The organism is Sinorhizobium sp. RAC02 (assembly GCF_001713395.1).
Lineage (GTDB): Bacteria > Pseudomonadota > Alphaproteobacteria > Rhizobiales > Rhizobiaceae > Shinella.
Map to the genome: position 1 here is coordinate 114051 of NZ_CP016451.1, position 56002 is coordinate 170052.

Sequence of the window (56002 nt, forward strand, 5' to 3'; positions counted from 1 at the left end):
TGCTGGTCCGCTTGTGAAGCGCGTGACGCGCGAAGTTCACGCTCCGCTCGTCACGCCTATCATTACGCGATTATAGCCTTTGGTTCCAGAAATGCCTCGAGGCCAAACACGCCGTATTCACGACCAATCCCTGACTGCTTGAAGCCACCAAAGGGCGCGAGCGGTTCATGCGGTGCGCCGTTTATCACCACGCGACCGCTCTCCAGTCGATCCGCAACCGCCTGCATGTGTGCGGCGTCGGAGCCATGCAGATAGGCCTGAAGGCCATACGGGGTGTCGTTTGCGATGGAGATGGCCTCATCCTCGTCGCGGTAGGCGATGACCGACAGGACCGGTCCGAAGATCTCCTCGCGCGCGATCCGCATCTGGTTGTCCACGCCTAAAAAGATTGTCGGCTTTGTAAACCAGCCACGATCCAGACCGGCGGGCCGCCCCCGGCCCCCCGTCAGGAGACGGGCGCCTTCCTGCGTTCCCAGTTCGATGTAGGACTGGACACGATCGTACTGCTTGCGGCTGACCATTGGTCCGATCATCGCGTCCGGATCGTCGGGGGCGCCGACCTTGAATGTCTCGATCTCCTGCTTCAGTCGGACCAGGACGTCATCGAGCAACTGATTCGGAACCAGAATACGGGTACCGGCAATGCAGGCCTGGCCACTGTTGATGAAACCCATCCGCAAGACGGCGGGGATAACCAGATCTAGATCGGCATCGTCGAGAATGATGTTTGGACCCTTGCCGCCAAGTTCCAGGGTTACGCGCTTGAAGGTATCCGCCGCGTTGCGCAGGATTTCGCGGCCGACCGCGGTGGAGCCCGTGAAGGTCACTTTCGCGATATCCGGATGCCGGCTGAGTTCCGCGCCGACGACATTGCCATAGCCATTGATGATGTTGAACACGCCATTCGGCAGGCCCGCCTCATGCAGGCACTCCGTCAGGATCTGCGTCTGGATCGCGCTCATCTCGCTTGGCTTGATGACGATGGTCGAACCGGCGGCGATGGTGGTTGCGAGCTTCGAGGTGATGAAGCCGATATTGCTGTTCCAGGGCGTGATGGCCGCGGCGACGCCAGACGGCTGCATGATGACGCGGGCGCGGCCCATTTGGCGCTCGAATTCGTAGTCCTCCAGAACAGACGCCATGGTGAGAAAGCTCGAAGCAGCATGAGGAATAGCAAAGCGCGTGAAGGTCTGCGGAGCGCCATATTCGAGCGACATCGCTTCGGTGAGATCGGTAACGCGCGCGGCGACCGCGGCGTTTAATCGCTTCAGCATATCGATGCGCTCGGCCTTCGACGTGCGTGAGAACGCGGGGAAGGCGCGCTTCGCAGCGGCGACAGCGTCCCGCGCATCGTCGACGCCGGCAAGCCGGACCGTACCGATCCTCTCTTCAGTGGACGGATTATGAAGATCGCCCGTTTCGGTGCCCTTCGGTGTGACGAACTGACCGTCGATATAGATCTTGTCGATGTTGCGCATGTCTAACTCCTTTCGACTGTCAGGCTTATCTGGCATTTCAGGACTGTCCTGATAAGCTGGCCAAAATCGTTCAGCCTGATAAGGGATTACGGACAATGATGCGTGGCTCGCTCGCCGAACTCGAAGCAGTTCTCGCGGTGTCTTCCAGAGGCGGGTTTCGGGCCGCAGCGCGAGAGCTTGGGATCTCGTCCTCCTCGCTCAGCCAGCAGATCGCTACGCTGGAAGCGCGCATGGGCGTCAGATTGTTCAATCGCTCCACACGGAGCGTCGTCCTTTCCGCCGCCGGCGAGCAATTCGTGGCGAGCGTCGGCCCGGCGCTGGAGGCCATTCGCAACGCCGTTGAGCATGTCGACGAGCATCGTGTGGAAGCCACCGGTACCCTGCGCATCAACACGTCGGTCGGCGCAACCCGCATGATCCTGACGCCGCTGATCCTGGAATACATGCGAAGGAACCCGCAGATGGCGGTGGAGATTGTCACGGAGGGGGCACTCGTCGACGTCAATGCCAAGGGTTTCGACGCCGGGATCAGAATCCGAGAGGCTGTTCCCCCCGACATGGTTGTCGTCCCGATCGGCGACAGCGTCCGTCCGGCCATCGTCGGTTCGGTCGAGTATTTCCGGCAGCATGGAAAGCCGCAGGTCCCGGCAGATCTTCAGAACCACGAGTGCATTCGGGCCAGAATGGCGAGCGGCACGCTCTATCGCTGGGAGTTCGAAAAGCGAGGGGAGAGCTTCACGCTCGACGTTCCCGGCAAGCTCACGCTCGACGACAGCGACCTGATGCTCCGGGCGGCCAGGGACGGAGCCGGACTCGCCTATCTGAATGAATGGCAGGTATCAGACGACGTCGCCGCCGGAAGGCTGGAGCAGGTCCTCGCCGACTGGACGCCGCCCTATCCGGGTCTCTGCCTTTATTATCCCGGAAGACGAAATATCCCCGCCAAATTGCGGCGGTTCGTCGATCTCATCAAGGACGTTCGGCACGGCAGCCACGTTGAGAGCCCGCCTCAAGATTAGGGAATGTCTCGCCAGGGTGTAGGTAACGCAGAGGCCTGAGCAAGGCCCAGCCGTCTATGCGTTGCTTTCAGGAATGAACTCACCGCGCGGAGCGGTTCCAAGCACTGTTGCGTCCAGCGTAACGATGCACTGTCAAACATGAGTATTCAACGCGCTGATCGCCTGTTGCATCCTTTGCGCATGGATCGGGAACGGACCCGGCCTTCAATCAGGAGCGATCACATGAAACTTTATCACCATCCGCTGTCGGGCCACGCGCACCGTGCCCGGCTGTTTCTCTCGCTGATCGGGCTCCCCCACGAGCTGGTCGAAGTCGATCTGAAAGCTGGAGCCCACAAGCAGCCAGATTTCCTCAAAATGAACCCCTTCGGGCAAGTCCCGGTGCTGGCGGATGGCGATGTCTTCATCTCTGACTCCAATGCGATCCTGGTTTACCTCGCCAAGAAGGCCGGTCAGACAGAATGGCTGCCGGAAGACGCAAAAGGCGCGGCCGAAGTCCAGCGCTGGCTTTCCGTTGCAGCCGGCGAGATCGCCTACGGACCGGCGGCTGCCCGCCTGGTGACGGTCTTCGGGGCCAAGTTCAACCCTGAAGAGGTGATCGGCCGCGCGCATACCATTCTCGGCCGGATCGAGAGCCAGCTGGAAGGGCGGGAATGGCTTGTGGGCAATCACCCGACGATCGCCGATGTCGCGATCTACAGTTACATCGCGCGCGCCCCCGAAGGCAATGTCGATCTGAGCGCCTATCCGTCCGTCAATGCTCTGCTGCGCCGGGTCGAGCAACTTCCAGGCTTCGTCGACTTCGTCAAGACGCCGGTCGGTCTTGCCGCCTAATCAACGATAGGGCGTGCGATACGTCGCGCGCCCTCCGCCTCTTTCCCTGGAGAACGCAGATGTCCGTGAACCTCTCAAAACTGCCGACGTGGCATGAAGGCGAGACCTTTATCCAGGAAAAGCTTGGCGTGAAGGAGCGCATGGCCTCAGTCGGTCAGCGTGTCATTCGCGACTACATGCCGGACCAGCACCGGGATTTCTACGCGCAATTGCCTTTCATCGTTCTTGGCAGTGTCGACCAGACCGGTGACGCCTGGGCGACTTTCGTTGAAGGCCAGCCAGGGTTCATGTCGTCGCCTTCGCCTGTTGTCCTGGACATTCTCGCACACCGTGATCCGAGCGACCCGGCAAGCGAAGGAATGGCCGACGGCTTGCCGATCGGCCTCCTCGGCATCGAGATGCACACACGTCGCCGCAACCGTATGAATGGTTTTGTTTCGACCATTGACGGCGGTGTCCGCGTCGATGTGGACCAGAGTTTCGGAAACTGTCCGCGCTACATTCAGCTGCGCGACTTCGCTTTCGAGCGTCAGCTGGGAACACCGTTCCAGGGTGAAGCGGAGGAACTGCCTGTGCTCGATGATCAGGCACGCGCGATCATCCGGGAAGCCGACGCCTTCTTCGTTGCGTCCTACGTCGATCGCGAAGACCGGCGCCAGGTGGATGTCTCCCACCGTGGCGGCAATGCCGGATTCGTTCGCGTCGGCGACGACGGCGTCCTGACGATCCCCGACTTTGATGGGAATCTCTTCTTCGCGACGCTCGGCAACATCCTGCTGAACGGAAAGGCAGGAATTCTGTTCGTGGATTTCGCAACAGGCGACATGCTGCAGATGACGGGGGAAGCCGAAGTCCTCTTCGACTCGCCCGAGATCGCCGCCTTCCAGGGCGCGGAGCGGTTCTGGACATTCAAGCCGACACGTATCATTCGTCGCCGCAATGCTCTGGCTCTAAGATGGGCGTTTCAGAAGGACGGCTGGTCGCCGAGCTCCCTGATGACAGGCAGCTGGAGCCAAGCGGTCGACCGTCTCCGTGCGACAGAGCTTGCCACAAGCTGGCGGCCAATGACCGTCACCGCGATTGTCGATGAAAGCGCGACGATCAAGTCTTTCCATCTGCAGCCCGGCGATGGCGCCGGGCTGCTCCCCCATAGGGCGGGTCAGCATCTCCCTATACGCATAAAGCTGCCCGATGAAGAAAAGCCGGTCATCCGCACCTACACACTCTCGGTCGCACCCTCCGACGCTATCTACCGCATCAGCGTCAAGCGAGACGGTCGGGTATCGCAGTTCTTGCATGATAATGCTGCCGTCGGCGATGTCATCGAGGCGCGCGCGCCTGCCGGCGGCTTCGGCATTGACGCCCACGCCACACGTCCGGCGGTTCTTCTTGCAGGTGGCATCGGCATCACGCCGCTGCTGGCGATGCTCCGTCATGTTGTTTATGAAGGGCTACGCAAGCAGCGGGTCCGTTCCGTCACGCTGTTATACGCATCCCGCACCAAAGCTGAGCGGCCGTTCGACAAAGAGATTGCCGACCTTATTGGTGCTACCAAGGGCGCCGTGCGCTTGATCAGGGTCCTTAGCGACACCACGGATGCTGAAGAGGGCAGGGATTACGACGCCGCAGGTCGGATCGATATGGCGATGCTGACGCGGTTCCTCCCCTTCAACGACTATGATTTCTATCTCTGTGGCCCCGCACAATTCACGCAAGACCTCTACGACGGGCTGCGGGCCCTCAACATTGCTGATGATCGCATCCAGGCTGAAGCCTTCGGTCCGTCGTCGCTGATCCGCACGGGGCAACCCACACCAGCAGTCGTGCCTTCTGCCTTGCAGCCGTCCGAAAAACCCGTGCCCGTCGTGTTCACGAATTCCCTGAAAGAAGCACGGTGGACATCTGGCTCCGGCACTCTCCTGGAACTCGCAGAAGCACGCGGCCTCGAGCCCGAATTCAGTTGCCGCGAAGGCAATTGCGGGACGTGCCGGACGAAGCTCGTCAAAGGTGCCGTCGCTTATGTCAAGCAGCCCACCGCGAAGATCGACGCCGACGAAGTGCTGCTCTGCTGCGCCGTTCCAGCCGAACAGGAAGGCGGCCTGCAGCTTGCTGTGTAAGCGGCGATTGCTGCGTCCAGCGCAACAGTCCCTTGTTTCCTTTCGATCTTCAGCAAATTACGCCACCCGATCATATTCAATCTCAAGAGAGCAACGTCTCTCTCAACCGAAAAAGGAGATTACAATGTCACGCATTCCTACCCCGGCCACCATCGAAGAAGCTCCGGAAGCGTCCCGTCCGATCCTCGAGACCATCCAGAAGCAGATCGGCTCCGTTCCGAACATCTTCCGGCTGGTGTCCAATAGCCCCGCCGCGTTGACGGGCCTGACCTCGCTCCAGGGCGCACTCGGCAAGGGCAAGCTGCCGCCGGCCACCCGCGAACGCATCGCGCTCGCCATGGCTGAAGCCAACGGTTGTGACTACTGCCTCTCGGCGCACACCTTCACGGGCACAAAGTTCGCCAAACTTGACGAAAGCGAAATTGCTGCCAACCGAAACGGCACGTCTAACGATCCCAAGGCGGCGGCTGCCGTCGAATTTACCCGGGCACTGACAATGGCTCGCGGGTCCGTTGCGCCAGCGGAAATCGCCAAGGTTCGCGATGCAGGCTACAGCGACGCGGAAATCGTCGAGATCATTGCCCATGTCGCCCTCAACACCTTCACGAACTATGTGAATGAGGCCCTCGACACAGAGATCGATTTTCCCCGCATCGATCGCGCGGCTGCGTGATGCCTGGCCTGGAGGCGGTGCTGGACGTACCGCCTCCCCCCTACGATTGACCATCAACCTCAGAGGAATTTTTCCATGTCTCGTCCGCCGCTTCCCCCATTCACCAGAGAGAGTGCCATCGAAAAGGTCCGCCTTGCCGAAGATGGCTGGAATAGTCGCGATGCTGCAAAGGTCGCGCTTGCCTACACGCTCGATACGCGCTGGCGCAACCGCGCCGAGTTCGCGAAGAGCCGCGCCGAGGCAGAGGCCTTCCTGACCCGCAAGTGGAACAAGGAGCTCGACTATCGCCTCATCAAGGAACTCTGGGCTTTCACCGGCAATCGTATCGCCGTCCGGTATGCCTATGAATATCGCGATGACAGCGGCCAGTGGTTCCGCGCCTATGGCAACGAGAACTGGGAATTCGCCGAGGATGGCCTGATGCGGGAACGTCATGCCAGCATCAACGAACACCCGATTGCTGAAGCCGATCGCAAGTTCCGTTGGCCGCTGGGCCGCCGGCCCGACGACCACCCCGGCCTCAGCGACTTCGGCTTTTAAGGCCTAACCCGAGGAGATGAACAATGGTCGGCTCGTCAATGGATCCACGGGCAAGACTTTCAATAGAACTGGCCCTCACAGGAACGAATGCGAACAAGCGTCTACTTGCCAAACAAGAAGAAGCCGGTCGTGCCCTCGGGATGACCGGCGCCGAGATGGATGTGGCAAGGCGCGGTTCAAGCTTCGACTTCAATACATCGATCGCCGTATCACTTGCTTTGAATGCCTGTCGCGAAACGCGCCAGCGCGCAATACGCGCTGGCATTTCCGAGGAAACCTGCGAGGAAATAGAACGCCTCGCGCTTTCTCTTCGTGCGCAGGCCGCCTGAACATGCGTTGCCTCTTGAGGCTTCGGTTCCAAGCACTTAAGGTGCTGGAAACAAACGTGATTGGGGACGCGGATGGACCGGTGGCAGGCAATGAGGATCTTTGTGAAGGTCGCCGAAACAGAGAGCTTCGCAGACACCGCTCGCCAGATGTTCATGAGCGCCCCGGCCGTCACGAGAGCGGTTGCTTCGCTCGAAGACCTGATTGGCGCGCGACTTCTTGTGCGAACCACCCGCTCGGTGAAGATGACCGAAGCGGGCGTTCGTTATTTCGAAGACTGCCGCCGGATTTTGGCCGATATCGCTGAAGCAGAGGCCGCCGCCGGCGGCTCCTATGCTACGCCGACGGGAACTCTCTCCATAACCGCGTCAGCGCTGTTCGGGCAGATGTACGTCCTCCCGATCGTGACGAGCTATCTCGACACACATTCGACGATGAAAGCCAAGACGCTTTTCATTGATCGACCGGTAAACATCGTGGAGGAAGGGATCGATGTCGCTGTGCGTATCGGCCATCTCCCGGATTCAAATCTCTCTGCCGTCAAGGTCGGAAGTGTCCGGCGCGTCATGTGCGGTTCGCCAAAGTATTTCGAGCGCTACGGCGTTCCGAAATCGCCAGACGATCTCAAAGACCACCGCATCGCTGCATCGACAGCGGCATGGGCTTCACCTGAATGGAAGTTTGCCAGCGATCTGCGGGTATCCGTGGATGCGGCTCTGCAATGCAATACCAACGAAGCAGCGATACAGTCCGCGCGTGAGGGATGGGGTCTGACCAGGGTTCTCAATTACCAGATCGGCCCAGCCCTCGTCGCTGGAGAACTCCAGATCGTTCTCAGCGAGTTCGAGGAACCAGCTTTGCCAATTCATATACTCCATCCTGAAGGACGGCATGCTCCAGCAAAGGTCCGTGCCTTCGTCGATATGGCTGCATCCAGACTACGCGAGAACCGGCTTTTGAATTGATAGTTGGCTTTCCAGAGTCAAATAGTCGGCGATCAGGTTGCTTTTGGCATGTCCATTCCATCGCATTTATATCACCTGATGAAATAATCCCTTGTCGAGTACGAGCATTCTCCCTCCAGGCCGAAAGAGCGATGGTGGCTGCAGGCAACAAGCCGCCCGCAATCACTCCTGAGGAGAACCACAATGTCTCGTACTCTCGCCGCACTGCTTCTCGCATCCGCCAGCATCTCTGCTTCCGCTCCAGCCGCGACAGCCTTCGCCGAAACAACGGTGATCACTCAGCAGGCGCCTGCAACGGTCCATTATCGCTCCATGAAAATCGATGGGGTCAACGTTTTCTATCGTGAAGCCGGCCCGGCCGACGGCCCCGTCCTCGTGCTGCTTCACGGCTTTCCGACATCGTCCCACATGTTTCGCAACCTGATCCCGTTGCTCGCAGACCGCTACCGCGTCATCGCCCCTGACTATCCGGGCTTCGGCCAGAGCGATGCGCCCGAGCACACCAAATTCGAATATTCCTTCAGCCACTATACCGATATCGTTGATACGCTGCTGTCCAAGCTCGGCGCCGCCAAATATTCCATGTATGTCATGGATTATGGCGCACCTGTCGGCTACCGGCTGGCGCTCAAGTACCCGGACCGCGTCACCGGCCTCATCGTCCAGAACGGCAATGCCTATGACGAAGGCATTCGCGATTTCTGGAATCCGATCCGCGCCTACTGGAAGTCGGGCGCGACAAAGGACCGGGAAGCGCTCTCGGTACTCGTGGCACCCGGAACGACCAAGTTCCAGTATACCGATGGTGTCAAGGACTTGACGCGCATCAGCCCCGACAACTGGGTCCATGATCAGGCTTTGCTCGATCGGCCTGGCAACAAGGATATCCAGCTCGACCTGTTCTACGACTACCGCACCAACCTGCCTCTTTATCCGCAGTTCCAGGCCTTCTTCCGCGACCGCAAGCCGCCGACGCTGATCGTCTGGGGCAAGAACGACCAGATCTTCCCTGAAGAAGGCGCGCATCCCTATCTGCGCGATCTTCCTGAGGCTGAGTTCCATCTTGTGGACACGGGACATTTCGCGCTCGAAGACAAGCTGGATGAGATGGCGCCGCTCATTCGAAGCTTCCTTGATCGCAAGGTCGCGAAGTAAAACGCCGCTGGCTTCCTGCAACTGCCGTACTGGTTGCGGGAAGCCTCACCCGTTAGTAGCCTTCGATGTTGCAGGCGTTGAGTTGTTTTTTGAACGCCTGCTGCGTCTGGTCGGGAAACCGTTGCAGACTGGATGCCATCACTAGATGCTTATGTCGGGTAGCATTATTTAAAATCAGAGGCTTAGCTGGATTGGTCGAAGCCCAGCTGTTCGATTCCTATCAAGGCGCTCATGGGCGAACCTCTGGTAAAGTTCTGCGATGCTTGCAGTCAGCACAAGCAGCTCACGTGACTTTGGCCCCAACTCCCTTTTCGGTGCTTCGTCTCCCAGGCCACGCCCTGAGTGCGAGATCGATCAGCCGCTTCAGCCGTGCATTGCAGGCGCCATCACAGGCCTGCGCCGACATGCCCTGGATAATCGCGCCATAGAATCGCGCGAGCGTATCGGTGTCGGTTTGCTCCGGCAATTCACCTTCCTCGACGGCTCGGTCGAAGCGGGCTTTGAGGATCTGCATCGACGCCTCGCGCAAGGCCGCAGTCATCCGCGCGACGGATGCATTTTCTTCCGCATGCTGCAGGACAGCCGTCGAGACCATGCAACCCCGCGGTTTATCCGGCTGGGTGTCGCCATCGGCGATATCATAGAGGTAGAGGCTCAGGGCGTCGTAGGCGGGAAGATGGGATGCTAAGATTTCCGACCGGCGGCTGTTTTCACGGGCAATGCTGAAGTCGAGCGCCTGACGGTACAATTCCTCCTTTGAGCCGAACATCGAATAGAGACTCGGCGGGTTGATCCCCATGGCCTTGGTGAGATCGGCGGTCGAGGTTCCTTCGTAGCCCCGTTCCCAGAACAGGCGAGCAGCGATATCGAGGCCCACGTCGCGATCGAGCGCGCGTGGTCTGCCTCGTTTGCGGACTGGTTGCTCCATTTAAATAGTGATCCCTATTAAAATGTTGACGAATGGATTTCAATGATTAATATAGGGTTCACTATTTAATTTAGCAACGGAGTGATCCATGACCAAGAGACTCACAGACAAGGTAGCCCTCATCACCGGAAGTTCCCGCGGTATCGGCAGGGCGGTCGCGTTGGCGTTTGCGAAGGAGGGTGCCGCACTGGTTGGCGTGCATTACACTGCCAACGCCGATGCTGCCAACAACACTGTACGCGACATCGAGGCGCTTGGTGTCAAGGCGGTCGCCGTGAAGGCCGATCTGAAACAGGGCAAGGACGCGGCCGACAGCCTCTGGGCGCAGTTCGGCGAAGCTGCGCTAAATGAAACGGGCTCGTCCGTTCTCGATATTCTGGTAAACAATGCCGGCATCGCGCCAGCATTGCCATTAAAGCAGACGAGCGAAGCCGCATTCGACGAGGTGATGACGATCAACTACAAGGCGCCGTTCTTCCTGATCCAGGCAGTGGCCGACCATATTCGTGGCAACGGCCGCATCATCAATGTCTCTACCGGGTTTACGCGGATCGCGGCGCCGACCCATCCCGCCTATGCGGCTTCCAAGGGGGCGCTGGAAACATTGACACTTGCGTTGGCACCTGAATTCGCAGCCCGGGGGATTACAGTCAATGCCGTGCTGCCGGGTGTAACCGAGACGGATATGAATGCCGAGTGGCTGGCATCGCCGGATGCGCGCGCCGGGGCCGAAGCTCTGTCGGTCTTCTCACGTGTCGGAAAGCCGGAAGACGTCGCCGACGTCATCGCCTTCCTCGCATCGAACGATGCGCGTTGGACGACGGGCCAGATGATTGATGCGACGGGCGGCGCCCGGATCTGAAGATTCCGAACGAGCTTCCAAGCAGTCATGAGGAGGCGGTTCAATTATGGCCTTAGCGAGCGCACCGCCGTCCGGATGCGCTCGCGGCTGTGACAATATCGCCGAAACCGACCGGGTCACCTCAATCCTTCCTGCGCAAGAGCCTGGATGACGGAAGGCATTGCCTTCATCCGATCCAGGCAGTTCTGCAGGGTTACGGGTAGATCAACGCCGCTCTTTGGCGAAGCCATCAGGATCCAGAACAAGTAGCAGTCGGCAATCGCTGGATCGACATTGACGGCAACCGCATCCACTACATCGACGAAGGCAACGGCCCAACTTTGCTCCTGCTCCACGGCAACGGAAGCTGGTCCTTTCTCTACCGCATATCATCACCCGGCTGGCTCCGCATTGCCAACCACGTGGAGGGAGGATGAATGTATGGCCCAATAAGAATCCTATCCTTGCGCCCAGCGCGGTCATTTCCAGCGCTTCAACCCGCCTGACATGTGATGTTGGACGCCACCGGACGGCTGTGTTGATGCCGGCGAAGCCCTAGAACAAGCTGCCATCCGGGAGGTTTCCGGGAAAGCCGGGCTGACGATCGCGATTGTTCGGGACCTAGGGCAGCTCGACGTTCCTGACGGTAAAGGTGGCTTTTCTTGACATACCCGACCTTTTGGCAAAGAAATTAAGTGGTCAGGTTATCGCTGGCGACGATGCAGCGGCCATCGTTTGCGAGCCGATTGACAGTTTGCCAAAATGACGTCTTCGGCGAGATGCACCAGTACGTCCTCGATTGCCCGGGCGTTAAACCGCTCATACAGCTGTCGAAGCATATTCTTATCGTGATCCGTCATCGTCTCCTCATCCTGTTCCTGTGGTTCCGAAATACTGAACTTGGCCCCGTCTAGCCGAGCTCAGCCAGCACACCGTCGATCTCCTGCATCACCGGAGGCGGCAGCGCGCCCAGTTGGAGGGCGCCAAGATTGTCGCGAACCTGCGCCTCGGTCTTGAAGCCGGGGATGGGAAAGGTGTTCTCCGATCTGGCCAGCAGCCAGCCGAGCGCGCCCTGTGCCGTGGTGCGTCCGCCCGTCTGCAACAGGTCGCGAATGGCGCCGATCTTCTGCAGCACCTCGGGCCGTGGCTTGCCGTCCACGAAATCGCGAACCCAGCTGTGGCCGGCGGCGCGGACATCGCTTTTCGGCAACTGGCTGCCGGACCCGAACTTGCCCGACAACAGGCCCATGGCGAGCGGTGAATTGTTCAAACTTGCCAATCTGCCGGTTTCGCACAGGTTGATGTGTTCCGGAGCATCATTCAGCACATTGAGCGATTGCTGGATCGAGACGAAATTTGGAAACTTGAGCATGCGGCGAGCGGCTGCAACGTTGCCGGTGCTCCATCCCCAGGCCCGGATGCGGCCCTGATCCACCAGCGTTTCAAGCGCCTCGCCGGCCTCATCGGCCTGCTGGTCGGTGAGTTCGCCCACATGGATCTGGTAAAGATCGATGCAGTCGGTCCCGAGCCGCCTGGCAGATTGTGTCCAGGCCCACTCGATGTAGGTTTTGCTCACATCACTGCCGATGAGCGCACGCCGATCACGGTCGTAGGTGTAGCCGAACTTGGTCGCGATGATGGCCTGGCCGCGCCTTCCCTTCAAAGCCTCGCCGATCACCTCTTCGCTGTGGCCAGTGCCATAGGCATCCGATGTGTCGAACAGCGTCGCGCCCAGCTCCAGCCCGACATGAATGGCCCGGATCGATTGCGCATCGTCGATGTCGCCCCATCCGTCGTTCATGCCGTCTATTGTGAAATGGCCACCGATCGCCCAGCAGCCCATGCCAATGGGCGGCGCGGACATGTCGCTACGGCCAAGTTTGCGGGTAGTGATCATTTTCATCTCCTCATTTCAGTCCAGAAGGGAAAAACAACAATCTGGCCCGGGTCCGGGCCAAGACCGAAGATTGGCGGTGAACATTTTCATACGGGCCGGCGTTGCCGCCACAACCGAGATTGCACGGCGTTTTTCATTCATGAAAAGGCGGCCCCGTCTCTTCGTCCCAAGCGAACAGAATTGCGGCCAGCGCCTTGTGCTCAGACACTCTCGAGATCGGCTGTAAGACTCTCATGGCCAGAAGGAATGCCGCCACGGGTTCATGAACCTCACCTCCTGATTGAGCCCGTCGGACCCGCATCGGCGACTAGAATTGGGACGCAGCGCAAACTGCGTCCCTGAGGTTGATGAGGTCAGAAGGTCAGATCGCAGGCTCGTCGGATGGCGATCTGGACCGGAGACGGCGGGATAGCCGGGTCGAACTCCCCTTTCGGCACCAACGGTGGCTGCGCTAGGAAGCGAGGCTGACTGCCCCGGTGAGGTTGTGCCGCATGGACCAGGAACGGATGGCAAAGGAAAACGGTACCGGCCGGACCAGTTGCCAATTCCTCTGGGCAATTGGCAGAGGACGCATAACCATTGACCGACAGTTGCCTCAGCGACTGTCCCGCTTCGCCATGGGGTAGAAGCTCGCGCGCAATAATTTTGTGTGAACCCTTTCGAATCCGAGTGGGGGCATCTTTCTCGCCAACATCGGACAACAGGAAAAGCATGAGTAGGGCTCGACCATGGCTCTTCACATTGACCCGCAATTCCATGAAATCGGCGGAATCGCCGAAGCTCATGTCGACGTGCCAGCCATCGTCACCCGGCGGCTCTGCGGATGGAAAGCGAATGGGGAAAGAGCCAAGTCCGCGGGGGTGCACCCAGCGACCCACTCCGACGAGGTCGTCGTAGGCGGCGCGCAGCCTCGGCGTATTGGCAGCCTCCACGAACGGGGGCGTGTACTTTCCGGCAACGCGGATGACAGGCTGGCGCCATTCCTGCGGCCGCTCAGGCGACAGTCCGATCTCGGCCCAAAGTTCCGCCCTGCATTGCGCCGCCAACTCAGGACTGAAAGCGTGATCTATCCTGATGAAACCCTCGTCGATGAATTGCTGGACCTGAACAGCAGTCAGCCCGGTATGGTGTTGATTTGGCATGATGGTCTCCCATGGCGCCCGCACTGCGGGGCCATTCTGATCTTTTCGAAAAGAAACTGATTGAGCAGCGCTTCGCGGCTCAGATCAGCGGGAAGAAGGAAGACGTGAACATCATTGCTCCTACTTGCTTACGAAGATTGTCCATTTGATGACGGAGTCCCTCGACCGGGACTACCGTTATACGAAGCTCCCGCCAGACTCCTACTCTGGAATCATTCCCGCCGTCAGGTTGACGTAGGCGGCCGTCATGGACCGGGCTTTGTCGGAGGCCAAAAAGGCTGCCGTTTGCGCCACGTCATCCAGTGTCGGCAATCGCCCGAGCATCGTCGTCTGGGCGCCGCCGCCGAGCCATTGGTCGACCGTCAGTCCCAGAGCACCGGCCTTTGGTGCAAAGAGTTCGCCAGTATAGGACCCCGCCTGCGGGGCATCGGAAATCGCATGCGGGCCCAAACAGACGACACGAATGTTGCGCGGCCCCAGTTCTGCTGCCAGAACCCGGGAGAAGGCCTCTACGCCTGCGCAGGTGACACTATAGCCCAGATGGCCAGGAGGTGCCGTGCGTCCGGCAGGCGTCGAGAGCGTGAGGATGACGCCCTGGCCTCGCTTGCCCATATGCGGCACCACCGCCTTGCAGCTGTTGAACAAAGAGCTCAGGAAATTCTCCACCGGACTCATGAAAGTAGCGAGATCAAGGTCATCGATATTGGAGCCCTGATCGTGCATGAAGCTGGTCGCATTGATCGCGACGTCAATGCCGCCGATGCGGGCGCCAAGAATCGACAGGGCCTCCGTCGTCTCCGTCGCGTCGAGGCAATCGACCTTGAATGTCTCGATAGTGCCGCTGGCGGCGCCCGCCTTGTCTGCCGCGGTATCCAGGCGCTTTTGGTTTCGCGCGCCAAGCCACACGCGGCCGCCTTCCGCGACGAATTCCTTGGCCATGGCGGTGCCAATCGCGCCGCTGCCGCCGAAAATGACGATGTTCTTTCCCTTCAGAAGCATGAAGTCCTTCCTTTTCCGTATGACAGGCAATCCCCCTGCCATCGCCGCCTTTCGACGTCGTGCCAGTTGATCGCTATGGGAGTAACTGCTATTCGTCAACTGAATGGTTGACATTGATCTTTTAGACCACGCACACAGGGGCGTCAACCATATGGTTGACGAAAATCATGATAGCTGAAGACGAAACGCTCGACGCCATCTTCCATGCGCTGTCGAACCGCACCCGGCGGCGACTACTTGCCGACCTCAGCGTTCGGCCCGCCCGTGTCAACGAGCTGGCGCGGCCCTATGACATGTCGGTCAATGCCATTTCCAAGCACCTCTTCGTGCTGGAAAAGGCCGGGCTGATCGAGCGGCGGCAGGAGGGGGGCAGCCAGGCCTGCGTGCTCGCGCCAGGCGCGCTTGCCGACGCCGATGCCTGGATTTCCCATTACCGGCAGTTTTGGACGAGCCAGCTGCACGGCCTCGCGCAATTCGTCGAAAGCCGGGATGACAGTTGATGCAGCCGACCGAGCTATTTGTCTCGCAGGTGGTGAAGGCCGAGCGCCGCAAGGTGTTTGCCGCCTGGACGAATCCCGAGCTTGTCCGGCAATGGTGGGGCCCACCGCCCTTTACATGCCCGGTCGCCGAGATCGACCTCAGGGTGGGCGGCAGCTACCGGCTTGCAAACCTGGGGCCGGATGGTCAGATCATATGGATCAGCGGCACGTTCACCCGCGTCGAAGTTCCGGACGCGCTGAGTTACACTTGGATGCTAGACACGCACAGCTCCGGGCCTTCTCTGCTGCATGTCAATTTCTTCGATCACCCCGATGGTACCGAAGTTCGCATTCACCATGAGCGCTTCGCCGATGTAACTGTGCGCGACGAACATGCCTTGGGCTGGCAGGGCTGTCTCGGCAAATTTGCACTGTTTGCGGCTGCCAACATGCGTTGACCGTATCAGTCCCCGGTCACTTCCTCTGCCCGGATGCGGCCGCGATATTCACGTACTTTGGCTCTGTTGCCGCACGTATCCATCGAACACCAGCGGCGAGGCTTCGACCTCGAGCTGTCAAGGAAAAAGCCGCCGCAAGGATCGCCTTCGCATCGGCCGATACGCCTCTCGATGGGTATGAGTTCGAGGCTCGCAATCGCCAGAGCTACGCGTCTAACCGGTAGCATGAAGCGCGATCCAGGATCGCTGTTCCTGCCGGGCACCTTCTCCGAATGCAGTCCGCCATCACCGAGCATCTCAGCCAGTAATGTGCGTAGCGCCTGCATCGTTTCGTCCATCCGGGGGGAACTCATTCGATGCTCAAGCCGATCACGCCAGATTCGACGCAGGTACAAGGCGGCACGATGTGCCGATGCGGCGTCGTCGGGATTGTCGGGCGCCTGGCCTTGCAGCAAGCCAACCTCCTCCTCAGTCAGGAGCCCGGCCGGCAACGACCATTCCACCAGGGCAGAATAGCTGGGGATGAAATCGACCTGACTGCCGCCCCGCCAGTGCAAGGTGTTGGCGAAATCGAGCGCCGGATCCCCGGCCAACATCCGCATCCGTCCAAGGTCGGAAAAATACGCGCGCAGCGCGGGCAAAGGGGCTGCTGATCGGGCCATGTAACCATTTAAGCAGCGACAGCATGATCTGCAAGCAAGACGTTGGCTGGCAACGCCACCCCTCATAACTTGATTCCCTCGCACAGCTCATGTAACTACCTAACAGGTTACATCAGTCAACAGCCTCTGTGATCGGATTGGGACGATGCAGGACATCAAGATATGGGCGGCCCTGTCGCTCTCTTTGCTGATACCAGCGCCACAGGTAGAGGCGCGCCAGATCGACGACCTCTATGTTGCTAGGGCAATCGTGACCGGACAGGGAGAAAAGAACCGTCAGCCCGGTTTTAGGGATTGCCTTGAGCGTGTACTGATCCGTGTGTCGGGCGACCAGCGGCTGCCGAAAAACCCAGGCTACGAACGGCTCCGGGCCAGCGCAGGAGGCTATGTGAGTTCCTTCTCCTATCGCGACCGGCTGGCGGGAAAAGCCATTCACGACGAACAGGGCACCTACGACCGCCCGCACGACCTGATTTGTCGCTACGATCTCGCGGTTATCAACAATGTGCTTGCTAAACTCGGAAGCCGTCCCTGGCTCGAAAAGCGACCGACGCTTGCCGTCTTCCTCGATGTCCAGCCTAACGGCTCGCCTTACCGTGTTTCTCCTGTCGATCCGCGTGATCTCGCGATGCGGGAGTCTTTTGCGCTTGGCGCCGAACCGATGGCCATGGAGGTTCGCTTTCCGGCGCAGGGCGATATAGACGCCTGGGCGCTAGGTCCCGCCGCTCACGAACTTTCAGAAAGGGCCGAAGCGGTCGGCGCCGATCTGCCGCTGGTGGGCCGGCTCATGTGGAGCGACGCCGATCTGGGCTGGGTAGCAACCTGGCGGCTGAGCGCTGGCGGCATGGAACAGCGCTGGACGGTTCGCGGCGTCAACTTCGATGAGGCCTTCCGCGTGGCCGTGCGCGGGGTCGCCCAAATCCGGTCGGGAAACGGCAGTCCTTGAAATCAATCGGCCATGTCGGTGATACGGCAATCGAATCGATAGACGCAGCCGGACTCGCTCATTTTATCCGCAACGATTTCGTCCTCGGCCCGGTCCCGACCGTGCCGGAAATTCTGCTCCACACGGCAGGTCCAAGGAGCGGTATGCGGCGGCTGGCGGAGCGATATGAACACTTCAGAACGCCCTATTGGGCGTATCTCTGGGGCGGCGGATTGGCGCTCGCCCGCTACTTGCTTGATCATCCCTACGTGGTCGAGGGCCGGCGCGTGCTAGATCTCGGGACAGGTTCAGGCATTAACGCTCGACGCACAGCCCATCAATGTAAAAATCGAGGTGGCGGTGGGCGATCGATCGCTCTTCGTGCAATGGCAAACCAATTGCTAGGGGCCGAGCAAAGCGTATCAAGGCGTACACGATGTCACGCACGGCGAAATCTTCGGGAAGTGAACCGTCCCGTACGGCACGGTCGACCATCGACGTCATGAGTGCGTTTGCACGGGCAAGAAGGTCAGGCCAGTCTCGCTTCTCCAGACGCGGATGAATAATGTTTATCACTCCAATGCCGCAATCAAGAGCGGCGTGCATGTATTGACGTAGCGCGTCGATGCTGTCGGAAGCTGTGTCAATCAGAGCTTCCCCGGCGCTGATGCTCTCTTCCAAAACCTGACGAGCCACGGCATGGAGAAGGGACTGCTGGTCCGGAAAGTGCCTGTACAAAGTTCCAATTCCGACGCCGGCGCGCGCCGCGACCTCGTCACGTGAAGGCTCGCCGCCAACTTCGAGTATTAATTTAACAGCCGCCTCAATGAGCCGTGTCCGATTTCTTTGCGCGTCAGCTCGCATTGTTGACAAATCCAACTCGTTGGGGACGCCTAAAAAGCGATCCCAACCACGTAGGCATTGCTGCCGGTCCCGTGCAATGGACTACTCTCATCTACCTCCAGAATCTCCAAAAAGCTTCTTACGAGATGGGGATCTTGACCTAGCCATAAACGGAGTGTATTCCTCCGTTTATGGCTAGGTCAAGTCTGTGGCATGTGAAAGTGGAAATTCGCTCTGAAGGCGGGATCAGCGACGCCAGTGCCATAATTAGCCTTGTTAGCTACACGGCTGCTTAGGAGCGCTCATACCAGCCACTTGCGCTCGCCGACCGTAGCGGACGGGGAAGGGACGCTTAGGACAGGGAGCCGTTGGTTTTCTGGGCTATCGTTAAATAAACGAGATGGATTTTATATGAGTAAGATTGTTGGAGCGAGGCTGTACCTAGCCCGCTGCACGTCGGACGACCGCTCAGACTTTCTGGCGTTGGAGCAGGATGCTGAAGTCATGCGATACCTCAATGGTGGCGCCGTTGATCATTCACGGACCGACCCTGATCATGTTGAGTTTCTCATGCCACGTGGTGACGAATCGTTTGTATGGACAGCACGAAGCCAACCAAACGCAGCCTTCATAGGCTGGTTCTCGCTCTTTCCGCAGAGTGACACAGTCGCAGAGATCGGATTTCGCCTCTGTCGCCGTCAATGGGGCTCAGGTCTTGCGACTGAAGGAGCGGCGTTGCTGCTGGCATGGGGTTTCGAACAGGGTGGATATAAAACCGTTCTTGGCACGACAATGACCGTCAACCAACGCTCCCGCCGCGTCCTGGAGAAGATTGGAATGACACATATCGGAACCGACCATCTTGCCTATCGCCATCCTATTCCCGGCTCCGAGCAAGGAGATGTCCGCTACGAGTTAACCTCGTCCATTTGGCGGTCGCAGGTGTCTCAGGGGTCGGCGTCGGTCAGTTAGAATTTAGCCCATCACCAGCGCTTGTATGGTGATGGGGTGTTTGGCCGCAACTCTGTGTCTAAATGATTTTTTTGTTGGAGACTTAAATGAACAGTGCCACCCCTTCGGATCCCTTTTTTCACGGGACGCGGGCCGATCTGAAAATTGGTGACCTGATATCAGTCGGGTACGCATCAAATCATGGAGATCGTACGCCGCTTTCCTGGGTCTACTTCAGTCAAACCCTAGAAGCTGCAATCTGGGGGGCGGAGCTCGCATCGGGTGACGGGAGACAGAGAATCTACGTGGTCGAGCCGACCGGCGAATTCATAGATGATCCGAATCTCACCGACAAAAAATTTCCAGGCAACCCCACTCGGTCGTTTCGCTCACGACAGCCCCTTCGCATCGTGGGAGAAATCAAGCAGTGGGAGGGTCACAGCCCGGAGCAACTGCAAACGATGAGGGATGGTCTGGCGGCGCTGCGAGCAGCAGGGAAGGACATCATCATCGATTGAAGGTTGGATTTACAGATTTGCTGAGCTTCAAACATGGGGTCACAGACAGCGACCGCTTCGTAGTTTCTTCTGCGAAAACTGCAGGGTTGAATCTGCATGGGGCAGCGAACGTTTGAATTTTCGATCGAAAGGAGTGGCCATCCGGCCAAGCTTACTATGGCAACATTCATCTATCCTTGATCGCTGAGTGAGCGAACGTTTCTCACAAAATTGACGGCTGTGAGATGTATCCCCTGGTGCCGTTGGTTTTTCAATCTGTAGTGCCCGACACCACATGGTTCGTCGCTGGAAAGGGGATGGCCATGAGAATGTGAAAGGTCAGATGACTATGCCGAAATCACCCACACTTTACCTCACTTGCGGCCTGCCTGGCTCGGGCAAAACAACATTGGCCAAGCAACTCGAGCAAAGCGCAGGCGCAATTCGTCTGACTGGCGACGATTGGCTCCAAGCACTATTCCCGGAAATGACGACAGACGAAGCCGAAAATGGACCACTTCGAGCCAAGATCGAGAAACTTCAATGGCGAGTAGCCCTTCGCGCTCTAGAACTAGGCTGCAATGTCATAGTTGATTGGGGAATTTGGTCACGAAAGGAACGTGATGATCTCCGCAACGCTGCACTCAGTGTTGGAGCAAAGGTCATCCTTTGCCTTCTCGATCCTCCCTTAGCGGAGTTGTGGGAACGGGTATCGCGTCGCAATGAAGAGCGACCTTTCGGCGCGTTTCAAATGACGGAGGCCGACCTGATCAGGTGGTCCCATCTCTTCGAACGTCCCGCAGCTGATGAATTAGCTCAGTATAATATGTGGATAGGAAGTGACAGTCACGTCATTATGAGGAAACGGTCAAAAAGAAAAATTTCATACAAGTAATTCAAAAACCACCTCCGGCGGTGTATTTGGTGTTGGTCTAATATAGGATACTGGCATGAAATGCAATTCAAATACAGAACGTGAAAGTTCAATAGTGGAATCCGTCTGACTACCGAGGTATTATTATAATTATTGCTCGAAAATCTAGCTGGCGTCTGCTATCAACGTGGAAAAGAACATGATCAACCATCAGAAACCTATTAGGTCGGGCTTTGGTGCAAGAACAACCGCGTCAGAGGTGCTCGGCGGCAGTGATTTACATGGCAAACGAGCTATCGTAACGGGGGGGCATTCTGGGCTGGGTTTGGAAACCACCAAGGCGCTCGCAGCTGCTGGCGCTGAGGTACTCGTAGCGTCGCGCGATCAGCAAGCCGCAAGTTATGCTATACGGGACATACCTGGTGCCAGCATTGGCGCTCTTGATTTGTCTGATCTCCGTAGTGTCCGAATCTTCGCTGACTGGATTCTAGCCCGCGGCCAGCACATTGATGTGCTCATCAACAACGCCGGCATTATGGCATGCCCCGAAACCAGGGTTGGCCCTGGTTGGGAAGCTCAGTTCGCGGTTAACCACATTGGTCATTTTGCGTTGACGAGTCTTCTCTTGCCGCTCCTCGAGGGGGGCGCAAGAGTTGTGTCTGTATCTTCCGCAGGTCATCACAATTCACCACTGCGGTGGGACGATATGCAGTTCCGGAAGGCCTATGACAAATGGTTGGCTTATGGACAATCCAAGACCGCCAATGCGCTCTTCGCACTCCAGCTTGATCGCTTGGGTCGCGAACGTGGTATTCGTTCTTTTTCACTTCATCCCGGAAAAATATTCACGCCGCTCCAGCGCCATCTTACTCAAGCAGAGATGAAGGGCGAAGGTTGGCTGGATGACAACGGTGTTCCCGCTGACCTCAGCTTCAAAAACCCTACGCAGGGTGCGGCGACGCAAGTCTGGGCTGCCACCTCACTACAGCTCGATGGGCTCGGTGGGCTTTATTGTGAGGACTGCGATGTGGCGTTGCGCGCTGACGAAGCTTGCGAGCCTTTCGTCGGTGTAATGTCCTATGCAGTCGATTTGGATGAAGCCGAACGGCTATGGGCATTGTCTGCCGGCATGACCGGAATAGATGCGTTCTCTGACCGACGATAACGCGTTAGGCAGACAGCTGAGTATTTTGAAAGCTTTCGTGAAAACAGGAGAGTAGCATGATTGCGGATGAGTTTAAGCAATTGGCTCTTAAGCTGCCTGATGCGCAAGAGGGGTCTCATATGAAGCATCCTGACTTCCGTGTTTCCGGGAAGGTCTTCGCGACGCTTGGCTACCCTGACGTGAACTGGGCGGTCGTTATGTTGACGCCAGACGAGCAGGCAAAAGTTGTAGGCCGCGAACCTGATATCTTCAAACCTGCCAGCGGTAAATGGGGTCGCGATGGATGTACGCAAGCACGACTCGAAAAGCTTGATGAACCAATGGCTCGGGAGGTGCTTCAGAAGGCATGGGAAAGGGCCGCTCTTAGAAGACTCTAAGATTGCGCCGAGCTCTATTAACGCACGTTTGCACCAACCGTCATTGATCAGGCCTCTTCGCCAGTATGTTCATATGTTCGATGAGGCCCTGCCCATGCCTATTGAATCTACGCCCGCTGATGACGCGGGCGTTTCTGTGTCTGGCCGCCGCGAGGCGCTGTGCTGGAGTTCGCTCTTATAAGGATTATGTCGTGCAGTTTCCGCATAGCTGCACTGCAGCAAAGTCTGTTTCGTGTGCGGCGGAAACTGGTACCTTGATATTCATCGAAGCGATGCACCTCCTTCCGCAGAGCTTCGAATTCAGACGGCCCACTCCTCCTCCCAAGGGTCGTCTGTCGGAACAGCGGCACTCCTCCTCTTGAGCTGTCTGTTCGGTTCTTTTCGGAAAGCCTGCCGCACCTCCTCCCGCGGCAGGCTTTTTCGTTTTCAGGGGCGTCACATCAGAGTTCGAGAGCGAGTTGCGGTGCCTGCTCACTCTCTTCGGTATTGAGCGACGACAGGGTGATCCCGAGGAGCCGCACCGGATGTTTGAACGGGAACACTGTGGCGAGCAAGGTCTCTGCTATCTCCAGGATCATATCGATGTCCGAAACGGATCCCGCCACAGTCCTGCTGCGTGTCGCCTGACTGAAATCCGAATATTTGATTTTGACAGTCACGGTCTTCCCCGTGATGTCGTGCGCATCGCAATACCTCCAGACTTTCTCGGCCAATGGCCGCAGTTCGGTTTTCGCCAGCTTGAGATCATCGATATCCTCGACGAACGTATCCTCGGCGCCAACAGACTTTCGAATGCGATCGGGTCTCACCCGGCGTTCATCGACCCCGCGGGCAATGCCGTAGAAATAAGGACCGGACTTCCCGAAATTCTGCTGCAGGAAGGCAAGGGATTTCGATTTGAGGTCAAGCCCGGTCTCTATGCCATACCGTTTCATTCGCTCGGCCGTGGCCGGCCCCACGCCATGGAATTTCTTGACGGGGAGGGCCTCGACAAAACCAGGGCCGTTCTTTGGAGTAATGACCGCCTGGCCATTCGGCTTGTTCAGATCGCTTGCCATCTTGGCCAGGAATTTGTTGTAGGAGATACCGGCCGACGCGTTGAGGCCAGTGACTGCCTTGATCTTCGCACGAATCTCCAGTGCAATCTCGGTGGCGATCTCCATGCCTTTCAGGTTCTCGGTGACATCGAGATAGGCCTCGTCCAATGACAGCGGCTCGATCAACGGCGTGTACTCGGCAAAGATCTCCCGGATCTGCTGCGAGACCTGTCTGTAAACCTCGAAGCGCGGCGGCACGAAGATCAGATCCGGGCATTTGCGCTTGGCGGTGACCGACGGCATGGCCGAATGCACACCAAAGACACGCGCTTCGTAGCTTGCGGCGGCCACAACGCCGCGTGCCGCCGATCCACCGACCGCCAATGGTTTACCGCGTAGCGCCGGGTTGTCTCGCTGCTCGACCGACGCATAAAATGCGTCCATATCCACATGGATGATTTTGCGCACGGGTTGCACACTACCCATGACGTCAGTTTCCACAGGATAAGTCGGCATTTGGTGAACAGGCATCTGACTGCTCTGGTCGTGCTCTGTGCTGGTGATCAAAGCAACAGACCTTCCTCGTCCGGCTTCGGTTTGGCCTGTGGCGGAACGATCACCAGCATGTTGCCCGGGAGCGGACGCTGTAGGTGGCGGGCTTCATCCCACGGTGCTGTCAGCCAGGTCTCCACTTCCTCAGGCGTGGTCAGGATGGAGGGCATGGCCTTTTGATGGATGGGAGAGACAATCTCATTCGGCGAGGTCGTCAGAAATCCAAACAGCTCGTATTCCTGCTCGCCATCCCTGACCTTCCGCACGCCCTTCCACGGAGTCCAGAAGCCCGCGAAAAACATCAGCGGTCGCTCTTCGTTGCCGGCGAACCAAGCGTTCGGCACGCGTCCGCCCTCCACCTTGCTGGCTGGGTCAGGCTCGGCAAAAGACGTGAACGGAACCACGCAGCGGCTGGTAGGCCCAAGCCAGCGGCGCCAATGTGGGGAGTTTACATTGCGGATATTGGTGACGCCCGGATCGTAGTTTTTGACATAAGCCGGCGGCGACGGCATTCCCCAGGTCGCCCGGGCAATCTCGCGCTGTCCGTCATCGGCGACGCGGACAATCGGTGCCTGATAGCCTGGATAAACATCGAAGGAGGCTTCATTCCAGCCGGCTCGATCCCGGAACGCCTTTGTAAATTTCAGAACCGCGTCACGCGTGGTCGTCACGTTGTAGAGATTACACATTGCCGTCCTCCTATCCAATGCGTGTCAAGGCGAAGTTTCCGACCCTTTCGGAACGCAATCAAGCTTTGAAAGCTCCAGCGATCACCTGGGCTTTTGCGGCTCAAAAACCAAGGCCGCCTCCAGCAAACAGGGAAATCCCGTCCGGCATCTATCCTGTCCGTCAGGACAATGCATCTTGTCGCATCCCATCGCCATGCGACGGCGCAGATCCACAAAACGCATGCTGGCGCCGAACTGTTTCACCAGCGCCTTGCGATCAAGCTCGCCCCGTTGCACGCACGGTTTGCATTCGACGGTAATCACCGGTCCCTTGAAATCTCTAAGCGTCAGCAAACCGGGCATATTTCTATTTTCTCATCTACGATATTTTTCATCACATTCAGCATCGAATTGAATCTGCTTGATGAATCGATCGATCAAAAGCCGTCTCGTGATGCTGGCTGCAGTCCACCCGATTCTTGCCCGTTGACTCATCGCTGTTTAAAGAACAAAAACAGAACATATCAGCTTTTTTTGGCTATGCAAATGCACCCTTGACGTAGGAAACCGATGCCAATCACTGCCGCCAACCCCGTCATTTCCGAGCTTCAGGACCGCATCCGGCGGCTTGAAGGCGGAGTTGCGCGCAAGGGCGAGGTGCTGTCGTTCGAAATAGCTGAGATCGATGCAAAGCTTCCCGGTGGCGGGCTGGCCTGCGGCGCCTTGCACGAGGTGGCCGGCGGTGGCGCCGATGCCGTGCATGGCGCGGCCGCCGCTCTGTTCGTCGCCGGGATCGTCGCGCGCACGAAGGGCGACATCCTGTGGTGCCTGACACGGCCGGATCTGTTTGCGCCGGCATTGGCACAGGCGGGGCTTCACCATGATCGGGTGATCTATGTCGAGGCCGACCGGGAAGAGGACGTGCTCACGAATTTCGAAGAGGGCCTGCGTTTTGGCGGGCTTGGCGCCGTCGTTGCCGAGCTTGTGCGCCTGCCCATGACCGCCTCACGGCGCCTGCAGCTGGCGGCCGAGGCTTCAGGAACAATCGGGATTGCGCTTCGGCGATGGCGGCGCCCGACAGAGGCGGCTGATTTCGGGCAGCCGACGGCGGCCACGACACGATGGCGCATCAGCGTCCTGCCTTCCGAACCGCTTCCCGTGTCGGGCATCGGGCGGGCGCGGTGGCTGGCGGAATTGATCAGAGCAAGGGCGGGAGAAGCCGCAGAATTTGAAATAGGTGCCTGCGATGCCACGGGTCGTATCAGTCTTTCTCCCCACGCTCGCGACGGACAGGATCAGGCGCGCCGATCCCAGAATTTCGGCTGAAACACCTGTTGTGGTTGTTTCTCGCAGTGGATCAAAACGCACCGTGGCCGCAGTCGACGCTGCGGCCTTCAAGGCCGGCGTCCGCATCGGCATGCCCGCCGCCAAAGCCCAGGCGATGATATCCGGCCTGCATCTGGTCGATGCCGACCCCATCGGTGATGCCTTGGCGGTGGAGCGCCTGGCGCTGTGGATGCTTCGCCAGTATACGCCGGTGGTGGCGATCGACAGTCCCGACGGCATCGTCATGGATACCGAGGGTGCCGACCACCTACGCGGCGGCGAGATGCCGATGCTGACTGGCCTTGTCAACGCTTTAAGAGGCCACGGTCTTCAGGCCCGCGGCGCCATCTCCGACACCTGGGGCAGCGCCCACGCGATTGCCCGTGCCACGCGGCGCGAGGTGATCATCGTGCCAGTTGGTGAGACAGCAAAGGCCGTCGTCAACCTGCCAATTTCCAGCCTTCGCCTGCCTTCCGACATCGTCAGCGGCTTGACCGTGCTCGGGTTCCGAGCCGTCGGCGAACTTTCCGCAACGCCGCGGGCGCCTTTGACACTGCGTTTCGGGCCGGAGGTCGGCCGCAGGCTCGATCAGATGTTTGGACGCCTTGCCGAACCGATCGATCCCATTCGCACCGCCGAATTCGTCGAGGTTTCCCGGTCGTTCTCCGAGCCGATCGGTGCGGCCGAGACCATCGCCAGATATATCGGCAAGCTCGTGGTCGAACTCTGCGCCGCCTTGGAGACGCGCGGGCAGGGCGTTCGTCGCGCCGATCTGATCATCTACCGCGTCGACAACACCTTGCAGTCCCTACGTGCCGGCACGGCCAAGCCGGTGCGCGATATCCAGCATCTGACAAAGCTTCTCTGTTCCAGCATCGAGAAGATCGATCCCGGTTTCGGCATCGAGAAACTGTCCCTCGCTGCTACTATGATCGAACCGTTCGAAGAGAAGCAGTCCATCTCCTCGCTGGTCGAAGAAACCATCGTCGACGTCACACCGCTGCTCGACAGTTTTGGAAATCGCGGCCAGCGCATGTACCGGCTGGCGCCTGTTGAAAGCGACGTTCCCGAGCGCAATGTCGGGCGCGTCTCCCCCATTGCCGCAAAACTGGGTCAGGCTTGGCCCACCCGCTGGCCACGGCCGAGCCGCATGTTGGCGCGCCCGGAACGGATCGAAGTGATTGCGCTCACACCCGACCATCCGCCGGCATCCATGACCTGGCGCGGCAAGCGCCGGCGCATCAAGCGCGGCGATGGGCCGGAACGGGTCTTTGGTGAGTGGTGGGTTCGGTCCTCCGAAATGGAGGCGGTCAGGGACTACTATTCCGTCGAGGATGAGGACGGCAATCGCTTCTGGGTCTATCGCTCCGGCGACGGGGTGGATCCCGCTACCGGAACGGCCAAATGGTTCCTGCATGGGATCTATGGCTGATGCGCTACGCCGAGCTCCAGGTCACCAGTCATTTTTCCTTCCTGCGCGGCGCGTCAGGTTGCGATGAGCTGTTTGCGACGGCCAAGGAGATTGGCATCGAGGCGCTTGGCATCGTCGATCGCAACAGCCTTGCCGGCATCGTGCGTGCCTGGGAGGCGGCCAAGGAAACCGGCGTCCGGCTGGTCGTCGGCTGCAGGCTCGATCTGGCGGACGGAATGTCGATGCTGGTCTATCCGACGGACCGGGCTGCCTATTCGAGGCTTTGCCGGCTTCTCTCACTTGGCAAGGAGCGGGGCGGCAAGGGCAATTGCATCCTCGATCTGTCAGATGTTGCCCTTTATGCGGACGGACTGCTCGCCGTCCTGGTTCCCGACGAGGCCGATGACGCATGTGCCGTCCAGCTTCGCAAGGTGAAGGAGATCTTTGGCGACCGCGCCTATATGGCCCTGACCTTGCGCCGGCGGCCGAACGATCAGTTGCGCCTGCACGAGCTCAACAGCCTGGCGATCCGGCACAAGGTCCGGCCGGTCGTCACCAATGACGTGCTGTTTCACGAGCCGGGCAGGCGGCAGTTGCAGGATGTCGTCACCTGCATTCGCCATCGCACGACCATCGATCAGGCCGGATTCCTTCGCGAACGGCATGCCGATCGCTATTTGAAGCCCCCGGAGGAAATGCATCGTCTGTTCGGCCGGTACCCGGAGGCGCTCGCCCGTACCCGTGAGATTGTCGATCGCTGCCGCTTCGACATGAGCGAACTGACCTACCAATATCCTGAGGAAGCGATCATCCTTGGACTGACGGCACAGCAGACACTGGAGAAGTTCACCTGGGAGGGCGTTCGCGATCGCTACCCCGAGGGTGTGCCTGACGATGTGGTCAAGACCCTCAATCACGAACTCGACCTGATCCGCAAACTCGATTACGCGCCGTATTTCCTGACGGTCTACAGCATTGTCCGCTTTGCGCGATCTCAGCATATCCTCTGCCAGGGCCGTGGAAGTGCCGCCAATTCTGCCGTCTGTTATGTGCTGGGGATCACGGCGATCGATCCGGCCGCAAACGATCTGTTGTTCGAGCGCTTTATCTCGGAAGAGCGCAACGAGCCGCCCGACATCGATGTCGATTTCGAACATGCCAGGCGCGAAGAGGTGATCCAGTGGATCTACAAGACTTATGGCCGACAGAAAGCCGCGCTTTGCGCCACCGTCACCCGCTACCGCGCCAAAGGCGCACTTCGTGATGTCGGAAAGGTGCTCGGCCTGCCTGAAGACATGATCACAGCTCTGTCGGCCGGCGTCTGGGGCTGGAGCAAGGAGGGCGTCGGAGAAAAGCAGGTCAACGAGCTGAACATGAACATGTCCGACCGCCGCCTGCGACTGACATTGGAACTGGCGCAACAGTTGATGGGCGCCCCTCGGCATCTGGGCCAGCATCCCGGCGGCTTCGTCCTGACCAATGACCGGCTCGACGAACTGGTGCCAATCGAGCAGGCCCGGATGGAGGACCGCCAGACCATTGAATGGGACAAGGACGATATCGAGGCGCTCAAGTTCATGAAGGTGGACGTGCTGGCCTTAGGCATGTTGACCTGCATGGCCAAGGGCTTTGCATTGCTGGAAGAGCACAAGGGAGTGAAGCTTGATCTCGCGACCATCGAGCAGGAGGATCCGGCCACTTACGCGATGATCCGCAAGGCCGACACGCTCGGCACGTTCCAGATCGAATCGCGTGCGCAGATGTCGATGCTGCCGCGGCTGAAACCCCAGACCTATTATGACCTGGTGATCCAGGTGGCGATCGTTCGCCCCGGGCCGATCCAGGGCGACATGGTGCATCCTTATCTGAGACGGCGCGAAGGCAAGGAAGCGGTCGTCTATCCCAAGCCGGAACTGGAGGCCGTCCTTGGCAAGACGCTGGGCGTGCCGCTGTTTCAGGAAAGCGCCATGAAGGTGGCGATCGTCTGCGCTGGCTTTACCGCTGGCGAGGCGGATGCGCTGAGGCGTTCAATGGCCACATTCAAGTTCACCGGCGGCGTCTCGAAGTTCAAGGACAAGTTGGTCCAGGGGATGGTGAAAAACGGCTACACCGAGGAATTCGCCGAGAAGACCTTCTCGCAGCTCGAGGGTTTTGGCTCTTATGGCTTTCCCGAGAGCCATGCCGCTTCGTTTGCCCTCATCGCTTACGCCTCCTCCTATGTGAAATGCCATTATCCGGATGTGTTCTGTGCCGCCCTCATCAATGCGCAACCGATGGGGTTCTACGCGCCGGCCCAGATCGTCACCAATGCTCGAGCCCATGGCGTTGCGATCCGGCCGGTCTGCATCAATCGTTCGCGGTGGGATTGCACGCTTGAGGAGATCAGCGGAACAGACGACCATGCCGTGCGGCTCGGTATGCGTCTGGTCAGGGGTCTGCCTGAACAGGATGCGGCAAAAATCGCAGTGGCGCGTGGCGATGAGCCGTTCGTTTCCATCGACGATATGTGGCGGCGCGCCGGCGTGTCGTCGGCTTCCCTGGTCAAGCTTGCCGAAGCCGATGCGTTCCGGCCGTCCCTGAAACTTGAAAGACGCGATGCGCTGTGGGCGATCAAAGCCTTGCGTGACGAGCCACTACCCTTGTTTGCTGCGGCCGCCGATCGCGAGCGGGCGGTGATTGCCGAACAGCAGGAACCGGACGTGACGCTTCGGCAGATGACGGAGGGCGCCAACGTCGTCGAGGACTACGGACATACGGGCGTGACACTGCGAGCCCATCCGGTCTGCTTCCTGCGCGATGATCTCACCCGCCGAAATATCGTCACCTGCTCTGATGCGACTTCTGCGCGAGACGGGCGCTGGCTGATGACAGCGGGTCTTGTTCTCGTCCGCCAGAAGCCGGGTAGTGCCAAGGGCGTGATGTTCATGACCATCGAGGATGAAACGGGCGTCGCCAATGTCGTCGTTTGGCCGAGCCTGTTCGAAAAGCAGCGCCGCGTCGTGCTCGGATCCTCAATGATGGCGATCAATGGTAAGATACAGCGGGAAGGGGGCGTCGTGCATCTGGTGGCGCAACGGATGTTCGATCTGACCGCCGATCTGGCAAGCCTTGGCGAGCGGGATAGTTTCCGGGTGCCGACAGGGCGTGGGGACGAGTTTGCCCATGGGTCACCCGGCAGTCCCGACAGTCGTGAGCGGCCGCCGATGGGCGTCAAGGCCCGGGAAATTTATGTACCTGACCTGCACATCGATACGCTGAAGGTGAAAAGCCGGAATTTTCAGTGAATGGCTTAGCGGAGCTGCTGGATACGGTGAATACCGGTTCAACGCGGTGTCAGTCTCAAAACATACTGATTTGGTCCGGCTTGGTGGAGATGAGTTTCGGCGTTGCCATCGGAAACGGATGCGTGGGAAGAGGGAGTGATGCGAGACGGGTATCGGTTTCTTGGGTAACGTGACAACGGAGTCCGGAAACCGGCCCGACGCCATACCGGGCAAAATACGGCTTTATAAGGTTATAACCGCGCTGGTCACCTGATTGATAATGGCGAAAAATCCAGTATGCGATCAAATCCGCCATCTGAATCAGGCGAGATGCCTTGGAATCCAGAAAGAGAGGCACTTCCGCAAAATTCCGAAGCTGCCCATTGGCGTGTCCCACATGCTTGAAGACGTGAGACAACGTTTGAATTCTTTCCTCGTAGCTGCTCTTATCGAGGATGACGAGTCCGCGCTGTGGGTTCTTTTTCTTGTAAAGCGTCTTCAGATATCCATCAAAGCACGAAGCGACTTCCTCGAAGCTGCGGGCCAAAATCTCATTGGGGCTAAAGAGCTTCTTCTCAAGAACGCACGCATATACTTTCAATTGTAGCTGCTTGTCGGCTAAAAGCGACAAGATGTCGACCACAGCTTGAACCCTGTCGTTCGGCGGCACACCTTTCCAGGCGCCATTTCCCGACCGCATCGGATTTCCGTGAAACTCGATGTCCCGAGGATTGGTTGAACTGAACCGCGCCGCGACCGGGTCGATCTGAGCTTCCAGCCAATGCGTTTGGCGTTCAAAGATGCTGAATCCGGCAAGGACAAAAAATTCCGAACTTGGATCATGTGAGTGACCTGACTCGTCCAGATACAGTAGATGCAACGGATCCCCCTGAAACGAAAAAGCGGACCGCATGCGGTCCGCTCGAATTCGGTAAGCCGAGTGAAACAATCGTTCAACGCACCGACGGATCAGCGCTCTCGACTATGACGAACATATATCTGCTGCGCCCAGGCTTTTCAAGAGGCCAGTTCGACGTCAGTAGAATTGGAGAATGTGACATGTTGACCGTCGGTCCGCTGGACCAAGACTACTCGTCGTCCTCAAGCGCCTTCAACCACGCCCCGTCGTCATTCATCTGGCTGGTGAGCCGTTCGATCACGCAAATGGCCTCCACCAGACGAACGCCATCCAGCTTGCGGTAATGTGCTGTCGGACGCCTGGACGCGATCAGCTTCTGCATGTCGTGGTTCAGTTCTTCGCGGTTGATAAACACGCTTTCGAAGACTTCGGACCAGTTGTTTCCTGAGAGAATGATTGCGTTCAGGTCACCAAGATCAAGATAGTTGATCAGTGGCGTCTGCCCCTCTCCACGTCGCAGCGCTGCTTCCCGGATCTCCCTTGCCTTTCCGCCCAAGTTGCCATTCACGCGTTGCTTGAACCACTTCTGGCCAAACTTCTGTGCGAGTTTGCGCGTGATAAAATCGCGCAATTCCTCCTCAAAAGTTCCGAGCGCCTGATAAGCATCGACACGCGTATCACTCGACCTGATTGACATTGAGACGCGCCCTACCGAAACGATCGCGATGGCCCCGCTCTTCGATCGCAACCCAGCTGTCAACCCGCTTTCGATCACGACGTCGAGTGCCATCGAAAGCTCCGCCTGCGCGAGCCCGGTATCGACGTCAGCGTCCTCGTACATCCGCCGACGCATTTGGGGGTCTCTCCAAAAGCGCTCGGGAAGATCGGGACGCGTCCGCCATTCACCAAACAGGTTCTGATAAGCTGATAGTGCGCTTGGTGCGACGTAGCCATGAATGTCGCCGGCACCTGCAAAGGCTGACAACTTCAATCGTGTCGTTTCGAATTCTCCGAAGAGACCGCTGTGCAGGCCCAAGGATGCGCTTAGGTGGACACTGGCGCCAGAGCTCTGCGAAATCGCCAGTGCGGCGTCGCGAATTTCATTGATCCTCGCTACCTCGAGTTGGCTGGAATAGAGGCCAGCAAAGTTCGGCACGGATACATCAGTGAGGATGGACGCCCACTGATTGGTCCTGACCGACAGCGCAAGCAGGTCGCTCATCGACTGGAGCGCTGGATCAATTCGGAATGACAGCTGCTCTGCAAGGCGCGCGTAAGCTTCTGAAATTCCGCTGCCAGCAGAAGCCAGTGCGAGAAAGTCTGAATACGCACTTTTTGTCTCCCCGCCCAGCAGCCCGCCCGATGAACCCGAAACAAGCTTTTCCCTAATCCCGGACATTTGTTCTTGCAGTCGAAGCCAAGTTGGGTCGCCAAACAAACTGCTATGCGCCGTGTCCAGGGACGACTGCAGTTCGGCGAATTTGGAGCCCAGAACAGCCGTTTCGCGAAGCGCTTCCATTGCCTTAAATGTCTCGGACTGGCGGTATGTGTCCAGTACACCCAGTGTTGGGGATGCGGGGATGCCGGTGAGCGCTCCGAAATCAGGAGTACGATAAGCATCCAGAAGCTTTTGCGTCGGCGATTCAGTGATGTCCCGCATCATTTTATCAAATGCACCACCGCCCAGACCGGCTGCGATGTCTGCAATACTCTTATTCGCCATGCGACACCGTCTTGTTGATTAAAGGATGCCCAACCGAGTTCAAACCCTAGGTAGATATAGTAATTTAGACCGAATTCACCAACGCATATGTCGAAACCGGGAGTGGAAATTCATTCAGCGAATGGCGTCCCCCCCGCGGGTCGGGCTGATGGCTGCGCTGAAGCCTACAGTCTTCACCCTGCGGGCTCTCATGCCTGACGCGGGCAATGATTTATCCCGCAACGATGTTTGGCGACGACATGAGGTATCAGCACCAGTACGGCTGGCAGACTATAACCATCCGCCTCCGGGGGCAGAGGGTGGGTTGGTCATCCGAGGCCTAGAGCCGCTGCAGACTCCAACCATTGGCGTTTCCAACCCCGCTCATCTGTCTGGCATCCCTAATCCAGTCCCGTCCTTGACGGTCAACCCCAAGGGGGTTCGCAGCTACTGCGACCTCTTGGCCGTGCCTGCGAGGTGACCGCGGACAGGCCCGGATCAAACGGGCGCCATCGAGCGGGGATCGGCCCCGCCACCGGATGGAGCCTCACATGTCGGATCTCAGCCTTGCACAAAACCACGCACTCGATCTTGCCCGGACCCTGATGGTCCCGGTCACCCTCTTCGAAATCGATGGCGAGATCGGCGTCATGCCTTCCGCCGAGTATGACGGCGATGAAGACGCCATCATCAACGAATATGACCCCTTTGCTTACGGATCGGCTCATTGAGCCGATCACCCCTTTGGGGGAAGGCGTGCCGCTTGCGCTGATGCGCGCGAAAGGGAGGCTTCGCCGCGATCTTTCCCGGCAGATCTACACATTGCGAACCGCGCCCTTGCGCGCTTCCATCTTCGCGGCCTGGGCGCTGCCAGTCCGAAAAGTCAGGAAAGCTAAAGGAAGTGATATGGAAAAGAAGGACATAGAGGAGCTGCGTGCCCGGGTGGGCTGCGCAGCCGTCCTTGAGCATGACGGTTTCGCAATAGACAGGAAAGAGAGCACGCACCGGGCGGTAAAATTCCGTCGCGACGACGACATCATCATCGTCATCCACGACGACAGAGGCTGGTTCGACGCCCGTTCGGATGCCAAGGGCGATGTTTTCGCGCTCGCAAGCTATCTCCATGGGATCGGTTTTGCAGAAGCCCTGGCGGCTGTCGGCGATCTGGTCGCGTTTCAGCCAAGCGCAGCGACCTGGGAGAAGCCTCTTCGTCAAACGCAAACTGAGGCTTCGGTCGCTGACCGCTGGAACCATAGAAAACGGCCATGGCGCGCTTCGGCGACCTGGAGGTATCTGCATCAATGCCGCGCCCTGCCATGGCAAGTCATCTCCGCAGCGATCGAGGCAGACGTTCTGCGCGAAGGACCCTACGGCTCGATGTGGGCAAAACATGTCGATGAGGCTGGCACCGTCATCGGCTGGGAGGAGCGCGGTCCGGAATGGCGCGGCTTTTCTACCGGCGGCGCCAAGGCGCTCTTCCAGTTTGGAATGGATGGCGCTCGTCGGATCTGCGTCACAGAGGCGGCAATCGACGCGCTCAGTCTGGCGGCGATCGAACAGGCGAGACCCGACACGCTTTATGTCAGCACCGGTGGCGGCTGGTCGCCGTTGACCGCTCAGGCGTTGGAGACTCTGGCTTCCGGGGAAGGCGCGTGGCTGGTGGCCGCGACCGACAACAATGTCCAGGGAGAAGTCTTCGCCGATCGCCTGCGCCAGATGGCGGATAGCGCCGGTTGCAATTTCTCGCGGCTGAGGCCGCAATGTGAAGACTGGAATGAGGAATTGAAGGAGAGGAGAGAGAGAAGAGAGCTGCCGCATACGCGGCCAGCGCATCAAGGGTGAAGCTGCCGCCCGCCTGACGGCGGCCCTTGACCCGCTGCCCGCGAGGCGCCGGCTGAGGAGGGGTGATCAAAGGACTGAAAGAAGAGGTCGATCAGGCTTCCGCTTCGGTCCGCAACCCCAAAAGGAGCAGCCGATGTTCAATCCTCCCACCATCCGTAAAGTGTTCGAAGGTGTGGCCAGCCGCCACGAAATGTACGCCCTGTTCAATCGCCACAGCCAGTCGCCTTTCGACGATGACCGTATTTCCGGCAGACGCTACGTCGGCGAGTGGTTCGAGATATCCGAAGCCGACCATGACCACATGTTCGAGATCCTCCCTCCGCTGTTTTACCGTGGCGACATGTTCGCCATGCGCGAGTTTTTGGCCGCCAGCGTCACCAGCGTGTTCTTTGCGCTGACGATCGATGATCGCTCCCGCTGGTTTCACGGCTATTGCGACCTAGGCGATCGCCAGTCGCCCGACCGCATGCGCGCCGAAATCATCGCCCGCGAATCCCGTCCGGTGCGAGCGATGAACCGACAGGAAAAGCTCGATCATATCTGGAGCGCGACCGGTCCGGATTTTCGTGGTTATGCCGACGGTCGCTTTCCAGTCGATCTGCGCAATCGCCAGATCGTGCTCGTCTATCCCTCTGCTCAAGGCAAGATCTGGAAGCTGCTCGATGATCTGACCGACGAGGAGATCGCCGCCAAGCTGCCCGTGCAATTCCGTCTTTTGCCGGAAACCATCGCTGCCTGACGGCATCCTTCACTTCCAAACCTCCACTATCCGCCTCCTGGCAACACCCGCAGTCAACAGCCGGTGTGCCTCGGCGCGACCAATCACAGGAGTTTTCCAATGGCGCATGACGATCCTTTCACCGTCGACCTGTTCGGCAATACAGCTCTGGCATCCGGCTTCGATCTCGGTGTGCCGGGTTTCGCAGCAGACTTCGGGCCCGTTATCGAAATCGACCTCCGGCCCTCGAAACCGGCGCCAGCCGCTCCGGTCCGCAAAGAACCGAAAACCACGCAGGTACGGACGAAGGTTGATTTCCGGCTGCAGGGCTCTCGCGGTCTCGCAAAATCTTGGCGCGACTGTGCGCGTGACAATATCGCCGCCATCCTGCTGGCGAACGAGATCGAGCGCCAGGGCCTGCCGGCTCGTCCTGACCAGCAGGCCAGACTGATCAAGTTCACCGGCTTCGGCGCGTCGGATCTGGCCAACGGCATATTCCGCCGTCCGGGCGAGGAAGCGTTTCGCAAAGGCTGGGAGGAGCTCGGCGGCAATCTTGAAAGCGCCGTCGCGGCCGGGGACTACGCATCTCTGGCGCGCTGCACCCAATATGCCCATTTCACGCCCGAGTTTATCGTCCGCGCCATCTGGGCAGGCTTGATCCGCTTGGGGTTCAAGGGTGGCCGGATCCTGGAGCCGGGTATCGGCACGGGCATGTTTCCGGCGCTGATGCCGGATGCTGTCTCCAAGGTGAGCCATGTCACAGGTATCGAGCTTGATCCCGTCACCGCCCGTATCGTCCGGCTGCTGCAGCCACGGGCCAGAATCGTCTGCGGCGATTTCGTCCGCACCGACCTGCCCGACCATTTCGATCTGGCGATCGGCAACCCGCCGTTTTCTGACAGGACGGTGAAGAGTGATCCGGCCTTCCGGTCTCTCGGCTTGCGGCTGCATGACTATTTCATCGCCAAGTCCATCCACCGGCTGAAGCCCGGCGGGCTAGCGGCCTTCGTCACCTCGTCCGGCACGATGGACAAGGGCGACGCCCGCGCCCGCGAACACATCGCCGGCATGGCCGATCTGATTGGCGCGATCCGCCTTCCCGAAGGCAGCTTTCGCGCAGACGCTGGCACGGATGTCGTCGTCGATATCCTCTTCTTCCGGAAACGCCGCGTCGAAGAGCAGGCTGGAGACGATAGCTGGCTCGATCTTGCGGATGCGTCGGTGGAAGGTGAGGGCGACAGCGTCCGTATCAACAGGTGGTTCGCCGATCATCCCGACATGGTGCTGGGACGGCATGCGATCACGTCAGGTCCCTTCGGCGAGGCCTATACCTGCCTCCCGATCGGTGATGATCTCGAGACGAGCCTTAACGCCGCGATCAGTCAGCTCCCGGCCGGGGTCTACGACGGCGAGCCTTCCGCAATCGACTTCGCCCTCGAGGACGAAGTCGCGGAAGCCATGGCAGTGCGCGCTGATGATCCAAAAGTTCGCGAAGGCAGCTATTTCATCGGCAAGGCCACGGCGCTGATGCAGGTGGTGGACGGGGTTGCTGTCCCGGTAGAGGTCAGGAAGGGTCGCAGCACCGACGGCATCCTCGCCAAGCATGCCCTGATAATCCGAAAGCTGATCCCGATCCGCGACGCTGTCCGGCTCATTCTCAAGCTTCAGGAACGCGACCAGCCCTGGCAAAAGGCGCAGGTGTCGCTGCGCATCGCCTGGTCGAGTTTCTTCCGCGAATTCGGTCCGATCAATTTCACCTCCGTCTCGACACCGCAGGATCCGGAAACCGGCGAGGTCAGGGAGGTTCATCGCCGGCCAAATATCGCGCCGTTCCTCGACGATCCCGATTGCTGGCTGGTCGCCTCGATCGAGGACTATGATCTGGAGAGCAACACGGCCAAGCCCGGGCCGATCTTTACCGAACGGGTGATCGCGCCGCCGCCCGCGCCCGTGATCACTTCAGCACTCGACGCGCTCGCCGTCGTTTTGAACGAACGCGGTCATGTCGATCCCGATCATATCGCCGAGTTGCTGCACCGCGACGTTGAGGATGTTATCGGCGAACTGGGAGAGGCAATCTTCCGCGATCCGTCCAATGGCTCCTGGCAGATGGCTGATGCCTATCTGTCCGGTGCGGTTCGTTCGAAGCTCACAGTCGCCCGCGCTGCGGCTGAGCTCGATCCAGTCTTCGCGCGGAACGTGACGTCGCTTGAGTGCGTCCAGCCCGCCGATCTCAGGCCCTCGGATATCACCGCACGTCTCGGCGCACCGTGGGTTCCCGCCGACGATGTCGTCGCCTTCGTCAGAGAGACTATGGAGGCTGACATCTCCATTCATCATCTGCCGGAACTGGCGACCTGGACAGTCAATGCCCGTCAACTCGAATGGTCGGCGGCCGGCACCACGGAGTGGGGCACCCACCGCCGCCATGCCGGCCAGCTTCTCTCCGACGCCCTGAACTCGTCCGTGCCGCAGATCTTCGACACCGTCCGCGACGGCGAGACCGAGCGACGAGTGCTAAACACGGTGGAGACGGAAGCCGCCAAGGAAAAGCTCGCCAAGATCAAGACCGCTTTCCAGTCCTGGATCTGGTCGGATCCGGATCGCACCGACCGGCTGGCGCGCGTCTATAACGACACCTTCAACAATATCGCGCCGCGATCTTTCAACGGTGATCACCTGCAACTCCCCGGCGCCTCAGGCGCCTTTTCTCTTTATAGGCATCAGAAACGCGGGATCTGGCGGGTTATTTCGGCAGGTAGCACTTATCTCGCTCATGCCGTTGGTGCCGGCAAGACGCTGACCATGGCCGCCGCCATCATGGAGCAGCGGCGGCTCGGCCTGATCAACAAGGCGATGCTGGTCGTGCCCGGCCATTGCCTGGCGCAGGCCGCCCGCGAGTTTCTCGCCCTTTATCCCAATGCCCGGATCCTGGTCGCCGACGAAACGAACTTCGTCAGGGAGAAGCGCCATCGCTTTCTGTCGCGGGCAGCAACCGCCAACTGGGACGCGATTATCATCACCCATTCGGCATTCCGGTTCATATCCGTGCCATCGGCGTTCGAGGCGCAAATGATCCAGGACGAACTGGAGCTTTACGAGGAGCTGCTGCTCAAGGTCGAGCGCGACGACCGGCTGTCGCGCAAGCGCATCGAGCGCATGAAGGAAGGTCACAAGGAACGGCTCGAATCCCTTGCCACTCGTAAGGACGACCTGCTGACCATCTCCGAACTCGGGATCGACCAGATCATCGTCGACGAGGCGCAGGAATTCCGCAAGCTGTCCTTTGCCACCAACATGTCGACGCTGCGCGGTGTGGATCCGAACGGCTCGCAGCGGGCCTGGGACCTGTTCGTCAAATCCCGCTTCATCGAGACGAAGAACCCGGGCAGGGCGCTGGTGCTGGCGTCTGGCACGCCGATCACCAACACGCTCGGCGAGATGTTCTCCGTGCAGCGGATGATCGATCCGGCAGCATTGTCGGAGCGTGGTCTGCACGAGTTCGACGCCTGGGCCTCGACCTTCGGCGACACCTCGACCGAACTCGAACTGCAGCCGTCGGGTAAATACAAACCGGTGACGCGCTTTAGCCAGTTCGTCAACGTCCCGGAACTGATTGCCATGTTCCGGTCCTTTGCCGATGTCGTGCTGCCCGCCGATCTCAGGACCTATGTGAAAGTCCCTGATGTCTCCGGCGGTAAGCGCCAGATCGTTACCGCCGAACCGACGGCAGCCTTCAAGGCCTACCAAAAGCGGTTGGACGCACGCATCAAGGCGATCGAGATGCGCGATGGCCCGGCCAAGCCCGGCGACGACATCCTGCTCTCGGTCATCACCGACGGCCGTCACGCCGCCATCGATCTGCGCCTGGTCGATCAGGCCATGGGCAATGAGACCGCCAACAAGCTGAACGCACTTGTCACGAACACCCATCGGATCTGGCAGGAAACGGGAGAGGCAGAGTATCGTCGCAAGGACGGCAAGGCGTTCGATCGGCTCGGCGCCGGCCAGTTGATCTTCTCCGATCTCGGTACGATCAATGTCGAGGCATGCCGCGGTTTTTCCGCATACAGATGGATACGCGATGAGCTGGTCCGCAAGGGTGTGCCTGCCTCCGAAATCGCCTTTATGCAGGAGTACAAGAAGTCGGACGCCAAGCAGCGGCTGTTCAACGACTTCAATGCCGGCAAGGTCCGCGTGCTGATCGGCTCGTCGGAAACCATGGGCACCGGCGTCAATGTTCAGGCACGACTGAAAGCCCTGCATCACCTCGATGTGCCGTGGCTGCCATCGCAGATCGAACAGCGCGAGGGCCGGATCATCCGCCAGGGCAACCAGCATGATGAGGTCGATGTCTTTGCCTATGCGACGCTTGGTTCGCTTGATGCCACGATGTGGCAGAACAATGAGCGCAAGGCTCGTTTCATTGCCGCCGCCCTGTCAGGCGATACCAGCGTCCGGCGGTTGGAGGACATGGGTGAGGGGCAGGCCAACCAGTTCGCCATGGCCAAGGCCATCGCGTCAGGCGACGAGCGGCTTATGCAGAAGGCCGGGCTGGAGGCCGAGATCGCGCGTCTCGATCGGCTGCGGGCCGCACATATCGATGACCAGCATGCAATCCGGCGGCAGATCCGCGATGCCGAGCGGGATATCGAGTTCTCCAGCCGCCGGATCGAGGATGTGGGCAAGGACATCGACCATCTGGTCCCGACCATGGGGGATGCTTTCTTGATGCAGGTCGGAAACGCGGAATTCGACGAGCGCAAGCTCGCTGGGCGCGCGCTGATGAAGGAAATCCTGACGCTGGTTCAGCTACAGGAGGAGAAAGAGGTGATCATCGCCACCATCGGCGGCTTCGATCTAGCCTATCATGGCGAACGGTTCGGTAAGGATGGCTATCGCTACGACACGCTGCTTCAACGTACAGGTGGTGACTACGAGATCGACCTGGCCGTCACCACGACGCCCATCGGTGCCATCTCCCGGCTCGAGCACGCGCTTGGCGGGTTCGAACATGAACAAGAAAGCCATCGCATTCGCCTCGCCGATGCGAAACGTCGCCTCGCCTCCTACACGCCGCGTCTGGGTGAAAGCTTCTCATTCGAAGCGGAGCTCGAACTCAAGCTGAGCCAACTGGACGAGATCGAACGGGATCTGGCGGCAACCGCGGACGAACCAGAGGAGGATCGCCAGCAGGCCGCGTGAACAGCGGCATATCTTCGGTCACTTGAAACAGGGTCGGACGATACACATCTATCGGTCATCACCCGTTTCGATAGTTTCCTGCAGTGGCGATTGCCGCGCGTTTGAAACTGTCCGGGTTGGAAGGGCGCTCCCCGAAAGGGTCGAGCGCCCTTTCGTTTTGGCACCTTCGGAAGCTACACGCCGAGCTTGTAGATCGCCGCATTGTCCTGCACATCTCGCAGGCCCTTATACGAGGCATGCCGCAATTTGCCATCGTCGGTCCAGGCTCGATATTCGATCTCGGCAATCAGTGTCGGCTGAACGAACACGACCCCCTTCTTATCGACGGCAACCGGAGCACGCTTGGTCTTCAGCGTGTCGAGCATCCGGCGCAGTTCGAGTGCATCTTTTTCTTTGAAGCCAGTCCCGACCGAACCGACATAGACGAACGCGGTGCCTTGGTATGCCGCGAGCAGCAGGCTGCCGATCCCGCCGCGTGCCGCGGTCGACGGCTCGTAGCCCACAATCACGAAGCTTTCGCTCTGGATGCATTTGATCTTTAGCCAATCGCCAAGCCGACCCGAGCGGTAGGCACTGTCGCGGTGCTTGGCGATGATGCCTTCCAGGCCGTGTTCGCGCGCGGCCGCCAGAAGTGTCACGCCATCGGCTTCGACCTCCTGCGATACACGGATCGCTCCTTCGCTTTCGCCGATCAGATCTTCCAGGAGGTGACGACGTCCGGAAAGCTCCATCTTCGTCAGGTCGTGACCATCGAAATACAACAGGTCGAATGCGTAGAGGATGGCATCGTCTGACGCTTGTCTGCCCCCGCGCCCACCGAGCGACCGCTGCAGCGCCCCGAAGTCCGAGCGGCCCTCGGCATCTAGCACGACGGCTTCCCCATCGAGAATTGCCGTTCCTACGCCGAGCTTGCGCGCAGCGACGGCGATTGCCGGAAACCTGTCGGTCCAGTCATGACCGCCACGGGTGATGATCCGCACCGAGTTTGGTTCGATATGGACCGCGATACGATAGCCGTCCCATTTGATCTCATAGATCCAGTCCGGTCCGGACGGTGGCTTTGGTTTCAACAGCGCCAGGCACGGCTCGATGCGATCGGGCATAGGATCGAAAGGGAGCTGCGGTTGCGCCGGATCGCGGATTTTAAGCGGTCGCGAGCGGATCGGGAGATCCGTCTCCCGCAAAAGCGGCTGGGATTTTTTGCGCGGCGGCTTTGTCATGGCCAGAGTTCAGCAGCAATTGCTTAAAATCGTCTGACATCGCTGGAAAATGGAAGGGAGGATGAGAGGGAAGGGAAGGAGAAGGACGAGGAGACGGAAACCGGTTCGCAAGGACGGCCCAACGGCTGACGGATCCCTCAATCGCGCCGGTCGCCGAGACCGGGCCAGCTTGCCTCGCAAGGCAGGTGTGCCTCGCTCCTCCGCAAGCCAGGTCTGCTCCGGCGCAATTGCAGCCGCCGGTCCGTCCTGCGGTTCGGGAGATGTCTTCGAGAAGAAGATGAGGAGGCAAGGACAGTCCGTCCGCCCGAAGCTCAAGAGGTAATTCCCATGCAGTTGATTACAGCCGATCCGCGCAGCCTGAAGGACAATCCCGACCGGTCCCGTCAGTCGAAATCCTCGCCGCAGTCTGACGCGCTGCTCTGCGCATCGATCAGGGCCATCGGTGTCGTGCAGCCACCGATCGTCAAACTCGATCCGGAGGGCGGAAACAGCTATATCATCGTGTTCGGCCATCGCCGTGCAGCACAAGCCATCGCCGCGGACCTCGTGGAAATCCCTCTTCTGCTGGCGGATCCCTCCGACGATCTCGGCGCCATGCAGTCATTTGCGGAGAATATCGCCCGCGAACCGCTGAACCCTGTCGACCAGTGGCGCGCCATCGAACGGCTGGTGGCTCTTGGATGGACCGAGGAGTCGATCGCCATGGCGCTGGCACTCCCCAGCCGGCAGATCAGAAAGCTGCGGCTGCTGGCCAATATCCTGCCTGCCATGCTCGACCAGATGGCGCGGGGCGACATGCCGAACGAGCAGCAACTGCGCACGATCGCCGCCGCTGGCGAGGGCGAGCAGGCCGAGGTCTGGAAGAAGTACAGGCCGAAGAAGCAGGACCCGCAGGTCTCGTGGTGGGAGGTTGCCCGGGCACTGACCACGACCCGGATGCTGGCCAAACATGCAAGCTTCGGTGACGATCTGGCACAAGCCTACGGCATCACCTGGGTCGAGGACCTGTTTGCTCCCGCCGATGAGGACAGCCGCTATACGACAGATGTCGAGGCGTTTCTCGGCGCCCAGCAGGAATGGCTTGCCAACAACCTGCCCAAGCGTGGTTCGGTCATTGAGGCTAATGAGTATGGCCAGGCCAAGCTACCGTCTAAGGCACAACAGGTCTACGGCAAGCCGGGCAAGGGTGACCTGACCGGCTGGTATATCAACGCGCGTGACGGGTCGGTCCAATCGGTTGCCTACCGCATGCCCGAAGTGAAGAAGCCGAAGTTAGTCAAGGATTCCGATGGTGTCGAAACCGTCGTTGACGAAGTCGAGGTAACAAAGGCGCGGCCCGACGTGACCCAGAAGGGTCTCGACATGATCGGCGATCTGCGGACTGACGCTCTGCACGAGGCACTCGCCCGTGCGCCGATCGAGGACGACACGCTGATGGCTCTGCTCATTCTGGCCTTCACCGGCACAAATGTCAGCATTGCCAGTGGCGCATCGGACAATCCCTACGGTCATGCGAAATGTGGGCCGCATGCTGCCCGGCTGATCGGCGAGGACGGCAAGCTGTCCTTCGATCGAGAGACGTTGGTGCAGGCTGGACGTTCGGTGCTGATCGAAGTCCTGTCTCTCCGGCGCAATCGCTCCGATAGCGGACTGATCGCCCGTATTGCCGGGGATGCGATCGGCGCCGATCAATTCCTGCCCAATATGGCAACGGAAGACTTCCTCTCATGCCTGTCACGCAATGCTCTGGAGGCTGCTGCGGAAACGGCAGGTGTCCCCGGCCGGATCAAGGTGAAGGACACCCGGGTGGCTTTTATCAAGCACTTTGCCGACGGAAAGCTGGTGCATCCGGCAGCGCTGCTGGCCCCATCCACTGATGACGTGCGGTCGTGGGTTGGACGCTACATCAGCGCCGACAGCGGATTGGAGAATCCCGCTGTCGACCGCGATACTCTCGAAGATCAGCTTTCCGGCAGTGACCTCGTGCACAATTCCGCCGCCAAGGACGAGGTGGACGAGAGTTTCCGCGAGGCTGCCGAATAGCACCAGGCAACAGGATCTGAACCGACGCCGCTGGCTGATGCCGGCGGCGTTTCTGTTTCGAGCAATCAGAAGGAGTTTGTCATGGCTGAGATCCATGATGACATGGCCACAGAAAAAGCGGTTCATGAGGCTGAACTAAGGGCATTGGACCGGCCGACGATACGAGCAGGAGCATCGACGCCATGGGGTACGGCGCAGGTCTCGCGGCGATATGCCGACGGCATCGTTCTGCATTCGACGGCCAGCCACGGCGGGTTTCATCTCGACGAAAGTGCCAACCCGGCCGTCCACGCTCTCTTCCGAAATGTCGGCGGATTTTATGAGGAGGATTGTGAATGGGCGAAGGTTGCCCATACCTTTCCGACGCTGTTCACCGCCTATGAGTGGGGTCTGGCTGATCGCACGCTTCGCGACTATTTCCCTGATGCCTACGAGCGCGTCATGGGCGTCACACTGGACGGCAGTCAGTCTCATACGCGAGCCCGACGGGAATTTGAAAGGCGGCATCGCAACGACTGGGTGGTTATCGCAGCCCTCAATTCCGATCGCCAGCCTGGCTTTGTCGAGTGCATCGCGACGCTGGGTGGGATCCGGGGCGAGCCCGGCGAACGACGGTTCCTGGTTCCAGGCTCCGACTACACGATTGGCCGACATGGCTTCGTTATCGATCCACTGAAGCACCAGCCATATGATGGCCCGTCCAGCTTCGTGACCTGGGCGGCAAGGCAATGACTGCTGCGCTCACACACAGCGACCCACCTCGAAATCAGGTGATCGATTTCATCGAGCTCTATCGCAGGATCTGGGCGCGGCAGCAGGATTGCCGCTCCCGGCGGGCAGAGCGGACGAGGCGAACGAAGGCGCGTTGGAAATGCAAAACGCGGCATGGCCTACCCCAGATCATAGCACGCAGATCAACGGAGCCGGGTTCGAGTGGAAAGCCCGGCCACGGTGAGGGTGCGGTAAAGCGTTGATCGAAGCGCGGAAGCCATGGCACGGGGCAACCGGCATACACTGGAGTGTGCTGGGGTCGAGATTTATCAGTGGCCCTAGTGGGTGACGCGGCGTTGCCAAGGTCGGATCGCCATGGCGATTGCATCATGCTGTCCTGAACCAGATCGTCGGCCGGCACAGCACCTCGGTTTTGCTGCGGTCTGACATAGGCGCGTCCCGGTCAAAGGCCGCTTTCGCGCCGCGTTGCGGCAGGATCATCGCCTCGTCGCAAGGCAGGCCCGCGTCTGTCGCAGCCCGCAAGTGCGGGCAGCACCATCCGCAAACCATCCTCGCTCCTCCTGGCAATGCCCTGACCTTGGGCCGGGCCGCTGACGCCCATGTCCTTTTGCCCGCACCCGAGGGGCTGAGCCGGACGACGTCAGGCACCCCGGGCTTCGCTGAAACATCGCTCAAAAGGATCCGATCATGACACCGCTCAACCGCTCCACCCAGAAAAACCGTCCTGCAAAATCCCAGCGCGCCACCACCCTCGAAATGGTCAGGCACGCCTGCCCAGATACAGCCCAGGCACTGCGCATCTCCGAAAGCTTCGGCCTTGCCCTCATTGACAGCGACGGGATCCGCGATCTCCACCGCGGCCAGTTGATCGAAAGCGCCGATGCCCTGAAGGACGGCCTCGCCGAAAAGGCCATGCAGATCCACATGCAGCGCATCGTCGGATCGTTCGTCGGCTCCGCCTACGGCGCCGGCCAATTCTACTCCCGCGCGGTCACAGAAGCCCGCGATCTCACCACGAAGCTTTCCAACGATACCAGGGATGAGGACCTCGACGGCCCTGTCGGTTTCGACAGCCGCGCCCAGCGCAAGCGCGAGTTCGCAGCCGACATGGGCCTGCAGGCCCACGTGCTTCGCATGGCAGCCGAAGGCGCCGTCTCTGCCTACGAAGACATTACAGGCGAAACCTGGAAGCCTTACGAGCGCACGGTCGAGCAGCCCGCCAACTCCGTCGACAGACAAGCCGCGACGGCCCAGATGTCAGCCTTCGAGTAGCCGAGCCGCGGGGCTTCGGCCCCGCTTTTCTCCAATGCCCGCAACGCCGTTGCGACGTGTTTCGGAACAAGAAAAAAGGGCCGACGGAAAACCGCGGCCCATAAAGTGTGAAGGTCATGGACCTCCAGAGGGGAACAGCTGCTGCGGCGGAACTGGGAGGAAGCCGCCATATGCATCAGCTGAAGTCAGTATGCCCGAATTTTCATCACGCCGCACCTGATTTTTGTGCCGTGCAGCTATGCATTGGCTGCTTTTTTCACATGTATTGCTGGGTAATCCGGTGACGAGCGGCGCTTTTCGCCGCGGTAGATCGGTCAAAATCTGATAGAGTATACTAGCGTATCGGCGCTTTATATCCGCGGGTGAAAGGTGCAAACTTCATGCTGCAGCCCTCGCTCGCGAAAAGGCTCCCGGCGGCATTCCCACATGCCGATTGAAGGCGACGCTGAAGGCGCTTGTCGATCCGTAACCGACGCGCTGGGCGATGTCGGCCATGGCCATATCTTCGCGTAGGAACTCTTTCGCTAGCGCCATCCGCCACCCCGTCGCGTACTCCATTGGCGCGACCCCGACCTCTCTGCGGAAGCGATCGAAGAAGGTGGAACGGGACATGGCGGCTTCCCGAGCAAGCGTCTCCACCGTCATGCTGCGGCCCGGATCTGCATGGATCCGGCGCAAGGTCGGTGCCAGCATCGGATCGGCCATGCCACGCAGGAGACCCGGCGGCGCTTTGGCACTTGCCGCCGATCGTAGTGCATCGATGAACAACACCTCGAGCAACCGGTGAAGCACCATCTCACGCGCGACGCGGTCAGCTCGCGTTTCCTCGTTTATCATGCGGACGAGAGCCATCAGCCGCTCTTCGCCGTGAACATGGATGACTTCCGGCAGCAGCGATACGAGAAGAGCTTTGTCATCCGAGCCGAACGCACAATGCCCGACCAGGGCCTTGATCTCTGCCGGTGCTTCCGGGTCGCCCAGGCGAAAGACGCCGGGGCTGGTCTCCAGACGTTGAGCAAGGGCGCCGCGTGGTAGCGGCTCCATGCTGCTCATCGTGAACGAGAACATCTTTGGGACGAGGACGAAGTCACCGGCAGTGAGCACCATTGGGTCACGACCGGCAATCGCCATCAGGCAACGGCCTTCGACGACAGCGCAGTAGAAGGGGCTCCCCAGTTCTGTGCGCTCAACCAACCACTGACCACCGCCCGTGACCAGCTTGGAGATCGACGGGCTTGGCTTGAGCAGCGAAACAACTTCGGTAACGGGATCGGTCATGTTTTCGGACTCATGCTAAATACTCTTGGACATACGCATATAGCAAGTCCGGGTGATCAGGTCCATCTTCAGGCCAGTTAAAAGTCAGGAGACAGAACATGCCAAAGATCTTCATCACTGGTTGCTCGTCCGGTTTCGGCCTCGCCATCGCGCAGAAATTCGTGGACGCCGGGTGGGACGTGGTCGCGACCATGCGCACGCCGCGCTACGACCTTTTTCCCTCGAACGACCGGCTCGAAATCCTGCCGCTGGATGTCACGAGCGCGGACAGTATCGCCAAGGCGGTCGACGCCGCCGGCACGATCGACGCTCTGGTCAACAATGCCGGCGTCGGCATGCTCAACGTGCTGGAAGGCACGGAGATGTCGAAGATCCGCGAACTGTTCGAGACAAACGTCTTCGGAGCAATGGCGATGACCAAAGCTGTGCTTCCGCAGATGCGGTCCCGTCGCTCAGGCGTCATCGTCAATGTCAGCTCCGCGGTCACGATAAGGCCTCTGCCCGCGCTGTCAGTCTACAGTGCAAGCAAGGCAGCGCTCAATGCCTTCACGGAAAGCCTCGCCCTCGAAGCGGCGCTGTTCGGCATCCGTGCCAAACTTGTTTTGCCTGGCTCGGCACCGACGACCGGCTTCGGCAAGAATGCTGTCTCGCGGATGGGCACGGAAATTCCCGAGCCATATACCGCCTTCGTCCACGATTACATGACGAAGCTGCGTTCCGGCACTGAGGTCACGACGGCGGATGCGGTTGCAGAGGCTGTCTGGCGGTCTGTGACGGAGATCGACGCGCCGATGAAAATCCCCGCCGGCGCCGACGCGGAAACCTCTTTCCGCGAAGCGGGCCATTTGCTCGCCTGAACATCACCATCCGAAATCCACCTTTGAAGGTCGAGACCCATGAACAATCTGATCAATCTCGCAAAGCATATTCCCACACCTGAAGCCACTCTCACCGTGGCATACACGCCGATCCGCCTTCCCATGCCGGGCCGCCAGCCACTGGAGCTGCGTGTGACTGCGCCCGCAAACGGCGACAAGCTGCCGATCGTGCTGCTGTCGCATGGCTATGGCCCTTCCAACTATATTCCGTCAAAGGACGGCTACGCTCCTCTCGCTCAGTTTTGGGCGGAGAGGGGGTTCGTCGTCATCCAGCCGACGCATGCAAGTTCGCGGGTCGGTGGCCTGACGTCAGATTCACCCGGCGCGCCGTTCTTCTGGCGCGAGCGTGTCGAGGAGATGAAGGCGATCCTTGACCATCTCGCGGAGATCGAACGGCAGGCGCCGGCCGTCGCCGGCCGGATGGATCATTCCCGCATCGGAGCGGTCGGGCATTCACTTGGCGGCCACACGGTTGGACTTCTACTCGGCGCGCAGCTGGACGGCGAGGATCTCTCTGAGCCTCGTATCTCAGCAGGCGTTCTTCTGACGACGCCGGGACGCGGCGGCAAAGATATGACCGAGGAGAACGCCGCAAGGTTTCCATTCTTCGACGTCGATTTCTCGACGGTCTCCACCCGCAGCCTGGTCGTTTGCGGTGATATGGACAATCCCCATTTTACAACGCGCGGCGCTGACTGGCATGCGGACGCGTTCCATGATGCGCCGGGCGCTAAAGCAATGCTGATGATGCACGGGGTCGGGCATGGCCTTGGCGGGATTGCCGCACTGGACGCAAAGGAAACGGAAACAGAAGCACCGGATGCGCTGGAAGCTACACGACGCCTCACTCTCGCCTGGCTTCAGACCGCGCTCGGTGCGGACGAGGGCGCTTGGCCCCAAGCGCGCTTAGCGTTAGAGCGTGACGCTGCACCGCTTGCCACGGTCACCGACAAGCAATTGTAGTCGCTGAAGCAGATCGGCACGATTGAAGCCGCGCCAATGAGAGATACCGGGCGCCACACTGGTGGCGCTCGATGCAATCTGCGGCATCCGTGGGTAGCGCAGATATCATCGAGTTCGGAAAGCACGCCAGCAACTCGTCCTTCATTCAGCGAGCATTCGGGGCCCCTGGCAAAATAAGTTTCAGTCCTGTGTGCAGGTTCTTGTCAGCAAACGTGGCTTTTGACTTTAGCTCTCGATCTAGGTGCTTGGGCGCTCGGCGATGCAATTTACTTCGATCACGCGCAGATGACGCATAGTCGTACGCCTTGTTCCGCCAGGCTGGCACGTCCACTGCGGTCTCGATGGGGCATGTCTGACCAAAGACCGCCTCGCGATGCTCGGCTCGATCGGCATCCGCAACGGCCGGATCGTTTTCTTCCCCTGTGCGCTGAAGCGCCCATTCTTCGCGGGCCAAGAAAGCCTCTCCTTTGGCCGTCCTCCACTGCGTTTCGGCCTTTCAGGTGCAGGCCGATCGCCTCCGGTCCTATCGACTGCCATCGAGGCCGCGATGGACGCGGCCCGAACAACCGAAAAGGAATACGACAATGGCAACCATCGGCTCTTTCACCGCTTCCGGCAACGGCTTCTCCGGCACCATCAAGACCCTCAACCTCAACGTCAAGGCAACCATCCGCGCCGTCGAGCGCACTTCCGAAAAGGGCCCGGACTACCGCATCCTCGCAGGAGCTACGGTCGAATTCGGCGCAGCCTGGAAGAAGACCTCGAACGAAGGCCGCGACTACCTCTCGGTCAAGCTCGATGACCCGAGCTTCCCGGCCCCGATCTACGCAACGCTGATCGAGGTCGAAGGCGAAGAAGGCCTCTCCCTCATCTGGTCCCGGTCGAACCGGGACTGACACTGGACGCCCCGCCTGACAAGGCGGGGCTCTCCACGTCAAGGATCACTTGTTCAGTGCATCCTTGAGCGCCTTGGCAGGCGCGAAGGTCAGCTTCTTCGAAGCGGCGACCGTCATTTTTTCTCCGGTCGCAGGATTGCGACCCTCGCGCTCAGGCGATGCCTTCACCTTAAATTTTCCGAAGCCGGGGATTGAGGTTTCTGCGTCGGAGCCTGCGGCATCGGCGATGGCCTGGAAGACGGCCTCGACAATGCCCTTGGCCTGAACCTTCGTCAGGCCGTTGTCGGCTGCGATCTTGTCGGCGATTTCATTGGTGGTGGTCATGGAATTCCTCGCATCTTGTTGTCAAAGATAAAATCCGTGTCAGCTTATGACCGGATTGTCATCGGCGACGATGGAGACGAGGGTCAGGTCCGCGGGATGTCCACAGGTCGTTTGGGCCGATAGCCCCGTTTGCGCTTTTCGCGCAGCACGTCAAAGAACAGATTGATGGCCTGGCTCTCGTTGTCGAACAAATGCACCATCTGCTGTCCCCGCGTACCGATCCGACCCCAAGCGCGTACAAGCGACACCTCGCCAAACAATGTCGGCTGGACGGCAAGGGCGTAAAACCGCGCCATGTTCTTTTCCGGCGCGATACGCTCGACATAGAGGTGGTAGGGCTGCGTGATCATGCCCGCAGAATCGCGCGTTCGGAATCTGCCGTCCAATGACAGTTTTGAATCGGTCGGGCATCATCGATTCACAACAGTGATCCGCCAGCGCCCGGATCATTCGCACCAGCTCCGGCGCGATCCATGCCACTTCCGCGCCATTCCTTCGGCGACGAGAATATCCCCGACCGAGCGCCGGTCGCGGTAGACGATCCTGAGCTTGCGACCGAAGCGATCTTCATCCCTGGCGGTCGTCTTGAACGAGAGCGGACCCGAATTAAGGATGTCGAGCAGACGCTGTTTTGCCGCAAGTCCGCGCTCGCGTTCGCGTTCGCATCTTGGCGGGCTAAGCTCAGGCGTGTCGATGTCCGCTATCCGGATCTTTTCGCCTCGAAACCAGAACGTATCGCCGTCCACCACGCAAGTGATGCGTTGCCCGCTTCCGCAGATAGAGAAGGCTTCGCTCGCGCTGCTTGCACTGCTTGAAGGCTGGGCTGAAGCAACAGATGCGAGGAAGCCAATGGCTAAGGGGGATAGGCTGGCAATTGCCATAAAAAGTCTCACTTTCATGTCTCCTCAGTATCTGTCGTCGGAGCGGCCTTATAGCTCTTCACCCCTTCTGTGATTGGCTTGTGAAACCGGTTTTCTCCAACGGACGCGCTCATGTCCTTGCGTCTGAACCAGATGGCCCGTCCGCATCTGAGCGGCGGATTGCCTGACGTGAACACGATCTGCTCGTCAGCGCGCATGCGCAGCACCTCATGCGGCAGGATCAGCGGCCGGCGGCTCAGCTGCCGGGAACGTGAGCGCGACGATCCCTTCATCCCTGACGAGCGGTTTGTCTGGTCCACCTCGACCGTCGTATCGCCGCAGCGTTTCGAGATATAGTCAGCAGTATCAGGATCGTTGATCGCGGCAAACGAGATCCACGACGCGGATTCGAACCACTTGCTCGTCGCGTCCCGCCCGCCATAGGCCTCGCGCATCTGGCCGATGGACTGGAAGATCATCGTCAGCGTGATGCCGTATTTGCGCCCGGCGTCGCGGGCGGTCTCTAAGATGCGCAGATAGCCGAGCCTGGCGACTTCGTCGAGCAGGAAGAGAGCGCGACCTTTCACATTGCCGTTTCGATTGTAGATGGCATTGAGCAGCGATCCGATAACCACGCGTGCCAGTCCCGGATGGGCTTCGAGGACCTTCAGATCGAGCGCAATGAAGATGTCTGTCCCGCCATCCGCAAGATCGTCGGTCGAGAAACTGTCGCCAGAGACGAGCGCGGCGTAGTTCGGATAGGACAGCCAGTGCGTCTCCTTCACCGCATTGGCGTACACGCCGGAAAAGGTCTCCGGCGTCATGTTGACGAAGACCGAAACGTTCTCCTTCACGAAGTCCGATCCCGACTGCTCGTAGATCTTCGTCAGGCGCGCCCGTAGCTGCGGCTCCGGCTCCGAGAGATTGGCTCTCACCCGACGCAACGTCTGGTCTTGCTCGTCCGTGTGCCCGGACAGGCAGACGTCGGCGATCAGAGCTGTCAGAAGCTGCATGGCCGACGCCCGGAAGAAGTCGTCGCGCGCAGAGGCAGAGCGGGGATTGTCGGTCATAATCCAGGTCGCGACTGCGACGATGTCTTCTTCTTTCGTGCTGCCGTGTCGCCCGATCCAGTCCAATGCATTGAAGCCGACGCCTGACGCAGAGGGATCGAGAATAATCACCTTCCGGCCAGCTTTGCGGCGATGCTCCGCTACCATCGGCGCCACCTCGCTCGACGGATCGAGGACGACGAGGCCGCCGCCCCACTTGAGCGCGGTTGGGACCGTTACCGACGTCGTCTTGAAACCACCGGAGCCGGCGAAGACGATGCCATGCGAGGAGCCGAAGGAGCCGTCGAAGCATAGGAGCGGGCTCTTGCCTCCCGCGCCCCAGGTCGACGGATCATCGGCGCGGAACGAAACCGCCGCAACGCTATCGCGATCGACACGATACCGTTCACCGACAACGATGCCGCCGGGATCGGGGAAGAGTTTTGCGGCCTCCTGCACCTTCATCCAGTCGGCCTCGCCATGCACCGCTCGCTTTCCCCCGATCCGCCGTGGTGCGGCTTTGGCAAAAGCTGCGTTACCCTTTATCGCGACGCGCAGTGCGAAGACGCCGGCGAGGAAAGTTGTCGATGCGCCAAGCATCGTTGCGGGGTCCGCATATCCGAGCACGGATTGTCCTTTCGGGATGTCGCCAGCGATCCCGGCCAGGCGAACGCCCTCGCGCAGGAGAGCGATAAGGATTGCCACTCCATTTCCGCTGAGGACGCCCCATCCTGCAGCCTTGATACCCACTGCGCCATTTGCGGCGAACAGAAAGATCGTGCCGATTGCAGCCGCGGTGGCATAGGGCAGCGCGAGGCCGATACGCCCGAGCATCAGCTTGGCCTGCGCGGTCTTACTGAGCGCGGCCAGCCAGTGTTCGATCCCCGGCATGAAAACCACGACGACGATCATCGTCGTGGCCGGGATGACGGCGAGTAACACTTTACTCGCCGTCATGAGCAAACGCCTCCGCGCCTATCGCCGTGAGGCGCGATTGCTCCGCATCGTTGCCCTTGAGGCGACGACTGGCGTCGATCAGCAGGCCGAGCAGCAGTGCCCGTTTCTGATAGCGCAGTCCTGCCTTGACGATGAGGCCACCGAGCTCGATTTTTTCGCGGGTGTCTTTCTTTCGTGCGTCAGCCGTCATTGTGCGGGCCATGCGTTCAAGCCTCACCAAGCCCGCCCGCAGGCGCGCCAGACGCGATCGTGGCCGATGTTTCACCACCGGTGCGACCATCCCCGGAATTCTTCTTCCCGGTCGCAACTCCTTTGCCTCCGCGAAACCGCCTGGTGATCTCCTCGAACGCAGCCTGTAGCTCGGTTTCCTCGATCTCGATCTCACCGAGACCGGCCTTCAGCGCGATCCGGCCGATGCGCTCGGCCTCGCGTGTTTCGGCTTGTCTAAGCTGATCCTGCAATCTGGCGATTTCTTCCCTGATCTTAGATGATGGCTTCTTCATTCCGGTCGCATCTCCCTGGAAATCTTGGCGGCTCTGTCCCGCTGCTAGATTTCCTCAAAAGCACATCCGGAAGGAATGTGCAGATCTGCACGTCGGCAAGGCCGACACTTTGGAGGATGATCCCGCCGTTCCGAAGGAGCGGATCCAAGGGCGCAATTATACGTCGCTGATGCGACGTGCTTGCCCACGGCCCTGGCGGGGCCGCCGTAAGGTTGCCGCTCGACCTGGCTGCTCTTTGGGAACGAGGTTCGAACCGGGAGTGTTTTACGCCGTGGCCATCGCCCACTTCTCAGCCAGCATTGTCAGCCGCGGCGGCGGCCGCAGCGTGGTGCTGTCTGCGGCCTACCGGCACTGCGCGAAGATGGAATATGAGCGCGAGGCCCGTACCATCGACTACACTCGGAAAGAGGGGCTGCTGCATGAGGAATTCATGCTTCCGGCCGACGCGCCGAAATGGGTCCGCGCGTTGATTGCTGACCGCTCTGTTGCCGGAGCTTCGGAAGCCTTCTGGAACAAGGTCGAGGCTTTCGAAAAGCGCTCCGATGCGCAGCTTGCCAGGGACCTGACAATTGCTCTTCCGCTGGAGCTCACCCCGGAGCAGAACATCGCGTTAGTTCGCGACTTCGTGGCAAAACACATCCACGCCAAGGGTATGGTCGCGGACTGGGTCTACCATGACAATCCCGGCAATCCGCATATCCACCTGATGACCACATTGCGTCCGCTGACCGAGGACGGGTTCGGATCGAAGAAGGTGGCAGTCATTGGCGAGCACGGCCAGCCGGTCCGCACGAAGTCCGGGAAAATCCTCTATGAGCTCTGGGCGGGTTCGACCGACGACTTCAATTCCTTACGCGATGGATGGTTCGAGCGGCTCAACCATCACCTGGCGCTCGGCGGCATCGATCTCAAGATCGATGGTCGTTCCTATGAGAAGCAGGGCATCGAGCTTGAACCCACCATTCATCTCGGGGTCGGGGCGAAAGCCATCGAGCGCAAGGCGCAGGAGCAGGGTGTTCGGCCAGAGCTCGAGCGGATCGAGCTGAACGAGCAGCGCCGCAGCGAGAATGCCCGCCGTATTCTTCGCAATCCAGGCATCGTGCTTGATCTGATCACGCGAGAGAAGAGCGTCTTCGACGCCCGAGATGTCGCCAAGGTGCTGCATCGCTATATCGATGATCCCGGGCTCTTCCCGCAACTGACGGCCCGTATCATCCAGAACCCCGAAGTGTTGCGTCTCCAACGTGACACGATCGAATTTTCCACCGGCGAGAAGGTGCCCGCCCGTTATTCGACCCGGGCGATGATCCGCCTTGAGGCGACGATGGTGCGGCAGGCGTTATGGCTGTCGAACCGGGACGGTCACGCTGTCTCTGAAGCTGCTCTGGACGCAACGTTCCGGCGTCATGAGCGGTTGTCGCAGGAGCAGAAAGCGGCGATCGAGCGGATCGCCGGTTCCGCCCGGATCGCGGCCGTGGTTGGACGTGCCGGTGCTGGCAAGACCACGATGATGAAGGCCGCCCGCGAGGCGTGGGAACTGGCCGGATACCGGGTTGTCGGTGGCGCGCTTGCCGGCAAAGCAGCCGAGGGGCTGGAAAAGGAAGCGGGCATCGAAAGCCGCACGCTGGCATCATGGGAGTTGCGCTGGAACCGGGGCCGTGACGTTCTCGATAACAAAACCGTCTTCGTCATGGACGAAGCAGGTATGGTGGCCTCAAAACAGATGGCCGGCTTTGTCGATGCCGTCGTCAGGGGAGGCGCCAAGATCGTTCTGGTCGGCGATCCCGAGCAGCTCCAGCCGATCGAGGCGGGTGCTGCCTTCCGCGCCATTGTTGACCGCATCGGTTATGCCGAACTCGAGACAATCTATCGCCAGCGCGAGGACTGGATGCGCAAGGCGTCGCTCGATCTGGCCCGGGGCAATGTGGAAAAGGCGCTGACCGCCTATGATGCCAATGTCAGGATCACGGGAACGCGTCTCAAGACCGAGGTGGTCGAGCGGCTCATCGGGGACTGGAACCGCGATTACGATCAGACGAAGACAACGCTGATCCTCGCGCATCTGCGCCGCGACGTTCGGATGCTGAACATTATGGCCCGCGAAAAACTCGTCGAACGCGGAATTGTCGGTGAGGGCCATGTCTTCAAAACGGCTGACGGTGTCAGGCATTTCGACGCGGGCGACCAGATCGTCTTCCTGAAGAACGAAGGGTCGCTCGGCGTCAAGAATGGCATGATCGCTCATGTCATTGAGGCCGCACCGAACAGGATCGTTGCTGTCATCGGAGAGGGCGATCA

General features: G+C 59.6%; 55 protein-coding genes (2 of these 55 only partly in view). 33 read left to right on the plus strand and 22 right to left on the minus strand.

Features of this window, described 5'->3' with window-relative positions; genetic code table 11:
• On the plus strand, window positions 1-17 hold the 3' end of the coding sequence (locus BSY16_RS20395) for an NADPH:quinone reductase (protein ID WP_062609435.1). The gene continues 970 nt to the left of window position 1, outside the view; 17 of the gene's 987 nt are visible here — the last part of the coding sequence; the start codon falls outside the window, past its left edge; its stop codon occupies window positions 15-17.
• Window positions 18-62: 45 nt separating this feature from the next.
• Here BSY16_RS20395 and BSY16_RS20400 read toward each other — a convergent pair whose 3' ends face one another.
• Complete coding sequence (locus BSY16_RS20400) at window positions 63-1478, minus strand: aldehyde dehydrogenase family protein (RefSeq protein WP_062609446.1); 1416 nt, start codon at window positions 1476-1478, stop codon at window positions 63-65.
• Window positions 1479-1573: 95 nt separating this feature from the next.
• Between BSY16_RS20400 and BSY16_RS20405 the strand changes: the two genes are divergently transcribed.
• The 8 genes from BSY16_RS20405 to BSY16_RS20440 all read left to right on the plus strand — a co-directional run bounded on the left by BSY16_RS20405 (window position 1574) and on the right by BSY16_RS20440 (window position 9108).
• A complete protein-coding gene (locus BSY16_RS20405; RefSeq protein ID WP_069061737.1) occupies window positions 1574-2497 on the plus strand; it encodes a LysR family transcriptional regulator in 924 nt (307 codons plus the stop codon).
• A gap of 222 nt (window positions 2498-2719) precedes the next feature.
• Entirely contained in the window at window positions 2720-3331 is a 612-nt protein-coding gene (locus BSY16_RS20410; protein WP_069061738.1) for a glutathione S-transferase family protein, read from the plus strand.
• Window positions 3332-3390: 59 nt separating this feature from the next.
• On the plus strand, window positions 3391-5448 hold the full coding sequence (locus tag BSY16_RS20415; protein ID WP_069061739.1) for a 2Fe-2S iron-sulfur cluster-binding protein: 2058 nt from the start codon (window positions 3391-3393) through the stop codon (window positions 5446-5448).
• Window positions 5449-5572: 124 nt separating this feature from the next.
• The gene (locus BSY16_RS20420) at window positions 5573-6121 is read left to right on the plus strand and encodes a carboxymuconolactone decarboxylase family protein (protein ID WP_062609458.1); all 549 of its coding nucleotides are present in this window, start codon (window positions 5573-5575) and stop codon (window positions 6119-6121) included.
• 75 nt (window positions 6122-6196) lie between these two features.
• Complete coding sequence (locus tag BSY16_RS20425) at window positions 6197-6661, plus strand: nuclear transport factor 2 family protein (protein WP_062609460.1); 465 nt, start codon at window positions 6197-6199, stop codon at window positions 6659-6661.
• Window positions 6662-6684: 23 nt separating this feature from the next.
• Window positions 6685-6990 carry a hypothetical protein gene (locus BSY16_RS20430; RefSeq protein ID WP_062609462.1) on the plus strand — a complete coding sequence of 102 codons (306 nt, stop codon included), beginning with the start codon at window positions 6685-6687 and terminating at the stop codon, window positions 6988-6990.
• Window positions 6991-7062: 72 nt separating this feature from the next.
• Window positions 7063-7953 (plus strand): LysR family transcriptional regulator, encoded by an 891-nt coding sequence (locus BSY16_RS20435; protein ID WP_062609464.1) that lies wholly within the window; start codon window positions 7063-7065, stop codon window positions 7951-7953.
• A 183-nt stretch (window positions 7954-8136) separates the two neighbouring features.
• A complete protein-coding gene (locus BSY16_RS20440) occupies window positions 8137-9108 on the plus strand; it encodes an alpha/beta fold hydrolase (protein WP_069061740.1) in 972 nt (323 codons plus the stop codon).
• Window positions 9109-9391: 283 nt separating this feature from the next.
• Here BSY16_RS20440 and BSY16_RS20445 read toward each other — a convergent pair whose 3' ends face one another.
• Window positions 9392-10036, minus strand: a complete 645-nt coding sequence (locus BSY16_RS20445) for a TetR/AcrR family transcriptional regulator (RefSeq protein ID WP_069061741.1) — start codon at window positions 10034-10036, stop codon at window positions 9392-9394.
• An 88-nt stretch (window positions 10037-10124) separates the two neighbouring features.
• Between BSY16_RS20445 and BSY16_RS20450 the strand changes: the two genes are divergently transcribed.
• Entirely contained in the window at window positions 10125-10898 is a 774-nt protein-coding gene (locus BSY16_RS20450) for an SDR family oxidoreductase (RefSeq protein WP_069061742.1), read from the plus strand.
• Window positions 10899-11014: 116 nt separating this feature from the next.
• Here BSY16_RS20450 and BSY16_RS33285 read toward each other — a convergent pair whose 3' ends face one another.
• On the minus strand, window positions 11015-11233 hold the full coding sequence (locus BSY16_RS33285; protein ID WP_069061743.1) for a glutathione S-transferase family protein: 219 nt from the start codon (window positions 11231-11233) through the stop codon (window positions 11015-11017).
• Between the two features lie 214 nt (window positions 11234-11447).
• Between BSY16_RS33285 and BSY16_RS33115 the strand changes: the two genes are divergently transcribed.
• Window positions 11448-11543, plus strand: a complete 96-nt coding sequence (locus BSY16_RS33115) for a hypothetical protein (RefSeq protein WP_353652381.1) — start codon at window positions 11448-11450, stop codon at window positions 11541-11543.
• Between the two features lie 244 nt (window positions 11544-11787).
• Here BSY16_RS33115 and BSY16_RS20465 read toward each other — a convergent pair whose 3' ends face one another.
• The 3 genes from BSY16_RS20465 to BSY16_RS20475 form a co-directional block, all read right to left on the minus strand.
• Window positions 11788-12774, minus strand: a complete 987-nt coding sequence (locus BSY16_RS20465; protein ID WP_286157256.1) for an aldo/keto reductase — start codon at window positions 12772-12774, stop codon at window positions 11788-11790.
• 353 nt (window positions 12775-13127) lie between these two features.
• Entirely contained in the window at window positions 13128-13916 is a 789-nt protein-coding gene (locus BSY16_RS20470; RefSeq protein WP_069061746.1) for a phytanoyl-CoA dioxygenase family protein, read from the minus strand.
• Between the two features lie 201 nt (window positions 13917-14117).
• Window positions 14118-14915 (minus strand): SDR family NAD(P)-dependent oxidoreductase, encoded by a 798-nt coding sequence (locus tag BSY16_RS20475; RefSeq protein WP_069061747.1) that lies wholly within the window; start codon window positions 14913-14915, stop codon window positions 14118-14120.
• A 167-nt stretch (window positions 14916-15082) separates the two neighbouring features.
• Between BSY16_RS20475 and BSY16_RS20480 the strand changes: the two genes are divergently transcribed.
• Window positions 15083-15415, plus strand: a complete 333-nt coding sequence (locus tag BSY16_RS20480; protein ID WP_069061748.1) for an ArsR/SmtB family transcription factor — start codon at window positions 15083-15085, stop codon at window positions 15413-15415.
• Window positions 15415-15852 (plus strand): SRPBCC family protein, encoded by a 438-nt coding sequence (locus BSY16_RS20485; RefSeq protein WP_069061749.1) that lies wholly within the window; start codon window positions 15415-15417, stop codon window positions 15850-15852. Before BSY16_RS20480 ends, BSY16_RS20485 begins: the two co-directional genes overlap by 1 nt.
• A gap of 5 nt (window positions 15853-15857) precedes the next feature.
• On the opposite strand, the gene BSY16_RS20490 is transcribed toward BSY16_RS20485, so the two are convergent.
• Window positions 15858-16493, minus strand: a complete 636-nt coding sequence (locus tag BSY16_RS20490) for a CGNR zinc finger domain-containing protein (protein WP_171902458.1) — start codon at window positions 16491-16493, stop codon at window positions 15858-15860.
• Between the two features lie 166 nt (window positions 16494-16659).
• Between BSY16_RS20490 and BSY16_RS20495 the strand changes: the two genes are divergently transcribed.
• The gene (locus tag BSY16_RS20495) at window positions 16660-17460 is read left to right on the plus strand and encodes a DUF2066 domain-containing protein (protein ID WP_069061751.1); all 801 of its coding nucleotides are present in this window, start codon (window positions 16660-16662) and stop codon (window positions 17458-17460) included.
• Between the two features lie 294 nt (window positions 17461-17754).
• Here the strand turns inward: BSY16_RS20495 and BSY16_RS20505 are convergent, their stop codons facing one another.
• Entirely contained in the window at window positions 17755-18303 is a 549-nt protein-coding gene (locus BSY16_RS20505; RefSeq protein WP_069061753.1) for a TetR/AcrR family transcriptional regulator, read from the minus strand.
• 390 nt (window positions 18304-18693) lie between these two features.
• Here BSY16_RS20505 and BSY16_RS20510 point away from each other — a divergent pair, with 390 nt between their 5' ends.
• The 5 genes from BSY16_RS20510 to BSY16_RS20525 all read left to right on the plus strand — a co-directional run bounded on the left by BSY16_RS20510 (window position 18694) and on the right by BSY16_RS20525 (window position 22146).
• The gene (locus BSY16_RS20510; protein WP_069061754.1) at window positions 18694-19254 is read left to right on the plus strand and encodes a GNAT family N-acetyltransferase; all 561 of its coding nucleotides are present in this window, start codon (window positions 18694-18696) and stop codon (window positions 19252-19254) included.
• 86 nt (window positions 19255-19340) lie between these two features.
• A complete protein-coding gene (arr, locus tag BSY16_RS20515) occupies window positions 19341-19751 on the plus strand; it encodes an NAD(+)--rifampin ADP-ribosyltransferase (protein WP_069061755.1) in 411 nt (136 codons plus the stop codon).
• Window positions 19752-20079: 328 nt separating this feature from the next.
• Window positions 20080-20625 carry a P-loop nucleotide/nucleoside kinase family protein gene (locus tag BSY16_RS31485; RefSeq protein ID WP_083243039.1) on the plus strand — a complete coding sequence of 182 codons (546 nt, stop codon included), beginning with the start codon at window positions 20080-20082 and terminating at the stop codon, window positions 20623-20625.
• 178 nt (window positions 20626-20803) lie between these two features.
• Complete coding sequence (locus BSY16_RS20520) at window positions 20804-21769, plus strand: SDR family NAD(P)-dependent oxidoreductase (RefSeq protein WP_069061756.1); 966 nt, start codon at window positions 20804-20806, stop codon at window positions 21767-21769.
• 56 nt (window positions 21770-21825) lie between these two features.
• A complete protein-coding gene (locus BSY16_RS20525) occupies window positions 21826-22146 on the plus strand; it encodes an MmcQ/YjbR family DNA-binding protein (protein ID WP_069061757.1) in 321 nt (106 codons plus the stop codon).
• A gap of 440 nt (window positions 22147-22586) precedes the next feature.
• Here BSY16_RS20525 and dinB read toward each other — a convergent pair whose 3' ends face one another.
• The 3 genes from dinB to BSY16_RS20540 form a co-directional block, all read right to left on the minus strand.
• Window positions 22587-23669, minus strand: a complete 1083-nt coding sequence (gene dinB, locus BSY16_RS20530) for a DNA polymerase IV (protein ID WP_069061758.1) — start codon at window positions 23667-23669, stop codon at window positions 22587-22589.
• 77 nt (window positions 23670-23746) lie between these two features.
• A complete protein-coding gene (locus tag BSY16_RS20535) occupies window positions 23747-24424 on the minus strand; it encodes an SOS response-associated peptidase (protein WP_069061759.1) in 678 nt (225 codons plus the stop codon).
• Between the two features lie 81 nt (window positions 24425-24505).
• A complete protein-coding gene (locus BSY16_RS20540; protein WP_069061760.1) occupies window positions 24506-24766 on the minus strand; it encodes a hypothetical protein in 261 nt (86 codons plus the stop codon).
• Window positions 24767-24973: 207 nt separating this feature from the next.
• On the opposite strand from BSY16_RS20540, the gene BSY16_RS20545 reads away from it, so the two are divergent.
• From BSY16_RS20545 to BSY16_RS20555, 3 genes are read left to right on the plus strand one after another with little or no spacing between them, the layout of a single operon-like run.
• Window positions 24974-25729 carry an ImuA family protein gene (locus tag BSY16_RS20545; RefSeq protein ID WP_069061761.1) on the plus strand — a complete coding sequence of 252 codons (756 nt, stop codon included), beginning with the start codon at window positions 24974-24976 and terminating at the stop codon, window positions 25727-25729.
• Window positions 25650-27161 (plus strand): Y-family DNA polymerase, encoded by a 1512-nt coding sequence (locus BSY16_RS20550; RefSeq protein ID WP_083243027.1) that lies wholly within the window; start codon window positions 25650-25652, stop codon window positions 27159-27161. Before BSY16_RS20545 ends, BSY16_RS20550 begins: the two co-directional genes overlap by 80 nt.
• Window positions 27161-30424: an error-prone DNA polymerase gene (locus tag BSY16_RS20555; protein WP_069061762.1), complete on the plus strand. Its 3264-nt coding sequence runs from the start codon at window positions 27161-27163 to the stop codon at window positions 30422-30424. Before BSY16_RS20550 ends, BSY16_RS20555 begins: the two co-directional genes overlap by 1 nt.
• A gap of 55 nt (window positions 30425-30479) precedes the next feature.
• Here the strand turns inward: BSY16_RS20555 and BSY16_RS20560 are convergent, their stop codons facing one another.
• Both BSY16_RS20560 and BSY16_RS20565 read right to left on the minus strand, forming a co-directional pair.
• A complete protein-coding gene (locus tag BSY16_RS20560; protein WP_069061851.1) occupies window positions 30480-31283 on the minus strand; it encodes a DUF3800 domain-containing protein in 804 nt (267 codons plus the stop codon).
• A 208-nt stretch (window positions 31284-31491) separates the two neighbouring features.
• Window positions 31492-32985 (minus strand): Swt1 family HEPN domain-containing protein, encoded by a 1494-nt coding sequence (locus BSY16_RS20565; protein ID WP_069061763.1) that lies wholly within the window; start codon window positions 32983-32985, stop codon window positions 31492-31494.
• Window positions 32986-33515: 530 nt separating this feature from the next.
• On the opposite strand from BSY16_RS20565, the gene BSY16_RS20570 reads away from it, so the two are divergent.
• The 4 genes from BSY16_RS20570 (at window position 33516) to BSY16_RS20585 (ending at window position 40729) form a co-directional block, all read left to right on the plus strand.
• Entirely contained in the window at window positions 33516-33695 is a 180-nt protein-coding gene (locus BSY16_RS20570; RefSeq protein ID WP_020046815.1) for a hypothetical protein, read from the plus strand.
• Window positions 33696-33870: 175 nt separating this feature from the next.
• The gene (locus BSY16_RS20575; protein ID WP_069061852.1) at window positions 33871-34806 is read left to right on the plus strand and encodes a DUF3991 and toprim domain-containing protein; all 936 of its coding nucleotides are present in this window, start codon (window positions 33871-33873) and stop codon (window positions 34804-34806) included.
• Window positions 34807-34939: 133 nt separating this feature from the next.
• Entirely contained in the window at window positions 34940-35545 is a 606-nt protein-coding gene (locus BSY16_RS20580; RefSeq protein WP_069061764.1) for a DUF1419 domain-containing protein, read from the plus strand.
• Between the two features lie 99 nt (window positions 35546-35644).
• Window positions 35645-40729 (plus strand): helicase-like domain-containing protein, encoded by a 5085-nt coding sequence (locus tag BSY16_RS20585; protein WP_069061765.1) that lies wholly within the window; start codon window positions 35645-35647, stop codon window positions 40727-40729.
• A 173-nt stretch (window positions 40730-40902) separates the two neighbouring features.
• Here BSY16_RS20585 and ligD read toward each other — a convergent pair whose 3' ends face one another.
• Window positions 40903-41949, minus strand: coding sequence for a non-homologous end-joining DNA ligase (gene ligD, locus BSY16_RS20590; RefSeq protein WP_069061766.1), 1047 nt, complete (start codon window positions 41947-41949; stop codon window positions 40903-40905).
• A 327-nt stretch (window positions 41950-42276) separates the two neighbouring features.
• Here ligD and BSY16_RS20595 point away from each other — a divergent pair, with 327 nt between their 5' ends.
• From BSY16_RS20595 to BSY16_RS20610, 3 genes are all read left to right on the plus strand, one after another.
• A complete protein-coding gene (locus BSY16_RS20595) occupies window positions 42277-43992 on the plus strand; it encodes a ParB/RepB/Spo0J family partition protein (protein ID WP_069061767.1) in 1716 nt (571 codons plus the stop codon).
• A gap of 81 nt (window positions 43993-44073) precedes the next feature.
• Window positions 44074-44724, plus strand: coding sequence for a DUF7007 domain-containing protein (locus tag BSY16_RS20600; protein WP_069061768.1), 651 nt, complete (start codon window positions 44074-44076; stop codon window positions 44722-44724).
• Between the two features lie 687 nt (window positions 44725-45411).
• Window positions 45412-45996, plus strand: a complete 585-nt coding sequence (locus BSY16_RS20610; RefSeq protein WP_069061770.1) for a hypothetical protein — start codon at window positions 45412-45414, stop codon at window positions 45994-45996.
• 378 nt (window positions 45997-46374) lie between these two features.
• On the opposite strand, the gene BSY16_RS20615 is transcribed toward BSY16_RS20610, so the two are convergent.
• On the minus strand, window positions 46375-47274 hold the full coding sequence (locus BSY16_RS20615) for an AraC family transcriptional regulator (RefSeq protein ID WP_069061771.1): 900 nt from the start codon (window positions 47272-47274) through the stop codon (window positions 46375-46377).
• Between the two features lie 98 nt (window positions 47275-47372).
• On the opposite strand from BSY16_RS20615, the gene BSY16_RS20620 reads away from it, so the two are divergent.
• Window positions 47373-48131, plus strand: coding sequence for an SDR family oxidoreductase (locus BSY16_RS20620; protein ID WP_069061772.1), 759 nt, complete (start codon window positions 47373-47375; stop codon window positions 48129-48131).
• Between the two features lie 39 nt (window positions 48132-48170).
• A complete protein-coding gene (locus tag BSY16_RS20625; protein WP_069061773.1) occupies window positions 48171-49115 on the plus strand; it encodes an alpha/beta hydrolase family protein in 945 nt (314 codons plus the stop codon).
• 145 nt (window positions 49116-49260) lie between these two features.
• Here BSY16_RS20625 and BSY16_RS32075 read toward each other — a convergent pair whose 3' ends face one another.
• A complete protein-coding gene (locus BSY16_RS32075; protein WP_150130082.1) occupies window positions 49261-49569 on the minus strand; it encodes a hypothetical protein in 309 nt (102 codons plus the stop codon).
• Window positions 49570-49699: 130 nt separating this feature from the next.
• Between BSY16_RS32075 and BSY16_RS20630 the strand changes: the two genes are divergently transcribed.
• Window positions 49700-50011, plus strand: coding sequence for a DUF736 domain-containing protein (locus tag BSY16_RS20630; protein WP_041699667.1), 312 nt, complete (start codon window positions 49700-49702; stop codon window positions 50009-50011).
• Window positions 50012-50056: 45 nt separating this feature from the next.
• Here BSY16_RS20630 and BSY16_RS20635 read toward each other — a convergent pair whose 3' ends face one another.
• From BSY16_RS20635 to traC, 6 genes are all read right to left on the minus strand, one after another.
• The gene (locus BSY16_RS20635; RefSeq protein ID WP_012648969.1) at window positions 50057-50335 is read right to left on the minus strand and encodes an HU family DNA-binding protein; all 279 of its coding nucleotides are present in this window, start codon (window positions 50333-50335) and stop codon (window positions 50057-50059) included.
• A gap of 83 nt (window positions 50336-50418) precedes the next feature.
• On the minus strand, window positions 50419-50685 hold the full coding sequence (locus tag BSY16_RS20640) for a WGR domain-containing protein (protein ID WP_069061853.1): 267 nt from the start codon (window positions 50683-50685) through the stop codon (window positions 50419-50421).
• Between the two features lie 96 nt (window positions 50686-50781).
• Window positions 50782-51234 carry a thermonuclease family protein gene (locus BSY16_RS20645; protein ID WP_069061774.1) on the minus strand — a complete coding sequence of 151 codons (453 nt, stop codon included), beginning with the start codon at window positions 51232-51234 and terminating at the stop codon, window positions 50782-50784.
• Window positions 51231-53201 (minus strand): Ti-type conjugative transfer system protein TraG, encoded by a 1971-nt coding sequence (traG, locus tag BSY16_RS20650; RefSeq protein WP_069061775.1) that lies wholly within the window; start codon window positions 53199-53201, stop codon window positions 51231-51233. Before traG ends, BSY16_RS20645 begins: the two co-directional genes overlap by 4 nt.
• On the minus strand, window positions 53188-53403 hold the full coding sequence (gene traD, locus BSY16_RS20655) for a type IV conjugative transfer system coupling protein TraD (protein WP_069061776.1): 216 nt from the start codon (window positions 53401-53403) through the stop codon (window positions 53188-53190). The genes traG and traD overlap by 14 nt, the downstream gene beginning before the upstream one ends.
• 4 nt (window positions 53404-53407) lie before the next feature.
• Window positions 53408-53704, minus strand: coding sequence for a conjugal transfer protein TraC (traC, locus tag BSY16_RS20660; protein ID WP_069061777.1), 297 nt, complete (start codon window positions 53702-53704; stop codon window positions 53408-53410).
• A gap of 271 nt (window positions 53705-53975) precedes the next feature.
• Between traC and traA the strand changes: the two genes are divergently transcribed.
• Window positions 53976-56002, plus strand: the 5' portion of a protein-coding gene (gene traA / locus BSY16_RS20665) for a Ti-type conjugative transfer relaxase TraA (RefSeq protein WP_069061854.1). Its footprint extends 1276 nt past the window's final position; only the first 2027 of its 3303 coding nucleotides appear in the window; the start codon lies at window positions 53976-53978; its stop codon lies beyond the right edge, outside the window.

Excerpts from the sequence above, each read along its gene's own strand:
- BSY16_RS20545 (WP_069061761.1), top strand. The coding sequence starts at position 24,974 with ATGCCAATCACTGCCGCCAACCCCGTCATTTCCGAGCTTCAGGACCGC.
- BSY16_RS20520 (WP_069061756.1), top strand. The coding sequence starts at position 20,804 with ATGATCAACCATCAGAAACCTATTAGGTCGGGCTTTGGTGCAAGAACA.
- BSY16_RS20645 (WP_069061774.1), bottom strand. The coding sequence starts at position 51,234 with ATGAAAGTGAGACTTTTTATGGCAATTGCCAGCCTATCCCCCTTAGCC.
- BSY16_RS20470 (WP_069061746.1), bottom strand. The coding sequence starts at position 13,916 with ATGCCAAATCAACACCATACCGGGCTGACTGCTGTTCAGGTCCAGCAA.
- BSY16_RS20600 (WP_069061768.1), top strand. The coding sequence starts at position 44,074 with ATGGCTGAGATCCATGATGACATGGCCACAGAAAAAGCGGTTCATGAG.
- traG (WP_069061775.1), bottom strand. The coding sequence starts at position 53,201 with ATGACGGCGAGTAAAGTGTTACTCGCCGTCATCCCGGCCACGACGATG.
- BSY16_RS20610 (WP_069061770.1), top strand. The coding sequence starts at position 45,412 with ATGACACCGCTCAACCGCTCCACCCAGAAAAACCGTCCTGCAAAATCC.
- BSY16_RS20510 (WP_069061754.1), top strand. The coding sequence starts at position 18,694 with ATGAGTAAGATTGTTGGAGCGAGGCTGTACCTAGCCCGCTGCACGTCG.
- BSY16_RS20565 (WP_069061763.1), bottom strand. The coding sequence starts at position 32,985 with ATGGCGAATAAGAGTATTGCAGACATCGCAGCCGGTCTGGGCGGTGGT.
- BSY16_RS20630 (WP_041699667.1), top strand. The coding sequence starts at position 49,700 with ATGGCAACCATCGGCTCTTTCACCGCTTCCGGCAACGGCTTCTCCGGC.
- BSY16_RS20595 (WP_069061767.1), top strand. The coding sequence starts at position 42,277 with ATGCAGTTGATTACAGCCGATCCGCGCAGCCTGAAGGACAATCCCGAC.
- traD (WP_069061776.1), bottom strand. The coding sequence starts at position 53,403 with ATGGCCCGCACAATGACGGCTGACGCACGAAAGAAAGACACCCGCGAA.
- BSY16_RS20585 (WP_069061765.1), top strand. The coding sequence starts at position 35,645 with ATGGCGCATGACGATCCTTTCACCGTCGACCTGTTCGGCAATACAGCT.
- BSY16_RS20620 (WP_069061772.1), top strand. The coding sequence starts at position 47,373 with ATGCCAAAGATCTTCATCACTGGTTGCTCGTCCGGTTTCGGCCTCGCC.
- BSY16_RS20415 (WP_069061739.1), top strand. The coding sequence starts at position 3,391 with ATGTCCGTGAACCTCTCAAAACTGCCGACGTGGCATGAAGGCGAGACC.
- BSY16_RS20405 (WP_069061737.1), top strand. The coding sequence starts at position 1,574 with ATGATGCGTGGCTCGCTCGCCGAACTCGAAGCAGTTCTCGCGGTGTCT.
- BSY16_RS20635 (WP_012648969.1), bottom strand. The coding sequence starts at position 50,335 with ATGACCACCACCAATGAAATCGCCGACAAGATCGCAGCCGACAACGGC.
- BSY16_RS20480 (WP_069061748.1), top strand. The coding sequence starts at position 15,083 with ATGATAGCTGAAGACGAAACGCTCGACGCCATCTTCCATGCGCTGTCG.
- BSY16_RS20495 (WP_069061751.1), top strand. The coding sequence starts at position 16,660 with ATGCAGGACATCAAGATATGGGCGGCCCTGTCGCTCTCTTTGCTGATA.
- BSY16_RS20615 (WP_069061771.1), bottom strand. The coding sequence starts at position 47,274 with ATGACCGATCCCGTTACCGAAGTTGTTTCGCTGCTCAAGCCAAGCCCG.
- BSY16_RS20420 (WP_062609458.1), top strand. The coding sequence starts at position 5,573 with ATGTCACGCATTCCTACCCCGGCCACCATCGAAGAAGCTCCGGAAGCG.
- BSY16_RS20410 (WP_069061738.1), top strand. The coding sequence starts at position 2,720 with ATGAAACTTTATCACCATCCGCTGTCGGGCCACGCGCACCGTGCCCGG.
- BSY16_RS20440 (WP_069061740.1), top strand. The coding sequence starts at position 8,137 with ATGTCTCGTACTCTCGCCGCACTGCTTCTCGCATCCGCCAGCATCTCT.
- BSY16_RS20425 (WP_062609460.1), top strand. The coding sequence starts at position 6,197 with ATGTCTCGTCCGCCGCTTCCCCCATTCACCAGAGAGAGTGCCATCGAA.
- BSY16_RS20450 (WP_069061742.1), top strand. The coding sequence starts at position 10,125 with ATGACCAAGAGACTCACAGACAAGGTAGCCCTCATCACCGGAAGTTCC.
- dinB (WP_069061758.1), bottom strand. The coding sequence starts at position 23,669 with ATGGGTAGTGTGCAACCCGTGCGCAAAATCATCCATGTGGATATGGAC.
- BSY16_RS20550 (WP_083243027.1), top strand. The coding sequence starts at position 25,650 with ATGCCACGGGTCGTATCAGTCTTTCTCCCCACGCTCGCGACGGACAGG.
- BSY16_RS20540 (WP_069061760.1), bottom strand. The coding sequence starts at position 24,766 with ATGCCCGGTTTGCTGACGCTTAGAGATTTCAAGGGACCGGTGATTACC.
- ligD (WP_069061766.1), bottom strand. The coding sequence starts at position 41,949 with ATGACAAAGCCGCCGCGCAAAAAATCCCAGCCGCTTTTGCGGGAGACG.
- BSY16_RS31485 (WP_083243039.1), top strand. The coding sequence starts at position 20,080 with ATGCCGAAATCACCCACACTTTACCTCACTTGCGGCCTGCCTGGCTCG.
- BSY16_RS20400 (WP_062609446.1), bottom strand. The coding sequence starts at position 1,478 with ATGCGCAACATCGACAAGATCTATATCGACGGTCAGTTCGTCACACCG.
- arr (WP_069061755.1), top strand. The coding sequence starts at position 19,341 with ATGAACAGTGCCACCCCTTCGGATCCCTTTTTTCACGGGACGCGGGCC.
- BSY16_RS20430 (WP_062609462.1), top strand. The coding sequence starts at position 6,685 with ATGGTCGGCTCGTCAATGGATCCACGGGCAAGACTTTCAATAGAACTG.
- BSY16_RS20625 (WP_069061773.1), top strand. The coding sequence starts at position 48,171 with ATGAACAATCTGATCAATCTCGCAAAGCATATTCCCACACCTGAAGCC.
- BSY16_RS20475 (WP_069061747.1), bottom strand. The coding sequence starts at position 14,915 with ATGCTTCTGAAGGGAAAGAACATCGTCATTTTCGGCGGCAGCGGCGCG.
- traC (WP_069061777.1), bottom strand. The coding sequence starts at position 53,704 with ATGAAGAAGCCATCATCTAAGATCAGGGAAGAAATCGCCAGATTGCAG.
- BSY16_RS20580 (WP_069061764.1), top strand. The coding sequence starts at position 34,940 with ATGTTCAATCCTCCCACCATCCGTAAAGTGTTCGAAGGTGTGGCCAGC.
- BSY16_RS20525 (WP_069061757.1), top strand. The coding sequence starts at position 21,826 with ATGATTGCGGATGAGTTTAAGCAATTGGCTCTTAAGCTGCCTGATGCG.
- BSY16_RS20485 (WP_069061749.1), top strand. The coding sequence starts at position 15,415 with ATGCAGCCGACCGAGCTATTTGTCTCGCAGGTGGTGAAGGCCGAGCGC.
- BSY16_RS20640 (WP_069061853.1), bottom strand. The coding sequence starts at position 50,685 with ATGATCACGCAGCCCTACCACCTCTATGTCGAGCGTATCGCGCCGGAA.
- BSY16_RS20505 (WP_069061753.1), bottom strand. The coding sequence starts at position 18,303 with ATGCGAGCTGACGCGCAAAGAAATCGGACACGGCTCATTGAGGCGGCT.
- BSY16_RS20570 (WP_020046815.1), top strand. The coding sequence starts at position 33,516 with ATGTCGGATCTCAGCCTTGCACAAAACCACGCACTCGATCTTGCCCGG.
- BSY16_RS20435 (WP_062609464.1), top strand. The coding sequence starts at position 7,063 with ATGGACCGGTGGCAGGCAATGAGGATCTTTGTGAAGGTCGCCGAAACA.
- BSY16_RS20535 (WP_069061759.1), bottom strand. The coding sequence starts at position 24,424 with ATGTGTAATCTCTACAACGTGACGACCACGCGTGACGCGGTTCTGAAA.
- BSY16_RS20555 (WP_069061762.1), top strand. The coding sequence starts at position 27,161 with ATGCGCTACGCCGAGCTCCAGGTCACCAGTCATTTTTCCTTCCTGCGC.
- BSY16_RS20575 (WP_069061852.1), top strand. The coding sequence starts at position 33,871 with ATGGAAAAGAAGGACATAGAGGAGCTGCGTGCCCGGGTGGGCTGCGCA.
- BSY16_RS20465 (WP_286157256.1), bottom strand. The coding sequence starts at position 12,774 with ATGATCACTACCCGCAAACTTGGCCGTAGCGACATGTCCGCGCCGCCC.
- BSY16_RS20445 (WP_069061741.1), bottom strand. The coding sequence starts at position 10,036 with ATGGAGCAACCAGTCCGCAAACGAGGCAGACCACGCGCGCTCGATCGC.